The organism is Streptomyces sp. NPDC021749 (assembly GCF_040640655.1).
In the GTDB taxonomy this organism is placed as follows: domain Bacteria; phylum Actinomycetota; class Actinomycetes; order Streptomycetales; family Streptomycetaceae; genus Streptomyces.
Window position 1 is genome coordinate 1 of record NZ_JBFACE010000054.1, and the last position, 40,476, is coordinate 40,476.

Genomic DNA, 40,476 nt, shown 5'->3' on the forward strand with positions numbered 1-40,476 from the left:
CGCGGCCGCCGGCCGCTCCAGCAACGGAAGCTCGGTGAACAGGATCGACAGATTGACATCGAAGCGCGTGTCCGTGAAAGCCATAAGGCCGGCGCCCCTTCTGGATAGTGGAACTGTTTTTCTGCGTACGGTACGGCCGTGCTACGGATGGCGGCGGTGCCGGGCGCGCCGGTCAAGAGCGCGCCCGGTTCGCCTCCGGAGCCGGCCCGGCGGCGGAACGCCGGGCCGGTCCGGCGTCAGGACTTGAGCGGCTTGATCGCGGTCGGGGCGTGCCCCGGCTCGGTCGCCAGCTCTTCCCACTCGTTGACGCCGGCGATGTCGCTGCCGCTCATCGAGATGTTGGTGATCCGCTCCAGGACGGCCTCGACGACGACCGGGACGCGGTACTCGGCGGCCAGCTTCTTGGCCTCCTCGAAGGCGGCGCCCAGCTCGTTCGGGTCGGTGACCCGGATGGCCTTGCAGCCCAGGCCCTCGGCGACCTTGACGTGGTCCACGCCGTAGACGCCGATCTCCGGCGAGTTGATGTTCTCGAACTCCAGGTTGACCTGGAAGTTGATGTCCAGGTTGCGCTGCGCCTGGCGGATCAGGCCCAGGTACGCGTTGTTCACCAGGACGTGGACGTAGGGGATCTTGTGCTGGGCGCCGACCGCCAGCTCCTCGATCATGAACTGGAAGTCGTAGTCGCCGGAGAGCGCGACGACCGGCGTCTCGGGGTCGGCGGTGGCGACGCCGAGCGCGGCCGGGATGGTCCAGCCGAGCGGGCCGGCCTGGCCGCAGTTGATCCAGTGGCGCGGCTTGTAGACGTGCAGCATCTGGGCGCCGGCGATCTGGGACAGGCCGATGGTGGTGACGTAGCGGGTCTCCGGACCGAAGGCCTTGTTCATCTCCTCGTAGACGCGCTGCGGCTTCATCGGGATGTTGTCGAAGTGCGTACGGCGCTGCAGCCGGGCCTTGCGCTCCTGCGTGGAGGCGGCCCACTCGCCGCGGTCCGGCAGCTTGCCGGCGGCCTTGAGCTCCTTGGCCACCTCGACGAACAGCTCCAGCGCGGCCTTGGCGTCCGAGGCGATGCCGTAGTCCGGGGCGAAGATCTTGCCGATCTGGGTGGGCTCGATGTCGACGTGGACGAACGTGCGGCCCTGGGTGTAGACGTCCAGCTTGCCGGTGTGGCGGTTGGCCCAGCGGTTGCCGATGCCCAGGACGAAGTCCGACTCCAGGAAGGTGGCGTTGCCGTAGCGGTGCGAGGTCTGCAGGCCGACCATGCCGGCGTTCAGCTCGTGGTCGTCGGCGAGGATGCCCCAGCCCATCAGGGTCGGGATGACCGGGGTGCCGGTCAGCTCGGCGAACTCGACCAGCAGGTCGGAGGCGTCGGCGTTGATGATGCCGCCGCCGGCGACGATCAGCGGGCGCTCCGACTCGTTCAGCAGCGCGAGGGCCTTCTCGATCTGGGCGCGGGTCGCGGCCGGCTTGAAGGCCGGCAGCGGCTCGTAGGTCTCCGGGTCGAAGTCGATCTCGGTGAGCTGGACGTCGACCGGCAGGTCGATCAGGACCGGACCGGGACGGCCGGAGCGCATCAGGTGGAAGGCCTGCTGGAAGACGCCGGGGACCTGGGCGGCCTCCATGACGGTGGTCGCGGCCTTGGTGACCGGCTTGGCGATCGAGGCGATGTCGACGGCCTGGAAGTCCTCCTTCTGGATCACCGCGGTCGGCGCCTGGCCGGTGATGCAGAGGATCGGGATGGAGTCGCCGATCGCGGAGTACAGGCCGGTGATCATGTCCGTGCCGGCCGGGCCGGAGGTGCCGATGCAGACGCCGATGTTGCCCGGGTGGGTCCGGGTGTAGCCCTCGGCCATGTGCGAGGCGCCCTCGACGTGCCGGGCCAGCGTGTGGTCGATCCCGCCGGCGCCCTTGAGGGCGGCGTAGAAGGGGTTGATCGCGGCGCCCGGCACGCCGAAGGCGTGGGTCACGCCCTCACGCTTGAGGATCTCCACCGCGGCGCGGGCGGCTGTCATTCGAGGCATCGCGTACTCCTGCGTCGACCTGTCACGGGCGGACCCCGGGCAAGGACCGGGAAGCATCTAGTTCCGTATCGTGGAAGCAATGTTTTGCTTTACGGAAGGAAAGTAGAGCGCGACGCACCGGCCGTCAAGGGGAGACGTGCCGCCCCGACCGGAAGACCCGCAGCAAGGGCCACCTGCGGGACGCCACGGAGGAGCCGGTGCACACCGACCGGCACGGGCACGGCCGACGCGTCCGTGCACCGAAACGACGACGCCCCGCCGCGATTGCTCGCGTCGGGACGTCGGGATGTCGGGGCGTCCGGACCGGAACCGGACCAGAAGTTGCCGTTGGAGAGGATCTCCCCCTGGGCGTCATGAACGGCGACGCGAAGGGCCCACAGGAGCGGGGCCCTTCTTCGTCCGTCTCGAACTACACGCGTCTCGCTGGGAGTTCGCCCTACCGGATCGGCACCCCCGACAGCGTCCGGGCGATGACCAGCCGCTGGATCTCGCTGGTGCCTTCGAAGATGGTGTAGATCGCGGCGTCGCGGTGCATGCGCTCGACCGGGTATTCGCGGGTGAAGCCGTTGCCGCCGAGGATCTGGACGGCCTGGGCGGTGACCTTCTTGGCGACCTCGCTGGCGAAGAGCTTGGACATGGAGCCCTCGGCGGAGGTGAAGGGCTTGCCCGTGGTGGCCATCCAGGAGGCGCGCCAGACGAGGAGGCGGGCGGCGTCGATCTGGGTGCGCATGTCGGCGAGTTGGAAGGCGACGCCCTGGTTGTCGATGATCGGGCGGCCGAACTGCTCGCGGGTCGTGGCGTACTCCAGCGCCTCCTCGTAGGCGGCGCGGGCGGTGCCGACGGCCATGGCGCCGACGGCCGGGCGGGATGCCTCGAACGTCGCCATGGCGGCGTTCTTCACCCTCTCCCCGCCCGCCTTGGCCTTCTCGCGGGCCCGGGCGAGGCGCTCGTCGAGCTTGTCCTTGCCGCCGAGGAGGCAGTGGCCGGGAACGCGGACGTCCTCCAGGACGACCTCGGCGGTGTGCGAGGCACGGATGCCGTGCTTCTTGAACTTCTGCCCCTGGGAGAGGCCGGGGGTGTTCGGCGGGACGATGAAGGAGGCGTGGCCCTTGGAGCCCAGCTCGGGGTCGACGACCGCGACGACGACGTGGACGCCTGCGATGCCGCCGTTGGTCGCCCAGGTCTTGGTGCCGTTGAGGACCCACTCATCCTTGGCCTCGTCGTAGACGGCGCGGGTACGCATCGAGGCGACGTCCGAGCCGGCGTCGGGCTCGGAGGAGCAGAACGCGGCCACCTTGACGTCGTTCGCGTCGCCGTACATCTGCGGGACCCAGGTGCCGATCTGCTCCTCGGTGCCGTTGGCGAGGACGCCGACGGCGGCCAGGCCGGTGCCGACGATGGACAGTGCGATGCCCGCATCACCCCAGAAGAGCTCCTCCATGGTCATCGGGATGCCCAGGCCGGTGGGGTCGAAGAACTGCTGGGCGTAGAAGTCCAGCGAGTACAGGCCGATCTTCGCGGCTTCCTGGATGACGGGCCAGGGGGTCTCCTCGCGCTCGTCCCATTCGGCGGCGGCGGGGCGCACGACGTCCGCGGCGAAGCCGTGAATCCAGTCACGGACTTCCTTCTGCTCGTCGTTGAGCTCCATGGTGAACTCGGCCATGTCCCCTCCAGTGCAGGCATTTCTCGTGTTACTAGCGGTAACAACGAAGTGTGTTACTCGTCAGTAAGCGCTGTCAACTCCCCCCTGGGCCGGATCACCGGCGAAGATCGGGTGTTACGTTGCGCGAGCGCCACGGATTCACAAGGGTGGGGAGCACGACCATGGAGAGCACAGACAACAGCGGCCGCCGGCACTCGGCGACCGAGCGCAGACGGCGGGAGCTGCTGGAGGCCGCCGAGCGCATCGTGCTGCGCGACGGCCCGGACGCCTCGATGAACGCCATCGCCGCGGAGGCCGGCATCACCAAGCCGATCCTCTACCGGCACTTCGGCGACAAGGGCGGTCTGTACCGCGCGCTGGCCGTCCGCCACACCGACGCCCTGCTGCTGAACCTGCGCACCGCGCTGGACGCGTCGGTGCTGCGCCGCGAGCGGGTCGAGGCCACCCTCGACGCCTATCTCCTGGCCATCGAGACCCGCCCGCAGGTCTACCGCTTCCTGATGCACCCGGCGGAGGAGAACACCCCGTCGGAGTCCGGTTTCGACGTGGGACGGCACGCCGCTCCGCTGCTGCGCCGGCTCGGCGAGGAGCTGGCCACCGTGATCATCGAACGGCTCGACCTCGGCCCCGGCGGCGAGGAACGGGCCCGGGTCTGGGGGCACGGCATCGTCGGCATGATGCACGGCGCCGGCGACTGGTGGCTGCGCGAACGCCCGTGCTCGCGCGAGCAGTTGGTCCAGCACCTGACCGATCTGCTGTGGGGCCAGCTGGCCGCCCTCAAGGACCGCGAGGACAGCCCCGGGTTCTGAACGGACGGCAGAGGGACAGCGGGGGAGCCGGCCGTTCAGCGGCCGGCGGTCTCCGCGTCCGCGGCCCACGGCGCCCGGGCCGCGGCGCGCAGCACCCGGCGGCGGCGCAGCCCGGTGAGGTGGTCGACGTACAGACCGCCGTCGAGGTGGTCGCACTCGTGCTGCAGACAGCGGGCGAAGAAGCCGGTGCCGGTCACCGTCCGCGGCTCGCCGGACGCGCTGAATCCGGTCACCACGGCCCGGTCGTGGCGCGGGGTGCCGGCCTCCAGGCCGGGGAGCGAGAGGCACCCCTCGGGCCCGCGGATCACCGGCCCGTCGGCCTCGACGAGCCGGGGGTTGACCAGGTGCCCCAGGTGGCGGCGGTCCTCGTCGTCGGGGCAGTCGTAGACGAAGACCCGCAGCGGGACGCCGATCTGGTTGGCGGCGAGCCCGACGCCGTGCGCGGCGTACATCGACGCGAACATGTCCTCGACGAGCGCGGCCAGCTCGTCGTCGAACGCGGTGACCTCCTGACAGGGCCCGGTCAGGGTCGGATCGCCGAGCAGACGCAGCGGGCGGGGCCGGCCGGAACTGCCGGGGATGGTGCCAAGGCGCATGGGGCAAGCGTACGGTCCTGGGCACCGCCGGATGTCGCCGGACGGGTGGCGGGGTTCGGGCCCGCCGCAGGATCTCGATAGGCTGATCCCCGACCGAAGCCTCCGGCCGGTCGTCGGCAGCGGAGGGGGCGTTCCACCGGCAGCCGCACGCCGGGCGCCGGATGCAAGGAGGATCTAGGACGATGGCAGGCAACACGGAGCCGCTGTCGCCGCGGGCCAAGCTGGCCGTGACGGCGGGCAAGGCCGCGGCGGCGGTGTCGCGCGCGGCGGGCCGCGGCAGCGGATCGGTGATCGGTGGCCGGGTGGCGCTGAAGCTCGACCCCGACCTGCTGGCACGGCTCGCCCGGCACCTGGACGTCGTCCTGGTGTCGGCGACCAACGGCAAGACCACGACGACCCGGCTGATCGCGGAGGCGCTGCGGGCCAGCGGCCCGGTGGTCTCCAACGCGCTCGGCGCCAACATGCCGGCCGGCATCACCTCCGCCCTCGCCGGCGGCTCGGACGCCAAGTACGGCGTGATCGAGGTCGACGAGAAGTACCTCGCCGGGGTGGCCCGGGACGTCACGCCGAAGGCCATAGCGCTGCTGAACCTCTCGCGCGACCAGCTCGACCGGGCCGCCGAGACCCGGATGCTGGCCGAGAAGTGGCGCGAGGGACTGGCCGGCTCCAAGGCCCTGATCGTCGCCAACGCCGACGACCCGCTGATCGTGTGGGCGGCCTCGTCCTCCGCGAACGTGGTGTGGGTCGCCGCCGGCCAGGAGTGGAAGGACGACGCCTGGTCCTGCCCCTCGTGCGGCGGTGTGATGCAGCGGCCGGGCGACGACTGGTTCTGCGCCGAGTGCGGTTTCCGCCGCCCCACGCCCAGCTGGGCGCTCTCCGGCGACCACGTCCTCGACCCGCACGGCAGCGCCTGGCCGATCAAGCTCCAGCTTCCGGGGCGGGCCAACAAGGCCAACGCGACCACCTCCGCGGCGGTCGCCGCCGCCTTCGGGGTGCCGCCGCAGGTGGCCCTGGAGCGGATGTTCTCGGTGCAGGCGGTGGCCGGCCGCTACGACGTGGTCACGTTCCAGCAGCGCGAGCTGCGGCTGCTGCTGGCGAAGAACCCGGCCGGGTGGCTGGAGACGTTCTCGCTGATCGACCCGCCGCCGACCCCCGTGATCATGTCGGTGAACGCCCGCGGCGCGGACGGCACGGACACCTCCTGGCTGTGGGACGTCGACTACACCCGCCTCGCCGGGCACCCGATCTTCGTGCTCGGTGACCGCAAGCTGGACCTGGCGGTGCGGCTGGAGGTCGCCGGCCTCGACTTCGAGGTGTGCGACAGCCTCGACGAGGCGGTGCAGCTGGCGCCGCCCGGCCGTATCGAGGTCATCGCGAACTACACCGCCTTCCAGGACCTGCGCCGTCGGGTGGGTAACTGACCATGATCCAGCCACCTTCACGACAAGGACGAGCAAGCATGAGTGACAACAGCCTGCGCCTGGTCTGGATCTACCCGGACCTGCTGAGCACCTACGGCGACCAGGGCAACGCCCTGGTGGTGGAGCGGCGGGCGCGCCAGCGCGGGCTGGACGTCCAGCGCCTGGACGTACGGTCCGACCAGCAGATCCCCACCTCCGGCGACATCTACCTGATCGGCGGCGGTGAGGACCGGCCGCAGCGACTGGCCTCCGAGCGGCTGATCCGCGACGGTGGTCTGAGCCGCGCGGTCTCCAACGGCGCGATCGTCTTCTCGGTGTGCGCCGGCTACCAGATCCTGGGCCACGAGTTCATCAACGACCTCGGTGAGCGGCAGCAGGGCCTGGGACTGCTGGACGTGGTGTCCACCCGCGGCGAGGGCGAGCGGTGCGTCGGTGACGTACTCGCCGACATCGACCCGCAGTTGGGGCTGCCGCCGCTGACCGGCTTCGAGAACCACCAGGGCGTGACGCATCTGGGCGCGACCGCCCGGCCGTTCGCCAAGGTCCGGTTCGGCAAGGGCAACGGCGTCGGTGACGGCTACGAGGGCGCGTACAACGACACCGTCTTCGGCACGTACATGCACGGCCCGGTGATGGCCCGTAACCCGCACATCGCCGACCTGCTGATCAAGCTGGCGCTGGACGTCAACGCGCTGCCCCCGGTGGACGACCGCTGGTACGAGGCGCTCCGCCAGGAGCGGATCGCCGCCGCGACCCAGCCCGCCTGAGCGATATATCCCTTTCGCGGCTTTTCCGTACGCCCGCAGTCCGCACTGCGGGCGTACGTGTGCCCGGACGCCCCGCGCTTGTAGGGTGAGCGGGATCCAACCGGACGACGGGGTCCGGGCCCCCCGGTTGAGTTGCAGAGGGTTTTCGAGCAATGCGTATTGGTGTCCTCACCTCCGGCGGCGACTGCCCCGGTCTGAACGCCGTCATCCGCTCCGTCGTCCACCGTGCCACCGCCGACCACGGCGATGAGGTGATCGGCTTCCGCGACGGCTGGAAGGGCCTGCTGGAAGCCGACTACCGCAAGCTCGACCTGGAGGCCGTCGGCGGCATCCTGGCCCGCGGCGGCACCATCCTCGGATCGTCCCGGGTGCAGCCGGCCCATCTGCGCGACGGTGTGGAGCGGGCCCGCGGCCATGTCGCCGAGCTGGGCCTGGACGCGATCATCCCGATCGGCGGCGAGGGCACGCTGAAGGCGGCGCGGCTGCTGTCGGACGCCGGGCTGCCGATCGTCGGCGTACCGAAGACCATCGACAACGACATCGCGGTCACCGACGTGACGTTCGGGTTCGACACCGCGGTGGGCGTGGCCACGGAGGCGCTGGACCGGCTCAAGACCACCGCCGAGTCCCACCAGCGGGTCATGATCGTCGAGGTGATGGGGCGGCACACCGGCTGGATCGCGCTGCACTCGGGCATGGCGGCCGGTGCGCACGCGATCGTGGTGCCGGAGCGCCCCTTCGACATCGACGAGCTCACCGCGCGGGTGTCAGCCCGTTTCGAGGCCGGCAAGAAGTTCGCCATCGTGGTGGTCGCCGAGGGTGCCAAGCCGCGTGAGGGCTCCATGTCGTTCGACGTCGGCGGCACCGACATCTACGGGCACGAGCGGTTCGCCGGGGTCGCCCGGCAGCTCTCCGTCGAGCTGGAGAACCGCCTCGGCAAGGAGGCCCGGCCGGTCATCCTCGGCCACGTCCAGCGCGGCGGCACCCCCACCGCGTACGACCGGGTGCTCGCCACCCGCTTCGGATGGCACGCCGTCGAGGCCGCGCACCGCGGCGAGTTCGGCATGATGACCGCGCTGCGCGGCACCGACATCACGCTGGTCCCGCTGGCCGAGGCGGTGGAGAGTCTCAAGACGGTGCCCGCGGAGCGCTACGACGAGGCCGAGTGCGTGCTGTGACCCGGGCCACCGCGCACCGCACCCCCGCCCGCTCCGCACGGTAGTTCCCTGCGGTACGACCCGCCCCCGGCCGCGATCACGGCCGGGGGCGGTTCTACGCTTGTCGCCGGAGCATTGGTACGAATCAGGAGCGAGCGGATGGATCACAGCGGGCACGGCATGGACGGCATGCAGATGGATCTACCGCCGTTCACGCTCGGGCGGGGCCTCGCGTTCGGTGGTGATCCGGTCTTCCTCATCGGCTGTCTGCTGGCCCTCGGGCTGTACGGCTGGGCGGTCGTCCGGCTGCGGCGCCGGGGCGACGCCTGGCCGCTGGGCCGGGTCGTCGCCTGGGCCCTGGGCGTGGTCACCGTGGCGCTGGCCATGTGCACCCAGCTGAACGACTACGGCATGGCGATGTTCAGCGTGCACATGGTGCAGCACATGATCGTGAGCATGCTCTCGCCGATCCTGCTGCTGCTCGGCGCGCCGGTGACGCTGGCGCTGCGGGCGCTGCCCACCGCCGGACGCGGCCGCAAGGGCCCCCGGGAGCTGCTGGTGGCGCTGCTGCACAGCCGCTACATGCGGGTCATCACGCACCCCGCCTTCACCATCCCGCTGTTCATCGCGAGCCTCTACGCGCTCTACTTCTCGCCGCTGTTCGACTTCCTGATGGAGTCCCGGGCCGGGCACCTCGGGATGATGGTGCACTTCCTCGCGGTGGGCCTGGTCTTCTTCTGGCCGATCATGGGCGTCGACCCGGGGCCGCACCGCCCCGGTTATGTGATGCGGATGCTGGAGCTCTTCGCGGGCATGCCGTTCCACGCCTTCTTCGGCATCGCGCTGATGATGGCCTCGGAGCCGATGGTCGACACCTTCCTGCACCCGCCGGCCTCGCTCGGCATCGAGGCACTGTCCGACCAGCAGGCCGCCGGTGGCATCGCCTGGGCGTTCAGCGAAATCCCGTCCGTCGTGGTGCTGATCGCGCTGGTCTTCCAGTGGTACAAGTCCGAGGAGCGGCAGTCGCAGCGCGCCGACCGGGCCGCCGACCGCAACGGCGACCAGGACCTCGCCGACTACAACGCGTACCTCGCCTCGCTCAACGCACGGGGGCGGTAGGGCGTCGAACGGGCGGGGCGACCGTCTGGCGGTACGGGCCGCGGCCGGGGACGATGGTCCCATGGCCGCGGCCCGCTGCGTTTCTTGGCTCCGGGCCGCCGTGAGGAGGATGCGGGATGCCCGGATCTGTGAGGACGATGGCCGTGTGCACGGTGACCGGTCTGGTGGCCGCCACCGCCTACACCGTGGCGCTGGGCGCCAATGGCTGGCTCTGGTTCTGCTGGGTGATCCTGGCCGTGGTGACGGTCGGGGTGGTGGCGGCCCGGCCGAACTGAGGGGCGGGCCGGCCCCGGAACCGGCGGGCTCCGCCGCCTGTAGGTGTCAGAAGCGGAAGACCGGCCCCGTGGCGGAGTCCAGCGTGCAGGCGTTGGGGAACTCCTTGCGCCAGTTCACCGGTCCGCCGCGCCAGTTGCCGGTCGCGGTGACGTGGACCGGGTCGTACTGCCGGGTGCAGGCGTGCGGTTCGCCGGGCAGTGCGTCGAAATCGCCGCGGGCCCAGGTCAGCGCGTCGCAGGCGGCGGCCGCGTGGGGGTGCCTGCCGTAGACGTCCGGGCAGGAGAGCCGCACCCCGCGGATCCAGGTGTCGTGGTCCCCGGAGATGGTCAGCAGCAGCCCCGGGCCGGCGGGCGGCGGTGGTTCGGTGGCACCGGCCGGGGCGGCACAGAACGCACCGGCAAGCGCGGCGGACACGGCCGCGGCCATGACTGTGGGCACGGCGACACGCGCGGTGCGGCGTCGGTGGTGCACGGGCATCGGTGCCTCCTGGGGAACGCTGGGGGGCTTCAGGCCACCCCGCCGGCCCGCGACACACAAGCGGCCACGCCGTGAGGTCGCCCGTACGCGCCGTTCCCGGGCCGCCCCTCCGCCGTTCCGGGCCCCTCGCCCCGCCTCGGGCCCGTGCGGAAAAGGGTGGCCGGTGACGGAGGAGGCGGCTTCCGTCACCGGCCACCGGACCGGAGGGGGTTTTCCTGAACCGGGCTCTCGCCGCCGGGCTCCCACGCCCGGGGTGTCACGCCCGGGGTGTCACGCCCGGGGTGTCACGCCCGGGCATGTCACGCCCGGCTGTGCGCCGTTAGCCCACGCGCTCGATGCGGGCGTGGCGGATCAGGAACTTGCCCGCCTCCCGCACCTGCTCGAACGCCGCGTTGTTGAGCAGGACGCAGCTGCCCGACGTCGAGGTCACGGACACGGTCGTCGACTTGTTGTTGTCCAGGTTGGTCACCTTGAGTTTCGTGCCTTTGGGGAACTGGTCGCTGGACGCGGCCGGTGCGCCGCCCTCGCCGGAGAGGGTGACCGTCGAGCCGGGGCAGACCACGTCACCGCCGGCCGCCGGCGGGGCGCCGGACGCCGACGGGTCGGCCGATCCCGGCGGAGCGGCCGAGGAGCTCGGGTCGGCCGAGGAACCCGGTGGTGCCTCGGAGGCGGGCGGGGCGCTGCTCTGGGGCGGCGCACCGCCCTGGGGTGGCGCACCCGCTGTGTCCCCGCCCGCTCCCCCACTGCAGCCGGCGGCCTGCTGCTTGACCTGGATCTCCTTGATCACCGCCTGCCGGTTGGCGATCCGCGCCGCCGACTGCGCGTCCGGGTGGGCCTGTTGGTCGGCGATGAACTTCTGGTTGTTGCTCAGGGCGGCGGCCAGTCCGTCGCAGGCCACCGACGCCTGGCTGGTGCCGGTGGTGACGATGGCGATACCACCCACCAGCGCCGCGGCGCTCACCGCGACCACGATCTTCTGCCGTCGGGTGACTCTCCTCTTGCGGGACATGCAGGGCTCCTGTCCTCGGCCCGGAACGGGGGACCGGGCTCGCTCGTCGGTCAGTACGGTCAGCCACCTCGCATGGGCTCAGACCAAGTTCAAAGTTGTCCGGGGATGCCAAAACCGCTGCCCGCGCGTCAGCATCGATGCGCGCCAAGGTGGTTACTTCCGGCGGAAGGTGCTCATAAACTCACTGCGCCGCGCCGGTACGCGGGCCTGGCCGACGAGCGCACCGCGCTGCGCGCCGTCACCGACGAGATCATGTACGCGATCCTCACCCTCTCCGGGCAGGAGTACGTCGACCTGTACGCCACCGAGGCCAAGGCCCGGGCGCAGGCCGAGGCGCACCCGCAGGCGCGCCGCCGGCGAACGGCACCGCGCACCCCGCCCGACGCCGCCTAGCGTTCCGGACATGACGACGGGCGTCCGGGCAGCGCGGTCCGGGCACCCGTTATTCGATCGCGCGTCCCGTCCCGCGCCCCTACCGTGATCACCATGATGACGTGGGAAGAAGGGTGCCGTCGATGAGCGCCCGTTTGCGGGGGATGGCGCAGGAGACCGAGCGGATCGTTGCGCAGGGGGTGTACCGGGCGCCGAGCGGGCGGCTGGTGGAGATCGCGGAGCAGGTGGCGCGGGCCCGCGCCGGGACGCGGCTGTACGGGCCGGAGCCGGTCGCGGTGCCGGAGCCGGAGGCCGGCGGCCGGGAGACCGGGTTCGAGGTGACGGGCGAAGGGAGCCTGACGGCGGGGCGGCGGCTGGCCGGGAGCGGCGGTGGGCCGGTCGCGGTGCTGAACTTCGCCTCGGCGCGCAATCCCGGCGGTGGCTATCTCAACGGTGCGCAGGCGCAGGAGGAGGCGCTGTGCCGGGGGTCGGCGCTGTACGCGTGCGTGCGCGAGGCGCCGGAGTTCTACGCGGCGCACCGGGCCGCACCGAATCCCTTCTACAGTGACCGGGTGATCCTCTCGCCGGGTGTGCCGGTGTTCCGGGACGATCGCGGGTCGCTGCTCGAAGTGCCGTACGAAACCGGGTTCTTGACGGCGGCGGCGCCGAACGCGGGGGTGATCGCGCGGCAGCGGCCGGCCGAGGCGGGGCGGGTGCCGGCGGCGCTGGCGGTGCGGGCGGAGCGGGTGCTGGAGGTCGCGGCGGCCGGCGGGTACCGTCAGCTGGTCCTCGGCGCCTGGGGGTGCGGGGTGTTCCGCAACGAACCCGCCGATGTGGCACGGGCGTTCGCCGCGCAGCTGCGGGGTGCCGGCAGGTTCGCGGACCGGTTCGGCCGGGTGGTGTTCGCGGTCCTGGACCGCCGTAAGGACTCCCCCACCAGGGCCGCCTTCGCCGAGGCGTTCGCGGCGTGAGCGGCCGGGCGTGGCGCGCCCGCCGATGGTCAAGCCCGGGCCGATCGCGGGCTGAGCCGGGCCAGGGCGCAGGGCGAGGGCGGCCGGGTGGATTCCCGGCCGCCCTCTCCTCCTGGTGGTTCCGGTGCCGCTATCGGGTCACCGGGCTGCCGGGAGGTCGGCCTTGCCCGCGGCCACCGCGGTGGCCTTGGCCGGCGCGGTGGCCGGCTTCGGCGTGGCGTGCGGGGCGCAGGTCACGTCCTTGGCGTCGGTCTTCCCCTCCAGGAAGTACGCGTCGACCCGGTCGTTGATGCAGGGGTTGACCTGACCGGTGACGCCGTGCGAACCGGCGTCCCGCTCGGTGATGAGGCGGGAGCCCGCGAACCGCTTGTGCAGCTCGACGGCGCCGTCGTAGGGCGTCGCCGCGTCACGGGTGCTCTGCACGATGAGCACGCTCGGCAGGCCCTTGCCGGTGCGGACCTCGACCGGCCGCTGCTGCTTGACCGGCCAGGTGGCGCAGGGCAGGTTCATCCAGGCGTTGGACCAGGTCATGAACGGGGCCTGCTGGTGGATGCGGGTGTTGTCGCGGTCCCACTTCCGCCAGCTGGTGGGCCACTTGGTGTCGGTGCACTCGACGGCCGTGTAGACGGCGTTGCCGTTCTCCGCGGCGATGTTGCCCGCGGTGTCCTGGAGGTTCGGCCCGGCGTTCTCGATCAGCGGCTTCGGGTCGCCGGCGCGGTAGGCGCTCCAGACCTGCGCGACGGTGGCCCACATCGAGTCGTAGTAGGGCGCGTTCTGGAAGAAGCCGGTGAGCTCCGCCGGGCCGACCACGCCGCCGATGGGGTTCTTCTTGGCGGTGGCGCGCAGCTGCTCCCAGGCCGCCTGGACCTTCTCGGGGGTGTCGCCGATGTGGTAGGCGCCGTCGTTCTTGGCGACCCACTTCTTCCAGTCGCCCCAGCGCGTCTCGAAGGCGATGTCCTGGTCGAGGTTGGCCTGGTACCAGACCTTCTCGCGGGACGGGTTGACGACGCTGTCGACGAGCATCCGGCGCACGTGGTCCGGGAACAGCGTCGCGTAGACGGCGCCGAGGTAGGTGCCGTACGAGACGCCCAGGTAGTTGAGCTTCTTCTCGTGCAGCGCGGCGCGGATCACGTCGATGTCGCGGGCGGTGTTCGCGGTGGTCATGTACGGCAGCAGGGCGCCGCTGCGCTCCAGGCAGCCGTCCGCGTACTCCTTGGCGAGCTTGCGCTGGGCGCGCTTGTCCGCCTCGCTGTCCGGCACCGGGTCGGCCTTCGGTGCCTTGACGAACTCCTGCGGGTCGATGCAGGAGATCGGGGCGGAGTGGCCGACGCCGCGGGGGTCGAAGCCGACGAAGTCGTACGCCTTCGCGGTCTTGGCCCACAGCGGGTTCTTGTTGGTGATGCGGGTCGGGAAGCGCATGCCCGAACCGCCGGGTCCACCGGGGTTGTAGAGGAGGGAGCCCTGGCGCTCCTCCTTGCCGCCGGTGCTGACGGCACGGTCGACGGCGATCTTGATCGTGCGGCCGTTGGGCCGGGCGTAGTCGACCGGGACGGTCACGAAACCGCACTGGACGGGCGACTTCAGGCCCCAGTCGGCGGGGCAGTCCTGCCAGTGGATGCCCTTCTTGGCCGCCCGCGCGGCGGCGATGTGGACTCCGCGGGCCTCGGCCGAGCCCTTCTTGTGGTGTTCCCCCGCGCTGGCGGGTGTGGCTATCGCGGTGGCGAGGAGAGCCCCGGTCACCAGGGTGCCGGCGGCGCCGAGCACTGCTGATTTTCTCACGTGGTGTGTTCCCCCTGCATGGTGCGCCACTTGTGGCGCCGTTGATCACAGGCCTACGGAGGGATCCTGTCGTCTGCGTGCCGCTCTGAACAGGTTTGACCGGCGATTCTTTACCAAGCTGTAGGTTTCCGGCAGTTACCGGGCCGCGGGTCTGCGGTGGTGGCGCTGGCCGGACGTCGCGGCGGAACCCTGCCTTTCCGGCCAAGGGGCGGAAGGCCTGCGCGGGCGGTGTTGCGTCGGGGGCGGGGCAGTGTCCGCCGAACGTAACTCGTCCTGGTGGGACCGCATCTGACGGGTCGCCAGACGCGGCCGCCACGGGTGCCGCAACGGCCTCCGGGCGACCCTCCGACTGGCCGCCGCGGCACCACCGAGGGGCGAGAACGAGTCAATTGCCTTGAACGTGCCCACGAGGCATGTGCCACGCGCACACCTTCAGTAACCTTCCGTGAAGGCTCTCCCACTCACCGCCACACGGGAGGGCTTCGGCGTTTCCGCTCGGTCCGGAACGCCGTCCCGTCGTCCGAGCCGTCGTCCAAGCCCTCGCGAAGGAGATCCGAAGTGCCGGGTATCGATCAGGTGTTGGCCCAGGCGATGGGAATACCGGGGGTGCTGGGGGCCGGACTGATCGACTGGACCAGTGGGCTGACGCTCGGGACGGCCGGCCGGGCGCCGCACGGCGACCATGACGCGGCCGCCGCCGACACCGCGGAGGTCGTCCAGGCGGTGGCGCGCAACGCCACCTTCGACACCCCCGGCGCCACCGGCCCCGGCCTGGAGGACCTGATCATCACGGCCGCCGGCTGCTACCACCTGATCCGCTTCGTGCACACCGCCTTCGACAGCCAGACGTATCTGTACCTGTGGCTGGACCGTACGCAGGCGAATCTCGCCGTGGCCCGAATGCGGCTGCGCGACCTGGCGGCGGGGCTGGTCGCGGCCTGACGGCCCGGCGCGGCCAGTTCGCACGAACGGTGAGGGAACGAGCCATGGGCCTGCCCCCGTCTCCCGCGCCCGGCCCGGCCGGGCTGCTCGACCGGTGTGCCGCCGAACGCGTCACCGGCGCGCTGCGCGGCCCGCACGGCTGTGTCTACCTCCTCGACGGCGCGGTCACCTGGGTCGAGGGCGCCGCGGCGCCCGGGATCGAGGTGCGGCTCAGCGCGGCGGGGAGAGTGCCGCCGCAGGGCTGGCGGTACGCCGTCGAAACGGCCGGGCCGCAGCGGCAGGGCGGCCGGTTCCTGGTCAGCGAGGGCTGGCTGAGCCAGGGCGAGCTGGAGATCTGCCATCTCGCCGCCCTGCTCGACGCGGCGTTCTTCGCGCTGCCACTGCCGCCCGAGACCACGTCCTTCACCCCCGGGACCGGGCACTGGCTGGGTGTCGTCCGCCCGATCAGCGCCGGTGACCTGCAGCGGGCGACGGCCCGCCGCCGGGCACTGCTGGACCGGCTGCGCGCCTGGGCGGCGGTCGACACCCAGCCCGTCGTACCGGCCGGCCCCGGCGCTCCGGCGGGTACGACACCGCGGCAGCGGCGGTTGCTCGCACACGCCGACGGCCGGCACACCCCCTGTGAACTCGCCCGCGTCCTGGGCCAGTCGGCGTTCGTGACACTGCTGGACATCCGCCGGCTCGCCGCGGCCGGTCTGGTCCGGATGCCGTCGGCACCCGCCGGACTCCCCCGCCGCCGGCCGGGCGCCCGACCGGCCGGCCAGCCGCCGCCCGGCGCCGGCGGACGCCGTACCCCCACCTGGCAACCACCGGTGCCGGAGCTCCTCGACACCCGGGACCCGGACGTTGCCCTCCTTGTCCGACTGCGTACGGCACTGGAGGAGAACCTGTGACCCCTTGTCCGCGACGACCGTGCACGGCATGAGGCGCGCCCTCGGAAGGCGGGCCACGAAAAGGAGACTGATGACGATCGAACCCCGGATACGGGACGAACTGCTGACGCTGCGCGATCAAGTGCGGCATTTCCAGGGCGGCATGGTCGCGAGCGCGGACGGCATGGTGATCGCCCACGATCTGGCGGACATCGAACCGGACGGACTGGCCGCGCTGACCGCAGCGGCCATCGGGGTCGCCAAGCGGCTCACCGAGGCGACCGGGCAGGGCGCTTTCGAGGAGTCCCTGACCCGCGGCACCGACGGCTACATCGCCGCCTACTCGGCCGGCCGCCGTGCCGTGCTCACCGCCGTGACCGGCCCGGACACCAATGTGGGCCGGCTCCATCTGCAGGCCAGGCGGGCGGCCGAGCGCATCGGGACGCTGGTCGACGCGCCCCCGCGCCGCTGAGCCGGCCCGCCGCACGTCCCCGTAATCCACCGCACACCGCACCCACCTCCACCCCGACGAAAGGTCACCACCCCTCATGGCTCAGATGGAATCCGCCCTCGCCGACGCGATGTCCACCATCGAAGGCGCGATGGGCGTCGCCCTGGTCGACTACACCAGCGGCATGGCGCTCGCCACGCTCGGCGACAACCAGGCCCTGGACCTCAACATCGCCGCGGCCGGCAACACCGATGTCGTCCGCGCCAAGATGCGCACGATGGAGATGCTCGAACTCCAGGGCTCCATCGAGGACATGCTCATCACGCTGACCTCGCAGTACCACATCATCCGGCCGGTCACGGGCAAGAACGGCAGCGGTCTCTTCCTCTACCTGGTGCTGGACCGCAAGCGCGCCAATCTGGCGCTGGCGCGCCACCGCCTGGCCCGGCTGGAGGCCGATCTGGAGGTGTGATCCTCAAGCGCCGAGCCCCCGGGCGGCCTCGTCCAGGAGACGGCGCAGCCGCAGCGCGTCCGGGGCGACGGCCGTGGCCAGGACGCCGGGACCGGCCAGCGGCGCCAGAACGCCCTGGGCGTCACGCCGTTGGTCACTGGACCGCCGGCCCTGGGGCGGCCGGTCACCGGTCGCGCCGAGCAGCCGCACTCCGGTCGGCTCCGCCTCGAACTCGGGTGCCACGAGGAGGAGTTGGCCGACGGCCCGGTGGCCGCCCAGGACCGCCGAGCTGTCCCAGCCGGGGGTGTCGGCCCCGTAGGCGGTCTCCTGGTCGAGCAGGGTGCGTCCGGCGCGCCGGACGGTGAGCCGGCTGCGCAGGGCCCCGGTCGGCTCGCCGCTGCGGCCGAGGACCTGTTCCTCGCGGAGCACGAGCCGGGCGGTGGCGGCCAGTTCGACGGTCGTGGCCATCCGCAGGTCGCTGCCGGCGGCCGAGATCAGCGGCTCGGGCAGCCAGTCCAGCCGGGCGCCCTCGCCCACCGTGAGGCGTACGTCGTAGTGGGCGGGCTCACCGGTCCGGCCGGGCAGCGCGACGGTGGCCGCGGCGGCCGTGACGTGCAGCGCGCTGCCGGCCTCGGCGGTGACGTCGATGGCCAGCCGGTCACCGCCGAGCGGGGCGCTCATGGCACCGACGACACAGACCCGGGCCGGGCCGCCGTGCGCGCGGAGCCGGCGCAGCGCGAACGGGCCGTCGCCGTCCAGGACGGGCAGCCGGGTGGTGCCCCCGCCGTCGGCCCGGGCGACGATGCGGGCGGTGGCGCGCAGGCCGGCCGGGGACGGGGTGCCGGGGCGCGCCGGTGTGGTTTGCGGGGGAAGGGCGAGCGTCATGCCGGGCCCGCGGTCCAGTCCGCCAGCCGGGCCCGGACCCAGTCCGACACCGGCCGCACGCCGTTCTCCGTCTTCAACGCCGTGAAGGCGACCGGGAGTTCGCCGCGCTGGGCCTTGGCGTCGCGGGCCATGCCCGCCAGGTCGACGCCGACGTACGGGGCGAGGTCGGTCTTGTTGATGACGAGCAGGTCGGCGGTGGTGACGCCGGGGCCGCCCTTGCGCGGGATGTCGTCACCGCCCGCGACGTCGATGACGAAGATCTGGAAGTCGACCAGGCCCTTGGAGAAGGTCGCGGTGAGGTTGTCGCCGCCGGACTCGACCAGGATCAGGTCGAGCGGCCCCACGGTGTCTTCGAGGTCCTCGACGGCCTCCAGGTTGGCGGAGATGTCGTCGCGGATCGCGGTGTGCGGGCAGGCGCCGGTCTCCACCGCGGAGATCCGCTCGGCGGGCAGTACCGCCTCGCGGAGCAGGAACTCGGCGTCCTCGCGGGTGTAGATGTCGTTGGTGACCACCGCGAGGGACAGCTCGTCGCGCAGCGCGCGGCACAGCGCGGCGACGGTGGCGGTCTTGCCGGTGCCGACCGGGCCGCCCAGGCCGATGCGCAGCGCCCGCCGGGTCCCGTCGGCACGCTGGGCGGCGACGCTGTAGGTGTGGCGTTCGGGGAAGGTTTCGTGGTGGTCGAGGTGCATGGTCACTCCGGTGGTTCGTACGGCCGCCGGGGGCGGCGCGGGTGCCGGCCTGGGCCGGGCGGGGTCAGGAGGCGAAGAGGCGGACCGGCCAGGCGGCGTGTGCTTCCGCGGTGATGTCGAGCAGCGGGGCGGACGCGGCGGGCAGCGCGTCGACTCCTTCGGCGGCCACCCGTTCCGCGGCCGCGGCGCCCTGTTCGGCGACCCGGTCGACGTCCGCGGCGAGGCGGGCGAGCACCGCGGTGGCGTCGAACGGGTCCAGGCTGAGCAGCCGGACGGCGGCGGTGGCCGGGCCGCTGACGGTCTCGTACGCCACGGCGTACGCGGCGTCCTGCGGCGGCAGTCCGGCGGACCGGGCGGCCAGGCCGAGGACGACGGGCTGGTGGGCGCCGCGCGGACGGGCCGCGGCGAGCGCGTCGAGTGCGGGATCCGGCCAGGTGGCGCGGGCGGCCCGCATCATCTGCCGGCCGAGCCGCCGGGCCACCTGCCGGAGCGCCGGTACGGGTGTGCGGGCGTCGGCGGCGTCGTCCAGCAGGAGCGGGTCGCAGCCGGCCGCGGCCGCCGCGGCGAGTGCGGCGGCGACCAGGCCGGCGGTGTGCAGCCGGCCCCGGCAGAAGCGCTCCAGGGTGGCGGCGTCCTTGATGTGGCCCGCGGCGACGGCCGGTTCGGCGCCGCCCGAGTGGGCGTGCCCGCCGGCGGGGAACCGGCCGTCGGCGAGGACGAGCAGCGCGGCGCGGCTCATCGGTGGTCCGTGGTGGTCATCGGGGTCTTCCTCATGGCGTGCAGAGCGATCGGAGCGTTCAGAAGAGGAAGTAGCGCTGGGCCATGGGGAGTTCGGCGGCCGGACGGGGTTCGACCACCTCGCCGTCGATGGTCACCGTGAAGGTGTCGGGGTCGACATGGACCCGCGGCAGCGCGTCGTTGTTGCGCATGTCCGCCTTGGTGACACCGCGGGTGGAGCGGATCGCCTCGTACGCCTTGGCCAGCGGCAGGCGCCCGGGGAGGCCGTCCTCCAGGGCCTGCGGGGAGACGAAGTTGACCGAGTTGCTGCCGGGGGCCTTGCCGGTGGCGCCGAACATCGGGCGGGGCAGGACCGGCTGCGGGGTGGGGATGGAGGCGTTGGCGTCGCCCATCTGCGCGTACGCGATCTGCCCGCCCTTGATGACCAGTTGGGGCTTGACGCCGAAGAACGCCGGGTCCCACAGGACGAGGTCGGCGAGCTTGCCGTCCTCGACGGAGCCGACGAGGTGGTCGATGCCCTGGGCGAGGGCCGCGTTGATGGTGTACTTCGCGACGTAGCGGCGGGCGCGGTGGTTGTCGGCGCCGCCGTCGCCGGGGAGCGCACCGCGGCGCCGCTTCATCACGTGCGCGGTCTGCCAGGTGCGCAGCACGACCTCGCCGATCCGGCCCATGGCCTGGGCGTCGGAGGCCATGATCGAGATGGCGCCGAGGTCGTGCAGGATGTCCTCGGCGGCGATGGTGGAGGGCCGGATCCGGGACTCCGCGAACGCCAGGTCCTCGGGGACGGCGGGGTTGAGGTGGTGACAGACCATCAGCATGTCGAGGTGTTCCTCGACGGTGTTGACGGTGTGCGGCCGCGTGGGGTTGGTGGACGCGGGCAGCACGTTGGGCTCGGAGACCATGGCGATCATGTCGGGCGCGTGGCCGCCGCCGGCGCCCTCGACGTGGAACGCGTGGAGGGAGCGGCCGGCGATGGCGGCGAGGGTGTCGCCGAGGAAGCCGGCCTCGTTCAGGGTGTCCGTGTGGATCGCGAGCTGGGCGCCGCTCTCCTCGCAGACGGTCAGGCAGGCGTCGATGACGGCGGGGGTGGCGCCCCAGTCCTCGTGGATCTTGAAGCCGAGGATGCCGGCCCGCAGTTGGTCGCGCATCGAGGCGAGGGAGGTGGTGTTGCCCTTGCCGAGCAGTCCGACGTTGACCGGGAAGGAGTCCATCGACTCCAGCAGCCGGGCGATGTGCCAGGCACCGGGCGTGATGGTGGTGGCCTTGCTGCCCTCGGCCGGTCCGGTGCCGCCGCCGATGAGCGTGGTCACGCCGGAGGCGAGCGCCTCGTCCGCCTGCTGGGGGCAGATGAAGTGGACGTGGGTGTCGATGCCGCCGGCGGTGAGGATCTTGCCGTTGCCGGCGATGATCTCGGTCTCGGGGCCGATCACCAGGTCGGGGTGGACGCCGTCCATGGTGTCGGGGTTGCCGGCCTTGCCGAGGGCGGTGATCCGGCCGTCACGGATGCCGACGTCGGCCTTGACGACGCCCCAGTGGTCGAGGACCACGGCGCCGGTGATCACGGTGTCGGGGGCGCCCTCGGCACGGGTGGTGCGGGACTGGCCCATCGACTCGCGGATCACCTTGCCGCCGCCGAAGACCGCCTCGTCGCCGGCCCGGCCGGGTCCGCCGGAGCGGTCCTCGGTGATCTCGATGACCAGGTCGGTGTCCGCGAGCCGGATCCGGTCGCCGACGGTCGGGCCGAAGAGATCGGCGTACGCCTGGCGCGTCAGCTCAGCCATCGAGGGTGCCTCCGGTCTCGCCGCGCAGCCCCGGGACGGTCCGCTTGCCCGCGAGGGGGACCAGCTCGACCTCCGTCGGGATGCCGGGCTCGAAGCGCACGGCGGAGCCGGCCGGGACGTTCAGCCGCTTGCCGTGCGCGTCCGCGCGGTCGAAGTCGAGGCCGGGGTTGGCCTCGGCGAAGTGGTAGTGGGAGCCGACCTGGACGGGGCGGTCGGCGGCGTTGAGGACGGTCATGCGCGTGACGGGGAGGCCTTCGTTGAGGCGTACCGGCTCGTCGGCGTGGAGGATCTGTCCCGGGATCATGGTCTGCGCTCCCGCGGTCAGTTGATGGGTTCGTGAACGGTGACGAGCTTGGTGCCGTCGGGGAAGGTGGCCTCGACCTGGACGTCGTGGATCATCTCGGGCACTCCCTCCATCACCTCGTCGCGGGTGAGGACCTTCCGGCCGGAGGACATCAACTCGGCGACGGTACGGCCGTCCCGGGCGCCTTCGAGGATGTGCACGGTCAGCAGGGCGATCGACTCCGGATGGTTGAGCTTCAACCCTCGGGAACGTCGCTTTTCGGCCACGTCTGCCGCCACATGAATCATCAAACGTTCTTGTTCATGCGGGGTCAGTTGCATACCTTCCACCTCACAGTCTTCCCGTCCGGACACGTTTGCCCAGGTCACGAGCGTGGACGCACTCGTATCGGTAGATGTATCACGCAGTCATTAAAGGGGGAGCAAACCGACTTCCAGCAGTTGGCCATCCAGGACCCCATCGGGGCAGGCTAGTTCGGCCGGATTTCGTCGGCGTTACCACGAATGACGCGGACGTATCGCAGCACATCGCTGGCGCATTCCTTACGCTGACGGGCCACCGCTCACCGGCACAGACGAACCCCCGGAACCACCGATCACCATGATCGCGACATACCGGACGCATTCCGTTCTGCGAACACCCCTGTCCGATATGCGCTCTTGACGATCTCCCAAGTGATCGCAATTCTCATGTGCGCGTCAAAACGCTCCGCACCATCCCCCCACACCTGTATCGGAGCCTTCACTGTGACCCGTTCTGCACGAATACGCCGGGCCGCGCTGGCCACCGGATGCGTCACCGCCCTGGCCGCCACCCTCTTCACCGCGGCCGGCGCCCACGCCGACCCCGCACCGGCCGCCGCCCCGGACATCGACGTCAAGGCCGTCAAGGCCGACCTGGACCAGCTCCAGTCCATCGCCGACGCCAACGGCGGCAACCGCGCCCACGGCAAGCCCGGCCACAAGGCGTCCATCGACTTCATCAAGGGCAAGCTGGACCAGGCCGGATTCAAGACCCAGGTCCAGGAGTTCGACAACAACGGCGCCACCGGCTACAACCTCGTCGCCGACTGGCCGGGCGGCGACGAGAGCAAGACCGTCATGGCCGGCGCCCACGTGGACTCGGTCGACGCCGGTCCCGGCATCAACGACAACGGTTCCGGCTCGGCCGGCATCCTCGAAGTCGCGCTCGCGGTCGCCAAGTCCGAGCTCAAGCCCGCCAAGCACCTCCGGTTCGCCTGGTTCGGCGACGAGGAGGACGGCATGGTCGGCTCGCAGTCCTACGTCCAGAAGCTCGGCGCCGACACGAAGAAGATCGACGCGTACCTGAACTTCGACATGATCGGGTCGCCGAACCCGGGCTACTTCGTCTACGACGACGACGCGCGCCTGGAGAAGGTCTTCAAGGACTGGTTCGCCGCCAAGAACATCGCCACCGAGAAGGAGACCGAGGGCGACGGGCGCTCGGACCACGCCTCCTTCAAGGACGCCGGCGTCGCGGTCGGCGGCCTCTTCTCGGGCGCGGACTACAAGAAGACCGAGGAGCAGGCGAAGAACTGGGGCGGCGAGGCGGGCAAGGCTTTCGACGCCTGCTACCACCAGTCCTGCGACACCTCGAAGAACATCGACGAGAAGGCGCTGGACACCAACACGGACGCCATCGCCGCGGCGATCTGGCAGCTCAGCTCCTGAGCCCTCCGCCCCCTCTTCCGGTCAGCCCGCGCTGACCGTCATCTCTCGCGACCCGGTCGCCGGTCCCCGGCGGCCGGGTCGCGGTGTTCCGCGGCGATGCCGAAGCGTCGCCGTTCGCCCGGAGCGGACGACAGCGGCCGCACGGCGGAGACCGTGCTGATCACCTGCTCGTCCTCCGCGCCCTCCTCCCGCCGTCCCAGCTCTTCGAGCAGCTGCAGGTCAGCGGCGGAAACGAGCGCCACGAGCGGTTTGCCGTGGCGGGTGACCACCACCCGCTCACCGCCGTAGACGACGCGGTTGATCAGATCCGCCAGCTCGGCCCGGGCTTGCGTCACCGGAATTTCGTAGGCCATGCTGCCATTCTAACGGGATGTACATCCTGTACATTTTCTACAGAGAAGAGGAGCGGACATGCTGCGACCGACCGCCCGCTACGTCCTGCCGGAGTTCACCGAGCGCACCGCGCAGGGGACGCAGACGATGGACCCGTACTCGAAGCTGCTCAGCGAGCGGATCATCTTCCTGGGGACCCCGATCGACGACACCGCCGCCAACGACGTCATGGCGCAGCTGATCCACCTCGAACACGCCGCGCCGGAGCGGGACATCTCGCTCTACATCAACTCCCCCGGCGGCTCGGTCACCGCGATGACCGCGATCTACGACACGATGCGCTTCGTGTCCTGCGACGTGGAGACCGTCTGCCTGGGACAGGCCGCGTCCGCCGCCGCGGTGCTGCTGGCCGCCGGCGCCCCCGGCAAGCGGCTGGCGCTCCCGGGCGCCCGGGTGCTGATCCACCAGCCGTCGGTGAGCGAACCGTTCGAGGGCCAGGCCACCGACCTCTACCTCCAGGCCCAGGAGCTGCTGCGCAGCCGCGCCATGCTGGAGGAGATGCTGGCGCTGCACACCGGCCAGCCGCGCGAGCGGATCGCCGCGGACATCGAGCGCGACAAGATCTTCGACGCCCCCGCGGCGCAGGAGTACGGCCTGATCGACGGGCTCACCCGCAACCGCAAGCAGTCGGCCGGCCGGCCGTCGGTCGCGCGGTGAGCCGGATGTGGCCGCCGGAGACCCCGCCGCTGCCCGCCCTCACCCGCGCCGAGGGGCAGCTGATCGACTGCTATCTGGAGGCGCTCGACCTGCTGGGCCGGATCAACCCGGCCCGCGGCGACGGCACCTACCGGGCGCTGCGCGCCGCCCAGGCCCTGGTGGGCAAGGCCGCCGAACTGCGGGACGCGCTGACGCTGATGCACAGCCGCGGTGAGCACGAGCTGCACGGCGAGACGCTGGCCCGGGCGCTGCGGGTGCTGGACGGGGAACGCCGGGCCGGATACGTGACGGTGCCGCCGGCCCGGGAACCCTGACCCGACACGCGCTCGCGCTGCCCGGACGGCGTAGCGTCCGGGCATGCGGTAAGGGGTGGACGAATTGCGCCGGGCACCGAAATTACTGCGGTCGCCGATGTTTCGCCCCAGGTCCGGGGGGTGCCGCAGACGGCACCCCGGCCCGCGACAAGGCAAATCCCACCATTCGGCGCAATTGTGGCGCATGTCACATACGGCATTTTCAACTCGGAATTCCGGTGGCAGGTGCGTGAGGATCCCTTCGACGACAAGACCCCGCCACAGCGACGGGGCGGTCCGGCCGGGCGCCCAATCCCGCCGCCGTGCCGGATGTCCGGTCGATGCGTGTGGATCGGCGGGAGCGGAGGACCCGAGCAGTACGGGGTCCGGGGCCCGCGCGGCCCGACGGACTCCTTGGGGTGAAGCCGTGGAAGCGGCCGGGCATCTTCGCCTGCCCGAACCCGACAGGTCTTCCTTCGCAGGCGGCTGACGAAGGGTTTGCGCATGACCGTGCGCACGCATACGCCTCATCTGCTGGCCCGCGCCGGCACGGTGTCCGCACTGGCACTGGCCACGCTCGGCGGGACCACGCTCGCACCGGGAACCACCGCCGACGCCGAGGCCGCGACCGTCTCCGCCCATGCGCTGCGGATCGCGGCCTCCAAGCGGGGCTCGCCCTACCAGTACGGGGCCATGGGGCCGTACCGCTTCGACTGTTCGGGCCTGACGCTGTACTCGTTCAAGCGCGCCGGCCGCGACCTGCCGCGGACCGCCGCCCAGCAGTACGGCCACACCCGGCACATCCCGGCCTCCGCCCGGAAACGCGGGGACCTGGTGTTCTTCCGTTCGGGCCACGGCATCTACCACGTCGGCATCTACGCCGGGCAGGGCCGGATGTGGCATGCGCCCAAGGCCGGCAGCGTGGTGCGGCTGGAGAAGATCTGGTCCCGCGCGGTCTCGTACGGAAGGGTGCGCTGAGCTGCGGCGACGCCGGCCGGCCAGTCAATTGTCAGTGCCGGCCGGTAACTTGACCGGGTGAGTTCGCAACTGAGCAAGGTGCTGACGGCCGCCGCGCAGGGGAGCTTCCCGCCCGCGGACGGTGCGGTGACGGTGCTGCCCCAGCCCTCCCCGCGGGACGTGGGCGTGGTGTCGTTCACCTGCCACGCCGTGGTGTTCGCGGACGTGGATCCGTCCTGGGTGCGCGACCGGATGGCTCCCGGCGATCTCGCCGGACCGCTCAGCCCGCCGTTCCTGACCGCGCTCGGCGAACGGACCGGCCGCGAGGCCAACAACATCGACCTGGCCACGGTCGCGGCGGCGCTGCCCGGGCCGCCGCCGCTGGACCTGGTGGAGACGACGGACCGCAGCCATCCGCGCATCGTCCGGGCGCTGCGCCACCGCGACGAGGTGCGGGCCTGGACGACCGGGGACGGCGGGACGCTGGTCATCGGCCGCGGTGTGGCCGGGCGCTGGGAGCTGGCGGTGGAGGTCGACGGCGCCGCCCAGGGCCGCGGCCTCGGCCGCCGGCTGGCGCACGCCGCCCGCCATCTCATACCGGCCGGCGAACGGCTCTGGGCCCAGGTCGCCCCCGGCAACGCCCGCAGCGTCCGCGCGGTGCTGGCCGCGGGGTTCGTCCCGGTGGGCGCGGAGGTGCTGATGGTGCCGGTCGGCGGGCGCGGCTGAGCCGTACCGCCGCAGGGGCGGCCCGGCCCGGACGGGGGCACGGAGCACGTCCCGCCGGGCGCCACGGAGGCGGTCGCGCGGGGAGCGGTCGATCTGGCGCCGACCCACGAGTACGTGCCGGGGGGAGGCCGTGCCGGAGGGAAGCCATGCCGCCGCGGACGGCGTGGTGCCGGAGCCGCTGCTCACCGAGGAGCTCGTGCTCGTAGCGGCCGCAGGGGCGAGCGGGGCGGTGTGGTGCCTTCAGCCGGCCCTCCTCCACGCCGTGACGGCCGCACACCGAGCGAGCCGCACACGAGCACGTCGCACGCCGAGCACGTCGCACACCGAGCGAGTCGCGCGCAGTCAGCCGGCCGCGACCCGCCAGGGCAGGCTGATCCAGACGGTCTTGCCGCCGGTGTCGGTGGGGACGACGGAGAGCCGGCCGCCGGCCTCCGCGGCGAGGAAGCGGATGATGACCAGCCCCCGGCCGTTGTCCTGCTGGACCGCGGCGGGCAGCCGGCGCGGGCGGCGGGGATGACTGTCGGTGACCCCGACACGCAGTACCTCGTCGCGGTGCAGACGCAGTTCGAGGGTGAAGGTCGGGGACTGGCCGAAGGTGTGCTGGACGGCGTTGGTGGCGAGTTCGGAGACGATCAGGCGGACCGCGTCGGCGGTGGCGGAACCGGCGGGCAGGCCCCATTCGGTGACCACGGCGAGGGCGTGTCTGCGGGCGAGGCGGACCGATTCCGGGGCGCTCGGCAGGGTGAGTGAGGATTCCTGGTGGTCTGCCATCGCGACGCCGTCCCTTTCCCACCGAGGCCGGCTCCGGTCCGCTGACCGGGGAGCCGGTGTGCCGCTCGGGTCAACGATTCGGCCTCGGACTTCTGCTGGAGCGCCAGAGTGCCACCCGTGCCCCCGGTGTGGTGCTCGATCCGCCAACTTATGCAGACTTCTGTCGCTCGATGCGGTGAACTCTGCGACGGGAGACCGGATGCGGGACGCCGTTCCGGTCACCCAGGGTCACCGGAGGTCAGATCATCGGCGGTGCGGTGGCGACGATCGTGTCCACCGCCCGGTCGAGCTGATCGCCCGTCAGATCCGCGCGGGCGGTGAGCCGCAGCCGGGAGATCCCGTCCGGTACGGACGGCGGCCGGAAGCAGCCGACCGCGAGACCGGCCGTACGGCAGTCGGCGGCCCAGCGGACCGCGGCCTCCGGCGACGGAGCGCGGACGGAGACCACCGCGGCGTCCGGCCGTACGGCCGTCAGTCCGGCCGCGGTGAGCCGGCGGTGCAGTTCACGGGCGACCTCGCCGGCCCGGGCGGCGCGCTCGGGTTCGCGGCCGATCAGCCGCAGTGCGGCCAGCGCGCCGCCGGCCGCGGCCGGGGCCAGCCCGGTGTCGAAGATGAACGTCCGGGCGGTGTTGACCAGGTGCTCGATGACCCGGGCCGGGCCGAGCACCGCGCCACCCTGGGAGCCGAGCGACTTGGAGAGCGTCACGGTGGCCACCACGTCGCCGTCGCCGGCCAGTCCGGCCGCCGCGAGCGCGCCCCGGCCTCCGTCGCCGAGGACCCCCAGGCCGTGGGCGTCGTCGACGAGCAGCGCGGCGCCGTGCGCGCGGCAGGCGGCGGCCAGTGCGGGCAGCGGCGCGGCGTCGCCGTCGACCGAGAACACCGAGTCGGTGACCACCAGCGCCCGCCCCGCGTGGCCGGCCAGGGCGCCGCGTACGGCGTCGGGGTCGGCGTGCGGCGCGACCTCGGTGCGGGCCTTGGCGAGCCGGCAGCCGTCGATGAGCGAGGCGTGGTTGCCCGCGTCGGAGACGACCAGGGTGCCGGGTGCGGTCAGTGCGGTGACCGCGGCGAGATTCGCGGCATATCCGGACGACAGCACCAGAGCCGCCTCGAAGCCGCAGAACGCGGCGAGTTCCGCCTCCAGCCGGGCGTGGAGTTCGGTGCTGCCGGAGACCAGCCGGGAGCCGGTGGCGCCGGCGCCCCAGAGCCGCGCGGCCTCGGCCGCGGCGTGGGTGACCTCCGGGTGCCGGGAGAGTCCGAGATAGTCGTTTCCGGCCAGGTCGAGCAGCGGGGAGTCGGCGGGGCGGGGGCGCAGCGCGCGGACCAGGCCGGCGCGTTGGCGCTCGGCGCGGGCGGTGTCGAGCCAGTCGAAGGCCGCGCCGGGCGCCGGTCCGGCGGCGGGCGGGGGCGCGGTGTCGCGCGGCAGCGGCGGGGCGGAGTCCTGCGGCATCGGCGTCCTTCGTCGAGGGCTCGATTGTGGGCTGTCGATAGACGTTAGCGGTCGTTCCGCACGGCCACGGTGTGGCGATACACACACCCCGATCGGCGCGCGTTGTGGGAATCCTCCTTGGCCGGGGGCGGGGGCGTAGGCCAGGATCATCGCCATGGACCTGCTGAACACACTGGTGGACAAGGGACTGCGGCGCGAGTTGCCGACCCGTGAAGAGGCGCTGGCCGTGCTGGCGACTTCCGATGACGAACTGCTCGACGTCGTGGCCGCGGCCGGAAAGGTGCGCCGCCAGTGGTTCGGGCGGCGGGTCAAGCTCAACTACCTCGTCAACCTCAAGTCGGGCCTGTGCCCCGAGGACTGCTCGTACTGCTCGCAGCGGCTGGGGTCGAAGGCCGAGATCCTCAAGTACACCTGGCTGAAGCCCGACGACGCCTCCAAGGCGGCCGCCGCCGGGGTGGCCGGCGGTGCCAAGCGCGTGTGCCTGGTGGCCAGCGGCCGCGGACCGACGGACAAGGACGTGGACCGGGTCTCGGAGACCATCTCCGCCATCAAGGAGCAGAACGAGGGCGTGGAGGTGTGCGCCTGCCTGGGGCTGCTCTCCGACGGCCAGGCCGAGCGGCTGCGCGCGGCGGGCGCCGATGCCTACAACCACAACCTCAACACCTCGGAAGCCACCTACGGCGACATCTGCACCACGCATGACTTCTCCGACCGGGTCGACACCGTCCAGCAGGCCCAGGCCGCGGGCATGTCGGCCTGTTCCGGGCTGATCGCCGGTATGGGCGAGTCCGACGCCGACCTCGTCGACGTGGTGTTCGCGCTGCGCGAGCTGGACCCGGACTCGGTGCCGGTCAACTTCCTGATCCCGTTCGAGGGCACCCCGCTCGCCAAGGAGTGGAACCTCACCCCGCAGCGTGCGCTGCGCATCCTGGCGATGGTGCGGTTCGTCTGCCCGGACATCGAGGTGCGGCTGGCCGGCGGCCGCGAGGTGCATCTGCGCAGTCTGCAGCCGCTGGCCCTGCACCTGGTCAACTCCATCTTCCTGGGCGACTACCTGACCAGTGAGGGCCAGGCCGGCAAGGACGACCTGGCGATGATCGCGGACGCCGGCTTCGAGGTGGAGGGCACCGACACCACGACGCTGCCCGAGCACCGCCGGCCGTGCGGCGAGCAGGCGGCCGGGACCCCGGGGACGGACGCCGAGGCGCCCGCCGGCACCGTTCCCGCCCCGTCCGACGAGACCCGCCGCGATCTGGTCTCGGTGCGTCGTCGCGGCGCCGGTACCGACCTGCCGCCCAATGCCTGAGCCGCTCGGCCCCCGCGAACTGCTCGCCCTGGACCGGCAGCACGTCTGGCACCCGTACGGGCCGATGCCCGGCACCGCCGCGCCGCTGCTGGTCGAGTCGGCCTCCGGCGTCCGGCTGCGGCTGGCCGAACCGGCCGAGGGCCGGGACGAGTTGGTGGACGGGATGTCCTCCTGGTGGTCGGCGGTGCACGGCTACAACCACCCGGTGCTCAACGACGCCGCCCGCGGCCAGTTGGAGCGGATGAGCCATGTGATGTTCGGCGGGCTCACCCACGAGCCCGCGGTGCGGCTGGTCAAGCGGCTGGTCGACATCACCCCGGAGCCGCTGCAGCACGTCTTCCTCGCCGACTCCGGTTCGGTGTCGGTCGAGGTCGCCGTGAAGATGTGCCTGCAGTACTGGCGTTCGCTGGGCAGGCCCCGCAAACAGCGGCTGCTGACCTGGCGGGGCGGCTACCACGGCGACACCTGGCAGCCGATGTCGGTGTGCGATCCGGACGGCGGGATGCACGAGCTGTGGCAGGGGGTGCTGCCGCGGCAGATCTTCGCGGACGCCCCGCCGCCCGGCTTCGACGCCCCGGCCGACCCGGCGTACGCGGAGCATCTGCGCGAGCTGATCGGCCGGCACGCCGACGAGCTGGCGGCGGTGATCGTGGAGCCGGTGGTGCAGGGTGCGGGCGGGATGTCGTTCCACTCCCCCGCGTACCTGCGGGTGCTGCGGGAGGCCTGCGACGCGCACGACGTGCTGCTCGTGTTCGACGAGATCGCCACCGGCTTCGGCCGTACCGGTGCGCTCTTCGCCGCCGGGCACGCGGGGGTGGCGCCCGATGTGATGTGCCTCGGCAAGGCGCTGACCGGCGGTTATCTGACGCTGGGCGCGACGCTGTGCACCACGGCGGTGGCGGACGGGATCTCCCGCGGCGAGCTGCCGGTGCTGGCGCACGGCCCGACGTTCATGGGCAATCCGCTGGCCACCGCGGTGGCCGACGCGTCGATCGAGCTGCTGCTGTCGCAGGACTGGGCGCAGGAGGTCAAGCGCATCGAGGCCGGGCTGCGGGCCGGACTGGCGCCGGCCGCTGAGCTCCCCGGGGTGCGGGACGTCCGGGTGCTCGGCGCGATCGGCGTGGTGCAGCTCGACCGTCCGGTGGACATGGCGGCCGCGACCCGGGCGGCCGTGCGTGCGGGCGTCTGGCTGCGGCCGTTCCGGGATCTGATCTACACGATGCCGCCGTACATCACCGGTGATGCCGAGGTGGCGCGGATCTGCGCCGCGGTGTGCGCCGCGGCACGCGAGGGCTGAAGGCCGCGGGCCGTGGCCTGCGGCCGATGAGGAGGGACGAAGAGATGTCGGTGCTGTTCGTGACGGGCACGGGCACGGAGATCGGCAAGACGGTGACCACGGCCGCGATCGCGGCGGCCGCGCTCGCCCAAGGCCGTTCGGTGGCGGTGCTCAAGCCGGCCCAGACCGGGGTCACCGCGGACGAGACGGGCGATGCGGCGGAGGTCGAGCGGCTGGCCGGCCCGGTCACCGCCGTGGAACTCGCCCGCTATCCCGACCCGTTGGCGCCCGCGACGGCCGCCCAGCGGGCCGGTCTGCCGCCGGTGGGACCGCAGGAGATCGCCGAGGCCGCCGCCAAACTGGCCGCCTCGCACGACCTGGTGCTGGTCGAGGGTGCGGGCGGGCTGCTCGTACGGCTGGACGCGGAGGGCCACACCCTCGCCGACGCGGCCCGGCTGGCGGACGCCCCGGTGCTGGTGGTCGTCCAGGCCGGGCTGGGCACCCTCAACTCCACCGCGCTGACCGCGCTGGCGCTGCGCCACTACGGTCTCGCCTCCCCCGGCATCGTCGTCGGCAGTTGGCCGGCCGACCCCGATCTGGCCTGCCGCTGCAATCTGACGGACCTTCCGGAGGCGGCCGGGGCGCCGCTGCTGGGCGTGATCCCGGAAGGCTCCGGCGCACTGCCGCCGAGCGCCTTCCGGGCCGCAGCCCCGACGTGGCTGGCCCCGGCGCTCGGCGGCAGCAAGGCGCTTTAGATCACCGCGACGGTCGCCGTGTTCGCGTAGCTGAAGCCTTCCTCGTCGAAGTAGAAGACGCTGAGCTTCACCTTGTCGCCCTTGGCGAAGTGCGAGCCGACGGCCGGGCGCAGGGTGACCTGCGCCGTGTGGTCGGCGTAGTCGCAGACGAGCTTGGCGTTCTTGATGGTGCCGGCGGCGATCGACTCCTCGTGGCCGGTGGTGTTGAGCTTGGTGGCGTTGGCGACCAGCTGGTGGTTCATGCCCTCGTCACAGGAGTACGTGACCTTCGCCTGCAGGCCCGGCTCGTGGAACGTGACCTTGTTGATGGTCAGCAGGTTGGCCTTGGCCGCCGCGGACGGGGCGGCGGCCAGTGCGCCGGCGCCCAGCATGAGCGTGGCGGCGGCGGTACCGGCGAGACGGCGCCGGAGACGGGTGGACGTGGTCGACGTCATCGACTTCATCGTGTTCCTTCCCCCTGGTGCGGTCACCTTGGTCGGGCATGGCGGAGGATTTCCGCATGCGCGGTGACTGCGACAGTTGTTCGGTTTGACGGCCGATCATACGGGATCTTCCCGGCGGAAATCGGCGAAACGTCGAACCGTCGACCCGGCTCACCGGCACACTGCGGGGATGGTGGATTTCGCGTACGCGGACCGGAGCCTCGCCGAGTGGTACGACCTCCTCAACCCCTGGGGGCCGGGCGACGACTTCTACCTGGACCTGGTCATGTCCGCGGCCTCTGTCCTGGACGTCGGCTGCGGTACGGGCACCCTGCTGCACCGCGCCCGGGCGCGCGGCCACCGGGGACGGCTGTGCGGACTCGATCCGGCGGACGGGATGCTGGAGCGCGCACGCCGGCGCACCGACATCGCCTGGCTCGCGGGCGACGCGCTGTCACTGGCCGGGGAGAACCGCCCCGGCCCGGTCTTCGACCTGGTGGTGATGACCGGGCACGCCTTCCAAGTCCTCGTCGACGACGCCGAGTTGAGGGGTTCGCTGGCCGCGGTCCGGGCGGCGCTGGCGGACGGCGGCCGGTTCGCCTTCGAGACCCGCAATCCGTTCGTACGGCCCTGGGAGCGGTGGACGCCGGACCGGGCGGTCGAGGTGACCGACGCGGCCGGGGTCACGGTACGGGTCGCGCACCGGGTCGACCTGCCGGTGCGCGGGGACGTGGTCCGCTTCTCGGAGACCTTCAGCGGCCCGGACGGCGCCCGGCCGCGGGTGAGCCGGAGCGCCCTGCGGTTCCTCGACAACCGGACGCTGGGCGAACACCTGGCCGGGGCGGGGCTGACCGTCGAGGAGCAGTACGGCGACTGGGACCGCAGTCCGCTCACCGCGGACGCCCCGGAGATCATCACCATCTGCCGGGCCGCGTCGGCCGGGACTCGGCGCGCCCTCGGCTGGGGAGACTGACAGCAGCAGCGGGCATCGGGCAGCACGGGAAAAGGGGTCGTCATGAGGCAGCGCAGGAGAGTTCCGCCCGGCACCGTCCACCACCCGGTCTTCGCCCGCTTCTACGCGACCTGCTGCGGGCCGGCCGCGGATGCGCGGGCGGGGGTGGCGCGGCTCCGCAGGGAGCTGCTGGCCGGGGCCACCGGCCGGGTCATCGAGGTCGGCGCGGGCACCGGGCTGAACTTCGCGCACTACCCGGGCACGGTCTCGGAGGTGGTGGCGATCGAGCCGGAGCCGACGCTGCGCCAGGTGGCGCGGGCCGCAGCGGCCCGGGCGGAGGTGCCGGTGGATCTGGTGCCGGGGGTCGCGGAGGCGCTGCCGGTGAAGAGCGAGGCGTTCGACACGGCGGTGGCGTCGCTGGTGCTGTGTTCGGTACACGAGACCCGGCGGGCGCTGGCGGAGCTGCGGCGGGTGCTGCGGCCCGGCGGGGAACTGCGGTTCTTCGAGCACGGGCGGGCCGCGGGGCGCGGTCTGGCGGCGGTGCAGTGGTCGCTGGACCACACGGTGTGGCCACTGCTGATGGGCGGCTGCCACACCGGCCGGGACCCGCTGGGCGAGATCCGGGCGGCCGGTTTCGAGGTGGTGCGGGTGCGGCGGCTGAAGGTCCCGGAGCGCGGTCCGACCCTGCCGACCTCCCCGGCCGTGCTGGGCCTGGCACGGCGGCCGGCCGACTGACCACGCGGGCCGGCCGGGCCGCCGGGGATCACCGGGACCGCGGCCGACCGCCGGTGGTCACAGGATCCAGGTGCGCAGTTCGTCCGCGATGGCATGGACGTCCGCGGTGCCGTCCTTGATGAGCCGGGCGAGGTCGCGGACCCGCTCCGGCGAGGTGGCGATCTTCAGTCCGCCGGCGACCAGGTAGCCGTAGGCGACGGCGGTCGCGAACATCGCGTTCGAGCGCTCCAACGCGGGTACCTGGAGCAGGAGTTGGAGGAGTGCGGCGGCACGGTCCGGCGGGTCGGGGTAGACCGGGACGCCGAATATCTCGGCGTCGTGGCGGCTGACCGCGGCCACCAGCGCACCCCAGTCGGTGACCTGGGGATCCCCGGGGGTGTGCTGTTCGGCGATCAGGAGGAGCCAGGCGAGGTCGATGCGGAGCGTCACGTCGTGCCCGGCAGACCCTCGCGGTCGGCAGGCGCGGCCGGTCCGGGCGCGCCGCCCGTGTCCCGGCCGAATTCCTCGGCGAAGACCCGCTCGTACTGCTTCATGAAGTCGGAGGCGGCCTCGACGAAGGTCTGGCCGACCTCGCCGGCGTCGCGCAGGACGAGCTCCTCGATATAGCGGTTCATGCTCACTCCCCGCTGCAGGGCACGCTCCCGCGCCGCTTCGGCGGTGGCCTCGTCCACGCGGACGTTCAGCTGTGTCTTCGCCACTCCTTCACGCTAGCGCGGTGGCGCTAGCACCGGCAAGCGCCGCCGGTCGCCCGGGCCCGCGGTCCGCGTGCCGCTGCCGGGGGTGCCGGGGCGGATGGCGCACGATGTGATCCGTTGTGCGACCGGACCGCCCTCGACCGCTCGGCCGTCAGGAGGACCACCGCCGTGTCCGTGCCCGCTGCCGTCCCTCATCTGAAGCGCAGCCTGCGGCGCTTCGACATCATGGCGATCGGCGTCGCCGCGGTGGTCTCCTTCGACGTGATCGGGCAGATCGCCGCCGGCGGCGGCCAGGCGGTCACCTGGATCGGGGTGATCGTGGTGGGGTTCCTGCTGCCGTACACGCTGGTCTTCGCCGAGACCGGCGCCGCGTTCCCGCAGGAGGGCGGCCCGTACGTGTGGGTGGAGGTGGCGTTCGGCCGGCTGCCGGCGGTGCTCACCACGATGTTCTACTGGGTGACCAACCCGGTCTGGCTCGGCGGTTCGCTGGTGGTCCTGGCCGCCCAGGCCTGGGACGGTTTCGTCTTCCCGCTCGGCACGGGCACCGTGGCCGACTACGCCTTCAAGCTGGTCTTCATCTGGATCGCGATCCTCACCGCGGTGATCTCGCTGCGCCGCGGCAAGTGGATCACCACGGCCGGTGCCGGCGCCAAGGTCCTGGCACTGGCCTTCTTCACCGCGACGGCGGTGGCGTACGGCCTCCAGCACGGTTTCCGCGGTCTGGAGGTGGCCGGTTTCGCGCCGACGGCGGCCGGTTTCCTGGCGCTGGTCCCGGTGCTGCTGTTCGCGTTCGTCGGGTTCGAGGCGCCGAACGCGGCCGGGGACGAGATGCTCGACCCGCGGCGCGACGTACCGGTCGCGATCGGGGTGTCCGCCTCCGTCGCCACCTGCTGCTATCTGCTGCCGGTGCTGGCCATCCTGTCCGCCGCCCCGGCCGGCCGGGTCACCGGCGTCAGCGGCTTCATGGAGGCGGCCCGGCTGGTCTTCGGGATCTACGGGAGCTGGCGCGGGCCGCTGCTGTCGTGCGTCGCCGTGCTGTTCGCGCTGTCGCTGCTGACACAGGGCAGCGCCTGGATGATCGTCGCGGACCGGATGCAGGCGATGGCCGCCGCCGACGGCGGGTTCTTCACCCGGGCGCTGGGCGCCTTCCACCCGCGGCTGGGCACCCCGGTCCGGATGAACCTGCTGTCCGGCGTCACCGCCACCGTCTTCATGGCGGCGTCGATGAACCTGGCGAACGGCGACGCCTCGGCGATCTTCGGGGTGGTGCTGACCGTCGCCATCACCACCCTGCTGCTGTCGTACATCGCCGTGGTCCCCGCCCTGCTGGCGCTCCGGCTGCACCACCGCGCGGCCCCCCGCCCGTACCGAGTCCCGTTCGGCACCCGGGGTTTCACGGTCGCCACCCTGCTCGTCTACGCCTGGATCCTGCTCGGCTGCTGGGTGGCGCTGTTCCCCGGCACGCTGGAGCAGCTCGTCGGCCTCCGCTACGACTTCCGGGCCACCTGGGGCGTCTCCCGGCTCGCCTTCGAGGCGTTCACCCTCGGTACGGTCGCGGTGCTGCTGGCGGTCGCGGCGGCCGGGTATCTGGTGCAGCGGTGGCGGGCCCCGTCGGAGGACAGCCGGACGCCCTGACGTGAACGGGCCGTGCTTGCATAGGGGTTGACCGGTCGCGACCAGCACCGGTCACCGCATCCACCAGGGGGTTCCATGCCACGACCGTTCCGCTTCGGTGTCAACATGCTCACGCTGGAGGCCGGGGATTCCTGGCGGCGGAAGTGCCGCCGGGCCGAGGAGCTGGGTTATGACGTCCTGCTCGTACCGGACCACCTCGGGATGCCGGCGCCGTTCCCCGCGCTGATCGCGGCGGCGGAGGCGACCGAACGGCCGCGGGTGGGCACCTTCGTGCTCAACGCGGGGTTCTGGAACCCGGCGCTGCTGGCCCGCGAGGTGGCGACCACCGACGCACTCACCGGCGGACGGCTGGAGCTCGGCCTGGGCACCGGATACGTCCGCGCCGAGCACGAGACCGCCGGACTGCCGTGGGGCTCGCCCCGCGAACGGGTGGACCATCTGGTGCGCACCGTCGAGGAGTTGGACCGGCTGCTGGGCGGCCCGGACCACGTGCCGCAGCCGGCGCAGCGGCCCCGGCCGCCGCTGCTGATCGGCGGCAACGGGCCCCGGATGCTGCGGCTGGCCGCCGAACACGCCGAGATCGCGGCGTTCACCGGCGGCCGCCAGGCACCGGGCCGGCCGGAGGGCACCCTGGAGCTGATGCCCGCGGACGAACTGGCGGCGTCCGTGGCCCGCTACGAGGGGTACGCGGCCGGCCGCCCGGAGCCGGCCGAGCGCAACATCCTCATCCAGCAGGTGCGGAACACCCGCGACCGGCGGGCGGTCGCCCGGGAGATCGCGGACCGCGAGGTCGGGCTGGACGAGGAGCAGGCGCTGGAGGTGCCGACGCTGCTGATCGGCACCCCGCGGCAGATGGCCGAGCAGCTGCGGGAGCACCGCGAGCGGTTCGGTTTCTCGTACCTCACCGTCCTCGACTCCGCGCTGGAGGAGTTCGCTCCGGTGCTGGAGGAATTGCGGGGCAGCTGACCGCCCCGAGGCACGGAAAGGGGTGGCGGGCCGGGGGCCGCGGGTGCTTGGCTCGTCGCCATGAGCGATATGGACATCCGGCCGGCCGTCGCCTCCGACGCCGGGGCGGTGCTCGGCTTCTGGGAGGCGGCCGCCGAGGGCACGAGCATCAGCGACGACGTGGACGGGGTGCGGCGCCTCATCGAGCGGGACCCGGAAGCGCTGATCCTGGCCGAGTCGGGCGGGACGCTGGTCGGCACGGTGATCGCCGGCTGGGACGGCTGGCGGGCGTCGCTGTACCGGCTCGCCGTACATCCCTCCCACCGCCGGCGGGGCGTCTCGAAGGCGCTGCTCGCCGCGGCCGAGGAGCGCTTCGTGAAGCTGGGCGGACGGCGCGGGGACGCCATGGTGCTGGAGGCGAACGAGCGGGCCCACCACGCCTGGGCGGCGGCGGGCTACCGCCGCGAGGAGCAGTGGCGGCGCTGGACGAAGCCGCTGGTCTGAGCGCCGCCGGCGCCGGAATCCGTCACCACCGAGCCCGCCCCGGGATACTTGGGGCGGGCTCTCCCACACCCTTCACTTTGCCGATCCTTTACCATGGTCTTTCCCGGTCACGAGCGAAAGGTGTGTGAGCGTCCAGCCATGGGCGACCCTCCCAGTTGTCGGACATTCCCGCGACGATGCGCGAACCTCCCCGTCGTGTTCCAGCATGGGACGGAGGTGACCCGATGACCGACCTGCTCCTGCTGGGCGTGGCGCTCCTCCTGACCCTCGCCTGTGGTGTATTCGTCGCGGCCGAGTTCTCGCTGACGACCGTCGAGCGCAGCGACCTCGTACGCGCCGCCGAGCGCGGCGAGCGCGGCGCGGACAGCGCGCTGAAGGCGGTCCGCGGCCTGACCTTCCAGCTCTCCGGTGCCCAGCTCGGCATCACCGTCACCGGCCTGGTCATCGGCATGCTGTCCAAACCGGCCATCGCCACCCTGCTGGCGGGGCCGCTGGGCGCCGTGGGGCTCTCGCGCGGGGTCGCGGAGTCGGTGGCGCTGGTCCTCGGCACGGCGGTCTCCACGGTCGTCCTGATGGTGGTCGGCGAGCTGGTCCCCAAGAACTGGGCGATCTCCCACCCGCTGGCCATCGCCAAGCGGGTCGCCACCGCCCAGCGCGGGTTCAGCGCCGCCTTCAGACCGTTCATCCGGCACCTGAACAACACCGCCAACCGCACCGTCCGCCGGATGGGCCTGGACCCCGCCGAGGAGCTGGCCTCGGCCCGCGGCCCGCAGGAGCTGGTCGCGCTGGCGCGGCACTCCGCCAAGGAGGGCGCACTGGAGGCGGACACCGCCGAGCTGTTCGTCCGGACCCTCAACCTCGCCGACCTCACCGCGGAGAACGTCATGACCCCGCGGGTCCAGGTGATCGCCCTGGAGGTGCAGTCCACCGCCGAGGACGTCGCCAATGCGACCCGGGCGACCGGACTGTCCCGCTTCCCGGTCTACCGCGGCAACCTGGACAGCGTCGCCGGCGTGGTGCACATCAAGGACGTGCTGACCGTCCCGGCCGAGCGCCGGCTCCGCCACCCGGTCTCCGACCTGCTGCGCGAGCCGCTGCTGGTGCCGGCCACGCTGACCGTGGACCGGCTGCTGGACCGGCTCTCCGGCCGGCGCACGATGGCCGTGGTCATCGACGAGTACGGCGGCACGGCCGGCGTCGTGACGCTGGAGGACATCGTCGAGGAGGTGGTCGGCGAGGTCCGCGACGAGCACGACCCGCTGGAGACCCCCGACCTGTCCCCCGCCGGCTCCGACGCCGAGGGCCGCAGCGCCTACCAGGCCGACGGCGGCGCCCGCACCGACCAGCTGGAACGCATCGGTCTGCGGGTCCCGGAGGGCCCGTACGAGACGCTGGCCGGGCTGATCGCCACCGAACTGGGCCGGATACCGGTCCCCGGTGACCGCCTGGAGGTGGCCGGCTGGACGATGGACGTCCTGGACGCCTCCGGCCACCGAGCGGCGCGGGTGCTGCTGCACGCCCCGCTGCCGGGCAGCACCGACGAGGGGACGGAGACCGCCCGATGACCGCGCTCCAACTGTTCGTCGGCCTGCTGACGCTGGTCGTCAACGCCTTCTTCGTCGGCGCCGAGTTCGCCCTGATCTCGGTGCGCCGCAGCCAGATCGAGCCGTACGCCGAACGCGGGGACCGGCGGGCGACCAGCGTCCTGTGGGGCCTGTCCCACGTATCGGCACTGCTGGCGGCGGCCCAGCTCGGGATCACCCTCTGCACCCTGGTCCTGGGCGCGGTCGCCGAACCGGCCATCGCGCACCTGCTGGAACCGGTCTTCCACGCGGTGGGCATCTCGCACGCGCTGGTCCACCCGATCTCGTTCGTGATCGCCCTGTCCCTGGCCACGTACCTGCACATGCTGTTCGGCGAGATGGTGCCGAAGAACGTGGCGCTGGCCGAGCCGGTACGCACCGCGCTCGCCCTCGGGCCGCCGCTGGTGGCACTGACCCGGGCGCTGCGCCCGGTGATCTTCACGGTCAACGCGTGCGCCAACGGGCTGCTCAAACTGCTGCGGGTGGAGACCAGGGACGAGGTGGCCGCGACCTTCTCGGACGCCCAGCTCGCGCGGATGGTCGAGGACTCCCGGCAGGCCGGACTCCTCGACGAACGGGCCCAGGAGCGCCTCCGGGACGCCCTGGAACTGGGCCGCCGCCCGGTCCGGGACGTGATCCTCCCGGCCGAGAAGGTGGTCTCGGCCCGGATGGGCATCACCGCCGAGGAACTGGAGCAGCTCGCCGCAGAGTCCGGCTTCTCCCGCTTCCCGGTCGTCGACGACACCCGCCGCATCCTCGGCTACCTCCACGTCAAGGACGCCCTGGACGCCGTCGCACGCGAGGTGCCGTTCCCCGTCTCGGCCCTGCGCCCCATCGCCCGGGTCCGCGCCGCGACACCGCTGGACGACGTCCTGACCGCCATGCGGGGCTCTCGTACCCACCTCGCGGCCGTCATCGGCGATGACGGCCGCCTGGCCGGCCTGGTCACGATGGAGGACGTCCTCCGCCAGCTGGTTCTTCAGTAGCCGCACATCCGCTGCGCGGGGCGGGGCCGCGTACGTGGCTGGCTATCCCGCCGCGGGGCGTCCCGCCGTTGCGCGCTTGCGGCGCCGCCCACGTAGCTGGCTGTTCCGCCGCGGGGCGTCCCGCCGTTGCGCGCTTGCGGCGCCGCCCACGTAGCTGGCTGTTCCGCCGCGGGGCGTCCCGCCGTTGCGCGCTTGCGGCG

General features: G+C 72.4%; 44 protein-coding genes, 2 pseudogenes and 1 riboswitch. Of the genes and pseudogenes, 27 read left to right on the plus strand and 19 right to left on the minus strand.

The window, feature by feature from the left end; translation table 11 throughout:
* From AB0G35_RS33535 to AB0G35_RS33545, 3 genes and pseudogenes are all read right to left on the minus strand, one after another.
* A pseudogene (locus AB0G35_RS33535) lies at window positions 1-84 on the minus strand (hydroxypyruvate isomerase); the annotation flags it as partial.
* Window positions 85-236: 152 nt separating this feature from the next.
* On the minus strand, window positions 237-2,018 hold the full coding sequence (gcl, locus tag AB0G35_RS33540) for a glyoxylate carboligase (protein WP_360957422.1): 1,782 nt from the start codon (window positions 2,016-2,018) through the stop codon (window positions 237-239).
* A 436-nt stretch (window positions 2,019-2,454) separates the two neighbouring features.
* Window positions 2,455-3,681, minus strand: a complete 1,227-nt coding sequence (locus AB0G35_RS33545; protein WP_360957425.1) for an acyl-CoA dehydrogenase family protein — start codon at window positions 3,679-3,681, stop codon at window positions 2,455-2,457.
* A 161-nt stretch (window positions 3,682-3,842) separates the two neighbouring features.
* On the opposite strand from AB0G35_RS33545, the gene AB0G35_RS33550 reads away from it, so the two are divergent.
* The gene (locus AB0G35_RS33550; RefSeq protein ID WP_360957428.1) at window positions 3,843-4,490 is read left to right on the plus strand and encodes a TetR family transcriptional regulator; all 648 of its coding nucleotides are present in this window, start codon (window positions 3,843-3,845) and stop codon (window positions 4,488-4,490) included.
* Window positions 4,491-4,525: 35 nt separating this feature from the next.
* Here the strand turns inward: AB0G35_RS33550 and def are convergent, their stop codons facing one another.
* Window positions 4,526-5,086, minus strand: a complete 561-nt coding sequence (gene def, locus AB0G35_RS33555) for a peptide deformylase (protein WP_360957431.1) — start codon at window positions 5,084-5,086, stop codon at window positions 4,526-4,528.
* A gap of 182 nt (window positions 5,087-5,268) precedes the next feature.
* Between def and AB0G35_RS33560 the strand changes: the two genes are divergently transcribed.
* The 5 genes from AB0G35_RS33560 (at window position 5,269) to AB0G35_RS33580 (ending at window position 9,825) form a co-directional block, all read left to right on the plus strand.
* On the plus strand, window positions 5,269-6,507 hold the full coding sequence (locus AB0G35_RS33560) for a MurT ligase domain-containing protein (RefSeq protein WP_360957434.1): 1,239 nt from the start codon (window positions 5,269-5,271) through the stop codon (window positions 6,505-6,507).
* A 38-nt stretch (window positions 6,508-6,545) separates the two neighbouring features.
* Entirely contained in the window at window positions 6,546-7,274 is a 729-nt protein-coding gene (locus AB0G35_RS33565; RefSeq protein WP_360957437.1) for a glutamine amidotransferase, read from the plus strand.
* Between the two features lie 152 nt (window positions 7,275-7,426).
* Complete coding sequence (locus tag AB0G35_RS33570) at window positions 7,427-8,452, plus strand: 6-phosphofructokinase (protein WP_360957440.1); 1,026 nt, start codon at window positions 7,427-7,429, stop codon at window positions 8,450-8,452.
* Window positions 8,453-8,590: 138 nt separating this feature from the next.
* Window positions 8,591-9,550, plus strand: coding sequence for a cytochrome c oxidase assembly protein (locus AB0G35_RS33575; protein WP_360957443.1), 960 nt, complete (start codon window positions 8,591-8,593; stop codon window positions 9,548-9,550).
* Window positions 9,551-9,666: 116 nt separating this feature from the next.
* Complete coding sequence (locus AB0G35_RS33580) at window positions 9,667-9,825, plus strand: hypothetical protein (protein WP_030414632.1); 159 nt, start codon at window positions 9,667-9,669, stop codon at window positions 9,823-9,825.
* A gap of 46 nt (window positions 9,826-9,871) precedes the next feature.
* Here AB0G35_RS33580 and AB0G35_RS33585 read toward each other — a convergent pair whose 3' ends face one another.
* Window positions 9,872-10,303, minus strand: coding sequence for an SSI family serine proteinase inhibitor (locus AB0G35_RS33585; protein ID WP_360957447.1), 432 nt, complete (start codon window positions 10,301-10,303; stop codon window positions 9,872-9,874).
* 319 nt (window positions 10,304-10,622) lie between these two features.
* Window positions 10,623-11,312 (minus strand): hypothetical protein, encoded by a 690-nt coding sequence (locus tag AB0G35_RS33590; protein WP_360957449.1) that lies wholly within the window; start codon window positions 11,310-11,312, stop codon window positions 10,623-10,625.
* A gap of 195 nt (window positions 11,313-11,507) precedes the next feature.
* Here AB0G35_RS33590 and AB0G35_RS33595 point away from each other — a divergent pair.
* A pseudogene (locus AB0G35_RS33595) lies at window positions 11,508-11,705 on the plus strand (1-acyl-sn-glycerol-3-phosphate acyltransferase); the annotation flags it as partial.
* 122 nt (window positions 11,706-11,827) lie between these two features.
* Window positions 11,828-12,655, plus strand: a complete 828-nt coding sequence (locus tag AB0G35_RS33600) for a TIGR02452 family protein (RefSeq protein ID WP_360957452.1) — start codon at window positions 11,828-11,830, stop codon at window positions 12,653-12,655.
* Window positions 12,656-12,793: 138 nt separating this feature from the next.
* Here the strand turns inward: AB0G35_RS33600 and AB0G35_RS33605 are convergent, their stop codons facing one another.
* Complete coding sequence (locus AB0G35_RS33605; protein WP_360957454.1) at window positions 12,794-14,434, minus strand: alpha/beta hydrolase; 1,641 nt, start codon at window positions 14,432-14,434, stop codon at window positions 12,794-12,796.
* A gap of 558 nt (window positions 14,435-14,992) precedes the next feature.
* Here AB0G35_RS33605 and AB0G35_RS33610 point away from each other — a divergent pair.
* The 4 genes from AB0G35_RS33610 (at window position 14,993) to AB0G35_RS33625 (ending at window position 17,171) form a co-directional block, all read left to right on the plus strand.
* The gene (locus tag AB0G35_RS33610; RefSeq protein ID WP_360957457.1) at window positions 14,993-15,376 is read left to right on the plus strand and encodes a hypothetical protein; all 384 of its coding nucleotides are present in this window, start codon (window positions 14,993-14,995) and stop codon (window positions 15,374-15,376) included.
* A gap of 44 nt (window positions 15,377-15,420) precedes the next feature.
* The gene (locus tag AB0G35_RS33615; protein ID WP_360957460.1) at window positions 15,421-16,269 is read left to right on the plus strand and encodes a hypothetical protein; all 849 of its coding nucleotides are present in this window, start codon (window positions 15,421-15,423) and stop codon (window positions 16,267-16,269) included.
* Window positions 16,270-16,339: 70 nt separating this feature from the next.
* Complete coding sequence (locus AB0G35_RS33620; RefSeq protein WP_360957463.1) at window positions 16,340-16,720, plus strand: roadblock/LC7 domain-containing protein; 381 nt, start codon at window positions 16,340-16,342, stop codon at window positions 16,718-16,720.
* A 76-nt stretch (window positions 16,721-16,796) separates the two neighbouring features.
* On the plus strand, window positions 16,797-17,171 hold the full coding sequence (locus AB0G35_RS33625; protein WP_360957466.1) for a hypothetical protein: 375 nt from the start codon (window positions 16,797-16,799) through the stop codon (window positions 17,169-17,171).
* 3 nt (window positions 17,172-17,174) lie between these two features.
* Here AB0G35_RS33625 and AB0G35_RS33630 read toward each other — a convergent pair whose 3' ends face one another.
* The 6 genes from AB0G35_RS33630 to AB0G35_RS33655 form a co-directional block, all read right to left on the minus strand.
* On the minus strand, window positions 17,175-18,035 hold the full coding sequence (locus tag AB0G35_RS33630) for an urease accessory protein UreD (RefSeq protein ID WP_360957469.1): 861 nt from the start codon (window positions 18,033-18,035) through the stop codon (window positions 17,175-17,177).
* Entirely contained in the window at window positions 18,032-18,724 is a 693-nt protein-coding gene (ureG, locus tag AB0G35_RS33635) for an urease accessory protein UreG (RefSeq protein ID WP_360957533.1), read from the minus strand. Before ureG ends, AB0G35_RS33630 begins: the two co-directional genes overlap by 4 nt.
* A 64-nt stretch (window positions 18,725-18,788) precedes the next feature.
* Window positions 18,789-19,463, minus strand: a complete 675-nt coding sequence (locus AB0G35_RS33640) for an urease accessory UreF family protein (RefSeq protein ID WP_360957472.1) — start codon at window positions 19,461-19,463, stop codon at window positions 18,789-18,791.
* A 58-nt stretch (window positions 19,464-19,521) separates the two neighbouring features.
* Window positions 19,522-21,243, minus strand: coding sequence for an urease subunit alpha (locus tag AB0G35_RS33645; RefSeq protein ID WP_360957475.1), 1,722 nt, complete (start codon window positions 21,241-21,243; stop codon window positions 19,522-19,524).
* Window positions 21,236-21,547, minus strand: a complete 312-nt coding sequence (locus AB0G35_RS33650; protein WP_360957478.1) for an urease subunit beta — start codon at window positions 21,545-21,547, stop codon at window positions 21,236-21,238. Before AB0G35_RS33650 ends, AB0G35_RS33645 begins: the two co-directional genes overlap by 8 nt.
* A 17-nt stretch (window positions 21,548-21,564) precedes the next feature.
* Window positions 21,565-21,867: an urease subunit gamma gene (locus AB0G35_RS33655; protein WP_360957481.1), complete on the minus strand. Its 303-nt coding sequence runs from the start codon at window positions 21,865-21,867 to the stop codon at window positions 21,565-21,567.
* Window positions 21,868-22,293: 426 nt separating this feature from the next.
* Between AB0G35_RS33655 and AB0G35_RS33660 the strand changes: the two genes are divergently transcribed.
* Complete coding sequence (locus AB0G35_RS33660; protein ID WP_360957484.1) at window positions 22,294-23,238, plus strand: M28 family metallopeptidase; 945 nt, start codon at window positions 22,294-22,296, stop codon at window positions 23,236-23,238.
* A gap of 38 nt (window positions 23,239-23,276) precedes the next feature.
* Here AB0G35_RS33660 and AB0G35_RS33665 read toward each other — a convergent pair whose 3' ends face one another.
* Complete coding sequence (locus AB0G35_RS33665) at window positions 23,277-23,591, minus strand: type II toxin-antitoxin system Phd/YefM family antitoxin (RefSeq protein ID WP_360957486.1); 315 nt, start codon at window positions 23,589-23,591, stop codon at window positions 23,277-23,279.
* Window positions 23,592-23,649: 58 nt separating this feature from the next.
* Between AB0G35_RS33665 and AB0G35_RS33670 the strand changes: the two genes are divergently transcribed.
* From AB0G35_RS33670 to AB0G35_RS33685, 4 genes are all read left to right on the plus strand, one after another.
* A complete protein-coding gene (locus tag AB0G35_RS33670; RefSeq protein WP_360957489.1) occupies window positions 23,650-24,288 on the plus strand; it encodes an ATP-dependent Clp protease proteolytic subunit in 639 nt (212 codons plus the stop codon).
* 5 nt (window positions 24,289-24,293) lie between these two features.
* The gene (locus AB0G35_RS33675) at window positions 24,294-24,602 is read left to right on the plus strand and encodes a hypothetical protein (protein WP_360957536.1); all 309 of its coding nucleotides are present in this window, start codon (window positions 24,294-24,296) and stop codon (window positions 24,600-24,602) included.
* Between the two features lie 305 nt (window positions 24,603-24,907).
* A riboswitch (cyclic di-AMP (ydaO/yuaA leader) is annotated at window positions 24,908-25,081 on the plus strand.
* Between the two features lie 4 nt (window positions 25,082-25,085).
* Window positions 25,086-25,559: a C40 family peptidase gene (locus AB0G35_RS33680; protein ID WP_360957491.1), complete on the plus strand. Its 474-nt coding sequence runs from the start codon at window positions 25,086-25,088 to the stop codon at window positions 25,557-25,559.
* A 57-nt stretch (window positions 25,560-25,616) separates the two neighbouring features.
* Window positions 25,617-26,264, plus strand: coding sequence for a GNAT family protein (locus AB0G35_RS33685; RefSeq protein ID WP_360957494.1), 648 nt, complete (start codon window positions 25,617-25,619; stop codon window positions 26,262-26,264).
* Between the two features lie 342 nt (window positions 26,265-26,606).
* Here AB0G35_RS33685 and AB0G35_RS33690 read toward each other — a convergent pair whose 3' ends face one another.
* Both AB0G35_RS33690 and AB0G35_RS33695 read right to left on the minus strand, forming a co-directional pair.
* Window positions 26,607-27,035: an ATP-binding protein gene (locus AB0G35_RS33690; RefSeq protein ID WP_360957497.1), complete on the minus strand. Its 429-nt coding sequence runs from the start codon at window positions 27,033-27,035 to the stop codon at window positions 26,607-26,609.
* 238 nt (window positions 27,036-27,273) lie between these two features.
* Window positions 27,274-28,482 carry an 8-amino-7-oxononanoate synthase gene (locus tag AB0G35_RS33695; RefSeq protein WP_360957500.1) on the minus strand — a complete coding sequence of 403 codons (1,209 nt, stop codon included), beginning with the start codon at window positions 28,480-28,482 and terminating at the stop codon, window positions 27,274-27,276.
* 154 nt (window positions 28,483-28,636) lie between these two features.
* Between AB0G35_RS33695 and bioB the strand changes: the two genes are divergently transcribed.
* Genes bioB through bioD form a run of 3 tightly spaced genes read left to right on the plus strand, consistent with a single transcriptional unit; the run spans window position 28,637 to window position 31,819 of the window.
* Window positions 28,637-29,788, plus strand: a complete 1,152-nt coding sequence (bioB, locus tag AB0G35_RS33700; protein ID WP_360957503.1) for a biotin synthase BioB — start codon at window positions 28,637-28,639, stop codon at window positions 29,786-29,788.
* On the plus strand, window positions 29,781-31,085 hold the full coding sequence (locus AB0G35_RS33705) for an adenosylmethionine--8-amino-7-oxononanoate transaminase (RefSeq protein ID WP_360957505.1): 1,305 nt from the start codon (window positions 29,781-29,783) through the stop codon (window positions 31,083-31,085). The genes bioB and AB0G35_RS33705 overlap by 8 nt, the downstream gene beginning before the upstream one ends.
* Before the next feature lie 44 nt (window positions 31,086-31,129).
* Window positions 31,130-31,819 (plus strand): dethiobiotin synthase, encoded by a 690-nt coding sequence (gene bioD / locus AB0G35_RS33710; RefSeq protein ID WP_360957539.1) that lies wholly within the window; start codon window positions 31,130-31,132, stop codon window positions 31,817-31,819.
* On the opposite strand, the gene AB0G35_RS33715 is transcribed toward bioD, so the two are convergent.
* Entirely contained in the window at window positions 31,816-32,253 is a 438-nt protein-coding gene (locus AB0G35_RS33715; RefSeq protein ID WP_360957508.1) for a hypothetical protein, read from the minus strand. The two genes, bioD and AB0G35_RS33715, sit on opposite strands and share 4 nt — an antisense overlap.
* A 178-nt stretch (window positions 32,254-32,431) precedes the next feature.
* Here AB0G35_RS33715 and AB0G35_RS33720 point away from each other — a divergent pair, with 178 nt between their 5' ends.
* Both AB0G35_RS33720 and AB0G35_RS33725 read left to right on the plus strand, forming a co-directional pair.
* Window positions 32,432-33,214, plus strand: coding sequence for a class I SAM-dependent methyltransferase (locus AB0G35_RS33720; RefSeq protein ID WP_360957511.1), 783 nt, complete (start codon window positions 32,432-32,434; stop codon window positions 33,212-33,214).
* 42 nt (window positions 33,215-33,256) lie between these two features.
* The gene (locus AB0G35_RS33725; RefSeq protein WP_360957514.1) at window positions 33,257-33,928 is read left to right on the plus strand and encodes a class I SAM-dependent methyltransferase; all 672 of its coding nucleotides are present in this window, start codon (window positions 33,257-33,259) and stop codon (window positions 33,926-33,928) included.
* A gap of 57 nt (window positions 33,929-33,985) precedes the next feature.
* On the opposite strand, the gene AB0G35_RS33730 is transcribed toward AB0G35_RS33725, so the two are convergent.
* On the minus strand, window positions 33,986-34,357 hold the full coding sequence (locus AB0G35_RS33730) for a fic family toxin-antitoxin system, toxin component (RefSeq protein ID WP_360957516.1): 372 nt from the start codon (window positions 34,355-34,357) through the stop codon (window positions 33,986-33,988).
* Window positions 34,354-34,626, minus strand: coding sequence for a toxin-antitoxin system HicB family antitoxin (locus AB0G35_RS33735; protein ID WP_030414601.1), 273 nt, complete (start codon window positions 34,624-34,626; stop codon window positions 34,354-34,356). The genes AB0G35_RS33730 and AB0G35_RS33735 overlap by 4 nt, the downstream gene beginning before the upstream one ends.
* 165 nt (window positions 34,627-34,791) lie before the next feature.
* Between AB0G35_RS33735 and AB0G35_RS33740 the strand changes: the two genes are divergently transcribed.
* From AB0G35_RS33740 to AB0G35_RS33760, 5 genes are all read left to right on the plus strand, one after another.
* Window positions 34,792-36,258 (plus strand): APC family permease, encoded by a 1,467-nt coding sequence (locus AB0G35_RS33740; protein ID WP_360957519.1) that lies wholly within the window; start codon window positions 34,792-34,794, stop codon window positions 36,256-36,258.
* A gap of 75 nt (window positions 36,259-36,333) precedes the next feature.
* Complete coding sequence (locus AB0G35_RS33745) at window positions 36,334-37,224, plus strand: LLM class F420-dependent oxidoreductase (protein WP_360957522.1); 891 nt, start codon at window positions 36,334-36,336, stop codon at window positions 37,222-37,224.
* Window positions 37,225-37,284: 60 nt separating this feature from the next.
* Window positions 37,285-37,707 carry a GNAT family N-acetyltransferase gene (locus AB0G35_RS33750; RefSeq protein WP_360957525.1) on the plus strand — a complete coding sequence of 141 codons (423 nt, stop codon included), beginning with the start codon at window positions 37,285-37,287 and terminating at the stop codon, window positions 37,705-37,707.
* 224 nt (window positions 37,708-37,931) lie between these two features.
* On the plus strand, window positions 37,932-39,272 hold the full coding sequence (locus tag AB0G35_RS33755) for a hemolysin family protein (RefSeq protein WP_360957527.1): 1,341 nt from the start codon (window positions 37,932-37,934) through the stop codon (window positions 39,270-39,272).
* Window positions 39,269-40,276, plus strand: a complete 1,008-nt coding sequence (locus AB0G35_RS33760) for a hemolysin family protein (protein ID WP_360957530.1) — start codon at window positions 39,269-39,271, stop codon at window positions 40,274-40,276. Before AB0G35_RS33755 ends, AB0G35_RS33760 begins: the two co-directional genes overlap by 4 nt.
* Window positions 40,277-40,476: the final 200 nt, after the last annotated feature.

Coding starts and splice junctions, on each gene's coding strand:
- ureG (WP_360957533.1), bottom strand. CDS start 18,724: ATGCACCTCGACCACCACGAAACCTTCCCCGAACGCCACACCTACAGC.
- AB0G35_RS33650 (WP_360957478.1), bottom strand. CDS start 21,547: ATGATCCCGGGACAGATCCTCCACGCCGACGAGCCGGTACGCCTCAAC.
- bioD (WP_360957539.1), top strand. CDS start 31,130: ATGTCGGTGCTGTTCGTGACGGGCACGGGCACGGAGATCGGCAAGACG.
- AB0G35_RS33600 (WP_360957452.1), top strand. CDS start 11,828: ATGAGCGCCCGTTTGCGGGGGATGGCGCAGGAGACCGAGCGGATCGTT.
- AB0G35_RS33550 (WP_360957428.1), top strand. CDS start 3,843: ATGGAGAGCACAGACAACAGCGGCCGCCGGCACTCGGCGACCGAGCGC.
- AB0G35_RS33585 (WP_360957447.1), bottom strand. CDS start 10,303: ATGCCCGTGCACCACCGACGCCGCACCGCGCGTGTCGCCGTGCCCACA.
- AB0G35_RS33750 (WP_360957525.1), top strand. CDS start 37,285: ATGAGCGATATGGACATCCGGCCGGCCGTCGCCTCCGACGCCGGGGCG.
- AB0G35_RS33625 (WP_360957466.1), top strand. CDS start 16,797: ATGGCTCAGATGGAATCCGCCCTCGCCGACGCGATGTCCACCATCGAA.
- gcl (WP_360957422.1), bottom strand. CDS start 2,018: ATGCCTCGAATGACAGCCGCCCGCGCCGCGGTGGAGATCCTCAAGCGT.
- AB0G35_RS33675 (WP_360957536.1), top strand. CDS start 24,294: ATGTGGCCGCCGGAGACCCCGCCGCTGCCCGCCCTCACCCGCGCCGAG.
- AB0G35_RS33680 (WP_360957491.1), top strand. CDS start 25,086: ATGACCGTGCGCACGCATACGCCTCATCTGCTGGCCCGCGCCGGCACG.
- AB0G35_RS33745 (WP_360957522.1), top strand. CDS start 36,334: ATGCCACGACCGTTCCGCTTCGGTGTCAACATGCTCACGCTGGAGGCC.
- AB0G35_RS33590 (WP_360957449.1), bottom strand. CDS start 11,312: ATGTCCCGCAAGAGGAGAGTCACCCGACGGCAGAAGATCGTGGTCGCG.
- AB0G35_RS33755 (WP_360957527.1), top strand. CDS start 37,932: ATGACCGACCTGCTCCTGCTGGGCGTGGCGCTCCTCCTGACCCTCGCC.
- AB0G35_RS33705 (WP_360957505.1), top strand. CDS start 29,781: ATGCCTGAGCCGCTCGGCCCCCGCGAACTGCTCGCCCTGGACCGGCAG.
- AB0G35_RS33715 (WP_360957508.1), bottom strand. CDS start 32,253: ATGACGTCGACCACGTCCACCCGTCTCCGGCGCCGTCTCGCCGGTACC.
- AB0G35_RS33720 (WP_360957511.1), top strand. CDS start 32,432: ATGGTGGATTTCGCGTACGCGGACCGGAGCCTCGCCGAGTGGTACGAC.
- AB0G35_RS33670 (WP_360957489.1), top strand. CDS start 23,650: ATGCTGCGACCGACCGCCCGCTACGTCCTGCCGGAGTTCACCGAGCGC.
- AB0G35_RS33725 (WP_360957514.1), top strand. CDS start 33,257: ATGAGGCAGCGCAGGAGAGTTCCGCCCGGCACCGTCCACCACCCGGTC.
- AB0G35_RS33575 (WP_360957443.1), top strand. CDS start 8,591: ATGGATCACAGCGGGCACGGCATGGACGGCATGCAGATGGATCTACCG.
- AB0G35_RS33560 (WP_360957434.1), top strand. CDS start 5,269: ATGGCAGGCAACACGGAGCCGCTGTCGCCGCGGGCCAAGCTGGCCGTG.
- AB0G35_RS33630 (WP_360957469.1), bottom strand. CDS start 18,035: ATGACGCTCGCCCTTCCCCCGCAAACCACACCGGCGCGCCCCGGCACC.
- AB0G35_RS33640 (WP_360957472.1), bottom strand. CDS start 19,463: ATGAGCCGCGCCGCGCTGCTCGTCCTCGCCGACGGCCGGTTCCCCGCC.
- AB0G35_RS33645 (WP_360957475.1), bottom strand. CDS start 21,243: ATGGCTGAGCTGACGCGCCAGGCGTACGCCGATCTCTTCGGCCCGACC.
- AB0G35_RS33655 (WP_360957481.1), bottom strand. CDS start 21,867: ATGCAACTGACCCCGCATGAACAAGAACGTTTGATGATTCATGTGGCG.
- AB0G35_RS33580 (WP_030414632.1), top strand. CDS start 9,667: ATGCCCGGATCTGTGAGGACGATGGCCGTGTGCACGGTGACCGGTCTG.
- AB0G35_RS33690 (WP_360957497.1), bottom strand. CDS start 27,035: ATGGCAGACCACCAGGAATCCTCACTCACCCTGCCGAGCGCCCCGGAA.
- AB0G35_RS33545 (WP_360957425.1), bottom strand. CDS start 3,681: ATGGCCGAGTTCACCATGGAGCTCAACGACGAGCAGAAGGAAGTCCGT.
- AB0G35_RS33760 (WP_360957530.1), top strand. CDS start 39,269: ATGACCGCGCTCCAACTGTTCGTCGGCCTGCTGACGCTGGTCGTCAAC.
- AB0G35_RS33620 (WP_360957463.1), top strand. CDS start 16,340: ATGACGATCGAACCCCGGATACGGGACGAACTGCTGACGCTGCGCGAT.
- def (WP_360957431.1), bottom strand. CDS start 5,086: ATGCGCCTTGGCACCATCCCCGGCAGTTCCGGCCGGCCCCGCCCGCTG.
- bioB (WP_360957503.1), top strand. CDS start 28,637: ATGGACCTGCTGAACACACTGGTGGACAAGGGACTGCGGCGCGAGTTG.
- AB0G35_RS33695 (WP_360957500.1), bottom strand. CDS start 28,482: ATGCCGCAGGACTCCGCCCCGCCGCTGCCGCGCGACACCGCGCCCCCG.
- AB0G35_RS33565 (WP_360957437.1), top strand. CDS start 6,546: ATGAGTGACAACAGCCTGCGCCTGGTCTGGATCTACCCGGACCTGCTG.
- AB0G35_RS33615 (WP_360957460.1), top strand. CDS start 15,421: ATGGGCCTGCCCCCGTCTCCCGCGCCCGGCCCGGCCGGGCTGCTCGAC.
- AB0G35_RS33570 (WP_360957440.1), top strand. CDS start 7,427: ATGCGTATTGGTGTCCTCACCTCCGGCGGCGACTGCCCCGGTCTGAAC.
- AB0G35_RS33665 (WP_360957486.1), bottom strand. CDS start 23,591: ATGGCCTACGAAATTCCGGTGACGCAAGCCCGGGCCGAGCTGGCGGAT.